At 45.6% G+C, this 57671-nt stretch carries 50 protein-coding genes and 1 riboswitch (2 of these 51 running past the window's edge); of the genes, 16 read left to right on the top strand and 34 right to left on the bottom strand.

Features of this window, described 5'->3' with window-relative positions; all coding sequences use genetic code 11:
• The 19 genes from BN3772_RS02590 to BN3772_RS02495 all read right to left on the bottom strand — a co-directional run.
• Window positions 1–821, bottom strand: the 5' portion of a protein-coding gene (locus tag BN3772_RS02590; RefSeq protein WP_244444660.1) for a secretion protein F. Its footprint begins 82 nt before the window's first position; 821 of the gene's 903 nt are visible here — the first part of the coding sequence; the start codon lies at window positions 819–821; its stop codon lies off the left edge, out of view.
• Window positions 809–1546 (bottom strand): JAB domain-containing protein, encoded by a 738-nt coding sequence (locus BN3772_RS02585; protein WP_086074361.1) that lies wholly within the window; start codon window positions 1544–1546, stop codon window positions 809–811. Before BN3772_RS02585 ends, BN3772_RS02590 begins: the two co-directional genes overlap by 13 nt.
• A gap of 215 nt (window positions 1547–1761) precedes the next feature.
• A complete protein-coding gene (locus BN3772_RS02575; protein ID WP_042196319.1) occupies window positions 1762–2700 on the bottom strand; it encodes a hypothetical protein in 939 nt (312 codons plus the stop codon).
• Window positions 2697–4037: a CpaF/VirB11 family protein gene (locus BN3772_RS02570; protein ID WP_042196317.1), complete on the bottom strand. Its 1341-nt coding sequence runs from the start codon at window positions 4035–4037 to the stop codon at window positions 2697–2699. Before BN3772_RS02570 ends, BN3772_RS02575 begins: the two co-directional genes overlap by 4 nt.
• Window positions 4034–4885, bottom strand: coding sequence for a hypothetical protein (locus tag BN3772_RS02565; protein WP_052380345.1), 852 nt, complete (start codon window positions 4883–4885; stop codon window positions 4034–4036). The genes BN3772_RS02570 and BN3772_RS02565 overlap by 4 nt, the downstream gene beginning before the upstream one ends.
• The gene (gene cpaB, locus BN3772_RS02560; RefSeq protein ID WP_086074360.1) at window positions 4878–5633 is read right to left on the bottom strand and encodes a Flp pilus assembly protein CpaB; all 756 of its coding nucleotides are present in this window, start codon (window positions 5631–5633) and stop codon (window positions 4878–4880) included. The genes BN3772_RS02565 and cpaB overlap by 8 nt, the downstream gene beginning before the upstream one ends.
• Before the next feature lie 12 nt (window positions 5634–5645).
• Window positions 5646–6092: a prepilin peptidase gene (locus tag BN3772_RS02555; protein WP_042196314.1), complete on the bottom strand. Its 447-nt coding sequence runs from the start codon at window positions 6090–6092 to the stop codon at window positions 5646–5648.
• Window positions 6089–6421 carry a hypothetical protein gene (locus tag BN3772_RS02550; RefSeq protein WP_209443606.1) on the bottom strand — a complete coding sequence of 111 codons (333 nt, stop codon included), beginning with the start codon at window positions 6419–6421 and terminating at the stop codon, window positions 6089–6091. Before BN3772_RS02550 ends, BN3772_RS02555 begins: the two co-directional genes overlap by 4 nt.
• A 100-nt stretch (window positions 6422–6521) precedes the next feature.
• Window positions 6522–6731, bottom strand: a complete 210-nt coding sequence (locus BN3772_RS02545) for a hypothetical protein (RefSeq protein ID WP_042196312.1) — start codon at window positions 6729–6731, stop codon at window positions 6522–6524.
• Window positions 6732–6734: 3 nt separating this feature from the next.
• A complete protein-coding gene (locus tag BN3772_RS02540) occupies window positions 6735–7571 on the bottom strand; it encodes a conjugal transfer protein TrbL family protein (RefSeq protein WP_042196309.1) in 837 nt (278 codons plus the stop codon).
• A gap of 62 nt (window positions 7572–7633) precedes the next feature.
• Entirely contained in the window at window positions 7634–7864 is a 231-nt protein-coding gene (locus tag BN3772_RS02535) for a DUF6133 family protein (RefSeq protein WP_042196307.1), read from the bottom strand.
• Between the two features lie 72 nt (window positions 7865–7936).
• Complete coding sequence (locus BN3772_RS02530) at window positions 7937–8242, bottom strand: Mbov_0395 family pilin-like conjugal transfer protein (protein WP_042196431.1); 306 nt, start codon at window positions 8240–8242, stop codon at window positions 7937–7939.
• A gap of 29 nt (window positions 8243–8271) precedes the next feature.
• A complete protein-coding gene (locus BN3772_RS02525; protein WP_086074358.1) occupies window positions 8272–9876 on the bottom strand; it encodes a VirD4-like conjugal transfer protein, CD1115 family in 1605 nt (534 codons plus the stop codon).
• Window positions 9857–10342, bottom strand: a complete 486-nt coding sequence (locus BN3772_RS02520) for a hypothetical protein (protein WP_042196427.1) — start codon at window positions 10340–10342, stop codon at window positions 9857–9859. Before BN3772_RS02520 ends, BN3772_RS02525 begins: the two co-directional genes overlap by 20 nt.
• Window positions 10339–11190, bottom strand: coding sequence for a hypothetical protein (locus BN3772_RS02515; RefSeq protein WP_042196305.1), 852 nt, complete (start codon window positions 11188–11190; stop codon window positions 10339–10341). The genes BN3772_RS02520 and BN3772_RS02515 overlap by 4 nt, the downstream gene beginning before the upstream one ends.
• Window positions 11191–11226: 36 nt before the next feature.
• A complete protein-coding gene (locus BN3772_RS02510; protein WP_042196302.1) occupies window positions 11227–11934 on the bottom strand; it encodes a hypothetical protein in 708 nt (235 codons plus the stop codon).
• Window positions 11935–11969: 35 nt separating this feature from the next.
• Window positions 11970–12629 carry a hypothetical protein gene (locus tag BN3772_RS02505; protein WP_042196299.1) on the bottom strand — a complete coding sequence of 220 codons (660 nt, stop codon included), beginning with the start codon at window positions 12627–12629 and terminating at the stop codon, window positions 11970–11972.
• Between the two features lie 290 nt (window positions 12630–12919).
• Complete coding sequence (mobP3, locus tag BN3772_RS02500; RefSeq protein ID WP_042196296.1) at window positions 12920–14155, bottom strand: MobP3 family relaxase; 1236 nt, start codon at window positions 14153–14155, stop codon at window positions 12920–12922.
• Window positions 14136–14627 carry a hypothetical protein gene (locus BN3772_RS02495; protein WP_052380344.1) on the bottom strand — a complete coding sequence of 164 codons (492 nt, stop codon included), beginning with the start codon at window positions 14625–14627 and terminating at the stop codon, window positions 14136–14138. Before BN3772_RS02495 ends, mobP3 begins: the two co-directional genes overlap by 20 nt.
• A 547-nt stretch (window positions 14628–15174) precedes the next feature.
• Between BN3772_RS02495 and BN3772_RS02490 the strand changes: the two genes are divergently transcribed.
• Window positions 15175–15399: a hypothetical protein gene (locus BN3772_RS02490; protein WP_042196293.1), complete on the top strand. Its 225-nt coding sequence runs from the start codon at window positions 15175–15177 to the stop codon at window positions 15397–15399.
• 140 nt (window positions 15400–15539) lie between these two features.
• On the top strand, window positions 15540–16586 hold the full coding sequence (locus BN3772_RS02485) for a hypothetical protein (protein WP_042196290.1): 1047 nt from the start codon (window positions 15540–15542) through the stop codon (window positions 16584–16586).
• 253 nt (window positions 16587–16839) lie between these two features.
• Here BN3772_RS02485 and BN3772_RS02480 read toward each other — a convergent pair whose 3' ends face one another.
• Window positions 16840–17823 carry a DUF3991 and TOPRIM domain-containing protein gene (locus tag BN3772_RS02480; protein ID WP_209443605.1) on the bottom strand — a complete coding sequence of 328 codons (984 nt, stop codon included), beginning with the start codon at window positions 17821–17823 and terminating at the stop codon, window positions 16840–16842.
• 450 nt (window positions 17824–18273) lie between these two features.
• Between BN3772_RS02480 and BN3772_RS02475 the strand changes: the two genes are divergently transcribed.
• From BN3772_RS02475 to BN3772_RS02450, 6 genes are all read left to right on the top strand, one after another.
• Window positions 18274–19239, top strand: a complete 966-nt coding sequence (locus BN3772_RS02475; protein WP_157643529.1) for a HamA C-terminal domain-containing protein — start codon at window positions 18274–18276, stop codon at window positions 19237–19239.
• Window positions 19232–21790 (top strand): DEAD/DEAH box helicase, encoded by a 2559-nt coding sequence (locus BN3772_RS02470; protein WP_042196283.1) that lies wholly within the window; start codon window positions 19232–19234, stop codon window positions 21788–21790. The genes BN3772_RS02475 and BN3772_RS02470 overlap by 8 nt, the downstream gene beginning before the upstream one ends.
• A 489-nt stretch (window positions 21791–22279) precedes the next feature.
• Window positions 22280–24295, top strand: a complete 2016-nt coding sequence (locus BN3772_RS02465; protein ID WP_042196280.1) for an ATP-dependent nuclease — start codon at window positions 22280–22282, stop codon at window positions 24293–24295.
• Complete coding sequence (locus BN3772_RS02460; protein ID WP_244444666.1) at window positions 24288–26222, top strand: UvrD-helicase domain-containing protein; 1935 nt, start codon at window positions 24288–24290, stop codon at window positions 26220–26222. The genes BN3772_RS02465 and BN3772_RS02460 overlap by 8 nt, the downstream gene beginning before the upstream one ends.
• A gap of 33 nt (window positions 26223–26255) precedes the next feature.
• Window positions 26256–27005 (top strand): hypothetical protein, encoded by a 750-nt coding sequence (locus BN3772_RS02455; protein WP_042196277.1) that lies wholly within the window; start codon window positions 26256–26258, stop codon window positions 27003–27005.
• A gap of 28 nt (window positions 27006–27033) precedes the next feature.
• Window positions 27034–27738 carry a hypothetical protein gene (locus tag BN3772_RS02450; protein WP_042196275.1) on the top strand — a complete coding sequence of 235 codons (705 nt, stop codon included), beginning with the start codon at window positions 27034–27036 and terminating at the stop codon, window positions 27736–27738.
• Between the two features lie 508 nt (window positions 27739–28246).
• Here the strand turns inward: BN3772_RS02450 and BN3772_RS31680 are convergent.
• From BN3772_RS31680 to BN3772_RS02415, 5 genes are all read right to left on the bottom strand, one after another.
• Complete coding sequence (locus BN3772_RS31680) at window positions 28247–34861, bottom strand: SNF2-related protein (protein ID WP_042196273.1); 6615 nt, start codon at window positions 34859–34861, stop codon at window positions 28247–28249.
• Window positions 34862–34906: 45 nt separating this feature from the next.
• Complete coding sequence (locus BN3772_RS02435; protein ID WP_042196271.1) at window positions 34907–35359, bottom strand: DUF6075 family protein; 453 nt, start codon at window positions 35357–35359, stop codon at window positions 34907–34909.
• Complete coding sequence (locus BN3772_RS02430) at window positions 35343–36404, bottom strand: ParB N-terminal domain-containing protein (RefSeq protein WP_042196269.1); 1062 nt, start codon at window positions 36402–36404, stop codon at window positions 35343–35345. The genes BN3772_RS02435 and BN3772_RS02430 overlap by 17 nt, the downstream gene beginning before the upstream one ends.
• Window positions 36394–37185, bottom strand: a complete 792-nt coding sequence (locus BN3772_RS02425) for a ParA family protein (RefSeq protein ID WP_042196266.1) — start codon at window positions 37183–37185, stop codon at window positions 36394–36396. Before BN3772_RS02425 ends, BN3772_RS02430 begins: the two co-directional genes overlap by 11 nt.
• A gap of 394 nt (window positions 37186–37579) precedes the next feature.
• Window positions 37580–38140, bottom strand: coding sequence for a TetR/AcrR family transcriptional regulator (locus BN3772_RS02415; protein ID WP_042196421.1), 561 nt, complete (start codon window positions 38138–38140; stop codon window positions 37580–37582).
• A 131-nt stretch (window positions 38141–38271) separates the two neighbouring features.
• Here BN3772_RS02415 and BN3772_RS02410 point away from each other — a divergent pair, with 131 nt between their 5' ends.
• Window positions 38272–38901 (top strand): GNAT family N-acetyltransferase, encoded by a 630-nt coding sequence (locus BN3772_RS02410; protein WP_052380341.1) that lies wholly within the window; start codon window positions 38272–38274, stop codon window positions 38899–38901.
• Window positions 38902–38920: 19 nt separating this feature from the next.
• On the opposite strand, the gene BN3772_RS02405 is transcribed toward BN3772_RS02410, so the two are convergent.
• Together BN3772_RS02405 and BN3772_RS02400 are read right to left on the bottom strand one after the other, a co-directional pair.
• Window positions 38921–39475 (bottom strand): hypothetical protein, encoded by a 555-nt coding sequence (locus BN3772_RS02405; RefSeq protein WP_157643528.1) that lies wholly within the window; start codon window positions 39473–39475, stop codon window positions 38921–38923.
• A 90-nt stretch (window positions 39476–39565) separates the two neighbouring features.
• Window positions 39566–40486, bottom strand: a complete 921-nt coding sequence (locus BN3772_RS02400; RefSeq protein ID WP_280114371.1) for an aldo/keto reductase — start codon at window positions 40484–40486, stop codon at window positions 39566–39568.
• 153 nt (window positions 40487–40639) lie between these two features.
• Here BN3772_RS02400 and BN3772_RS02395 point away from each other — a divergent pair, with 153 nt between their 5' ends.
• The 3 genes from BN3772_RS02395 (at window position 40640) to BN3772_RS02385 (ending at window position 43461) form a co-directional block, all read left to right on the top strand.
• On the top strand, window positions 40640–41026 hold the full coding sequence (locus tag BN3772_RS02395) for a MerR family transcriptional regulator (RefSeq protein WP_042196257.1): 387 nt from the start codon (window positions 40640–40642) through the stop codon (window positions 41024–41026).
• Between the two features lie 209 nt (window positions 41027–41235).
• Window positions 41236–41339: riboswitch (purine riboswitch) on the top strand.
• 124 nt (window positions 41340–41463) lie between these two features.
• Complete coding sequence (gene allB, locus BN3772_RS02390) at window positions 41464–42879, top strand: allantoinase AllB (protein WP_042196255.1); 1416 nt, start codon at window positions 41464–41466, stop codon at window positions 42877–42879.
• Between the two features lie 21 nt (window positions 42880–42900).
• Window positions 42901–43461, top strand: coding sequence for a cysteine hydrolase family protein (locus BN3772_RS02385; RefSeq protein ID WP_042180774.1), 561 nt, complete (start codon window positions 42901–42903; stop codon window positions 43459–43461).
• A 577-nt stretch (window positions 43462–44038) separates the two neighbouring features.
• Here BN3772_RS02385 and BN3772_RS02380 read toward each other — a convergent pair.
• Entirely contained in the window at window positions 44039–44920 is an 882-nt protein-coding gene (locus tag BN3772_RS02380; RefSeq protein ID WP_042196253.1) for an AraC family transcriptional regulator, read from the bottom strand.
• Window positions 44921–45083: 163 nt separating this feature from the next.
• On the opposite strand from BN3772_RS02380, the gene BN3772_RS02375 reads away from it, so the two are divergent.
• The 4 genes from BN3772_RS02375 (at window position 45084) to BN3772_RS02360 (ending at window position 50497) form a co-directional block, all read left to right on the top strand.
• Entirely contained in the window at window positions 45084–46481 is a 1398-nt protein-coding gene (locus BN3772_RS02375; protein WP_244444659.1) for an MATE family efflux transporter, read from the top strand.
• A gap of 356 nt (window positions 46482–46837) precedes the next feature.
• Window positions 46838–47728 (top strand): ABC transporter permease, encoded by an 891-nt coding sequence (locus BN3772_RS02370; protein WP_244444664.1) that lies wholly within the window; start codon window positions 46838–46840, stop codon window positions 47726–47728.
• A gap of 15 nt (window positions 47729–47743) precedes the next feature.
• Complete coding sequence (locus BN3772_RS02365) at window positions 47744–48637, top strand: carbohydrate ABC transporter permease (protein ID WP_042196252.1); 894 nt, start codon at window positions 47744–47746, stop codon at window positions 48635–48637.
• A gap of 249 nt (window positions 48638–48886) precedes the next feature.
• The gene (locus tag BN3772_RS02360; RefSeq protein ID WP_042196249.1) at window positions 48887–50497 is read left to right on the top strand and encodes an extracellular solute-binding protein; all 1611 of its coding nucleotides are present in this window, start codon (window positions 48887–48889) and stop codon (window positions 50495–50497) included.
• Between the two features lie 608 nt (window positions 50498–51105).
• On the opposite strand, the gene BN3772_RS02350 is transcribed toward BN3772_RS02360, so the two are convergent.
• From BN3772_RS02350 to BN3772_RS02325, 6 genes are all read right to left on the bottom strand, one after another.
• Window positions 51106–51708: a class I SAM-dependent methyltransferase gene (locus tag BN3772_RS02350; protein ID WP_042196247.1), complete on the bottom strand. Its 603-nt coding sequence runs from the start codon at window positions 51706–51708 to the stop codon at window positions 51106–51108.
• An 80-nt stretch (window positions 51709–51788) separates the two neighbouring features.
• Window positions 51789–54020 carry a helix-turn-helix transcriptional regulator gene (locus BN3772_RS02345; protein ID WP_042196245.1) on the bottom strand — a complete coding sequence of 744 codons (2232 nt, stop codon included), beginning with the start codon at window positions 54018–54020 and terminating at the stop codon, window positions 51789–51791.
• Between the two features lie 227 nt (window positions 54021–54247).
• Window positions 54248–54853, bottom strand: a complete 606-nt coding sequence (locus BN3772_RS02340; protein ID WP_244444658.1) for a DUF1989 domain-containing protein — start codon at window positions 54851–54853, stop codon at window positions 54248–54250.
• A 21-nt stretch (window positions 54854–54874) separates the two neighbouring features.
• Window positions 54875–55558: a cyclase family protein gene (locus BN3772_RS02335; RefSeq protein WP_042196238.1), complete on the bottom strand. Its 684-nt coding sequence runs from the start codon at window positions 55556–55558 to the stop codon at window positions 54875–54877.
• A gap of 158 nt (window positions 55559–55716) precedes the next feature.
• Window positions 55717–57531, bottom strand: a complete 1815-nt coding sequence (locus BN3772_RS02330) for an adenine deaminase (protein WP_042196235.1) — start codon at window positions 57529–57531, stop codon at window positions 55717–55719.
• A 3-nt stretch (window positions 57532–57534) separates the two neighbouring features.
• Window positions 57535–57671, bottom strand: the 3' portion of a protein-coding gene (locus BN3772_RS02325; protein ID WP_042196232.1) for a EutN/CcmL family microcompartment protein. The gene runs 145 nt beyond the window's last position; the window shows 137 of its 282 coding nt (coding positions 146–282); its start codon lies beyond the right edge, outside the window — the gene reads right to left on this strand; it ends in the stop codon at window positions 57535–57537.

Raw genomic sequence — 57671 nt, 5'->3', positions numbered from 1 at the left:
AAGGAGTACTTACGGATTTTGCCAGGACGTTTCATCGCCATCAGCTTTAGACGTTGAATTTCTAGTAATTTGAAATCATGTGCAAGCATATCAAAATACACAATGCCTTGGTCGCCGCGCATGACAGCCAATAAACCGCGGACGACATCGGATACCATGGTACTGCTTAGACGGGACTCCAAACGTAAAAGGGCGGTTTCTTGATTGCCGCTTTTCATATCGGCAGTGGTCATTTGCAGTTCATGTTGCAGGCTGTCCTCTGTATTTTTGGTATACATGTCGAGAATGCGCAACACATCACGTGAGGATTTTAATTCTTGAGCAATCGTAGCGACAAAGCGGGGTAATTCGACTTCAATCTGTTCCCGCTTCTTGCGGACGATTTCATCGGCTTGTCTGGTTTCTTTAAAAAAGACAGCAATGGCTAGAAAAACAAACAACGGAAAGAGAAGCGGCAGAATAGGGAGCATCACCAGTCCGCCGCAAAAAATTAGCCCGGTCTTAACTATGGCCCCTGCCAGATAGGCTTCCGGTGTAAGCTTCATTCCCGCAGAACGCAAGGTGGCGGCGGTCTTCCGTTTGTAATAGTCGCCAAGTGGCAATCGAATCGCCAGCCAAGCCGATAGACGGAATATCAAGGCTTGTAGTATGGAATCTTTAGATTTTCCTATCTTCGTTACATAAAGGATGGCGCGGGTTGAAGCAAGGGTCGGCAGTTTAAGCCAAGCGGCGATTAGAAAATAGGCTCCCATTGTAAAGAATAGATAAAAACCGATGAGGATACCGGTCATTTTGGATCTTCCCTCCATTAACGCTCCCATTCTTCGCCCACCGATGGCTCCAGCATAAGCTGCGGATACAAAGAGGTAGCGAGATTAGGGGAACTCATTTCTTGGATAACGCGATAATTGGGTTTGGATTCAGCAACTTTGGGCATCTGTCCAAGGCTGGCAAGCGAGGCAAAACTTGTGCTGCCAATAATGATATGATCGAGCACTTGAATATGAAGAGGGTCAAAAATGGACACCATGTTGCGGGTAAGCTGAATATCCTCCGAAGACGGTGTGGGAATACCGCTGGGGTGATTGTGGGCTAAAATAATGGAAGAGCAATCGCAATTCAAAGCCGCTTTAAGGATATGTCGGGGATAGATTGGGGCTTCGCTCACACTGCCCTCCGAGATCACCCGTGTTTCAATAATCCGGTTCTTACGATCAAGAAAGGCTACCATAAATCGTTCCCGGTCCTTAACTCCCATTAAATGAGCAGAAAAATAGTTGCTGGCCGATTCTGGGCTGGATATGATTTGCTTCGCATGTTCTTCCTCCCATTGCAGAAAGCGGTGAGAGCGAAGAAAAGCGTTAAGCAGTTCCACCTTACGCAATTGCGCGCTGGTGAGTTCCAAGGCATGGGGATGCTCCAAGGCGTTTAGAAGGTTGTTATATGTGCCGTACTCTTGCAGCTTCTGAAGCGGGATGCCTGTCAGACGATGAAGAGAGTCTATATAGCCGGCAATGAGTTGTTCATCTAATGGGTTGGAGGCCATGAACCAGGCTCCCTTCGGAGATTCACGAGTTCGCGGACCGTCAGTAATTGATGCCGAAGCTCATCCGAGATGGGCCACTCGTTCAATCGGTCCCAAAAGAGAACTGTTCCGTGTTCTTGAAGAAAGTGGGTAATTTGCTGATTTTCCTCCGAAGTCATCTCCAGCAGTTCCCCTAACCAAAAAGTCGTTTCAACTATCGACATGGTACTCCTCCTTCATCGTTTATACTCCAGCGGCCGTGTCAGCCGGATAACCGCTGCAAACGCGGCAAACAGGGCGATACCGCAGAAGGCGAGTACCATTTTCCCCGGTATGCTGGTCGTCAAAGCATGAAACCAATCTCGGTTCAAGAAATAAAGCAGCGGGATATTGCCCAGCATAAGTACCGCCATCGTGATGACTTCCTTTAAAGGCTCATAGAGCAGGTAGTCGAGCTCTGCGGATACAACCCGCATATCGGATAACTTGGCGACAATCGGCATGAGTGTTGTTTTCAAGGTTCGATCATCCTGACAGGCAATCAAGGCATCGCACCACTCCTGAAACACACTGTCGTTAATGCGGCCCTTTAGCTGCTGGAGGGCTAAACGCAAATTGGCATGAATGAGCTTGGACTCGGCCAGAAAAGCTTGAAACACATCGGCAACAGGGGGATTCAAATAGGTTACATTTTCTTCAACCGCAGCCAGTATATTTTCACTGCGCAGATAAGAGGTAGTAATGATGGAGAGGGCAGTTTCCAATTCGCTGTGCAGCCGCTTCTTATAAAAAGTGGAGGTAAACAGCACGAACCAGAACGGGCTGAGTGTGAAGCCTGCGGCCAATACTGGCACCAGCCAGATATTGTGGAGTGCGAAGCCGAGAATGGCCCCGAGGAGGGCGAGAACCAAGGAACAGACCATCATCAATCCCAGCTTATTGCTCTGCCCGGTTTGCTGCAGAATGGCTTTTGATTCCTGAATGGATGCGCGCCAGCCCTTCATTTTTTTGGGGTTCTGCACAGCCCGAATCCGTTTCCCCAGAGGTAGCTCGCGAGTAGGCAAATAGGTGTGGAGATGCACCAGTTCCGACCATAACTTTCTTGGGGAGATATTTAGCAGAAGTAAGCTTCCAGCCGATAAGCCGATAAAGGAGAGCATAAAGAGTACGGTCATTTTGCACCGCCTTCCAAGATCATGGCAAGCCGGGATACCGGCATCCCATTTTCCAGAAGCCGTTTTTGCAACTCAGGGGAAATGTCCTGAATTTTTTCATAATCACCATCCACGACGATATTTCCGTCTACCTCTCGCATGGCATGTACCGCATACTGGTACAAAGGAATAATTTCACGCTGCCCACTGGCAAGAATGCGGCATTCGGTAATCTCCATAATGCGCCGTGAATTGTCCTCCAGCTTCTTGACAAACAAAATCAATGGAAACGCTTCGGTTACCAAGTTGTACAGGGTGGCATCGTTCATTTCATACTTCTTAGTACAGAGCGTAACCATCCGATAGTACGTGGAAAAGCAGGAGTTGGCATGAGTTGTCGTAATGACAGTATGACCTGTACGCGCCGCTTCCTGAGCGGCAAATGCTTCGGCAGACTTCATTTCGCCCACGCAGATTACATCTGGATTAGCGGTCAGAGCGAACTCAAGCAATCGCTCTTGGTCAATATGCTGGCGGGGATCTTCGTTGGAACGGGTAACGGTGTGCACCACATTGTTTATAACTTCTCCTGCCTCGTTTTGGACGACCAGATCAAACTCCCGTGTTTCATTTTCAATGGTGAAAATTCGTTTATCATAGGGAACCGTCGATAGCAGCCAACTCATCAGCGTGGTTTTTCCGCTGCCAGTTGCGCCAGTCACACACATGGACAAGCCATATCTCAGACAAAGACTGAGGAAATCCAGCATGTCCGCCGTCGCCGTACCATTGCGGACAAAGTCCTCCCGCACCAGCTTTTGCGGATTGACAATTCGTATGGACGCGGCAACGCCTTTATCCTTATCGGTGATGGGTGGGCCAAATACGGTAATGCGGATATTGTGCGCTAGATGCCCGCGAACGATAGGTTGAGAGTAATCCAAAATCATGCCGGACTGATGCAACAGCCTGCGGATAACATCAATGGCATGCTCCGGTGAAGCAAATTGTTCTTCAGCGGGAACAATGCGGCCATCCGTGTAGCTGATTTTGACATCGTTATAGCCATTGATGTTGATTTCTTCAACATCTCTTGAATACAGATAGTGAGTCAAAAAAGAATACTCTACCATTTCGGTATACAGGCGGTTGACCAAATCGTCAAAGGAAAGCCCCGGCACATGGAGACGGTGATCGGTGAGATATTGGCTCATGTAGGAGATGAGCTGCTGCTTTTGCTCCTCCGGCTTTTGGCTTAAGAGGGTTGCATATTTGCTGGAAAGATAGCTCTGCACCTCTTGTAGCACTGCGGCAAAGGTTTTGGATTCCGTGGAGAAGAAATGAGCGGCATGATTCATTTGGGATCACCTCGGTGAGTGGGAGAGAATCGGTGCAGCAACTGTTTAAAGAAGGAATTGGATGTGACAGGAGCAGCTTTTTCTTTTGGGGAAAAAGTGGGCTGATGTTCGGGCAGAAGCTGCTCCATCAAAGCCTGAATACCTTGCTGATAGGCAATGGCTGTGTGGCCTGAACATTCCTCCAGCAATTGGGCTGTCGCCGCCTGCTGCTCAACCTGGTTCAGATACGGAAGTGTAAGCTGTATACCGCCAAATACTTGGCTGTATTCGTGGCTGTCCTGTTCCGGCTTCACCTTGGATAATAGGGGGAGGAGGTCAGCTCGGCGGAAACGGGCATCTGCTAACAGTGGAAGGTAGGAAGCAAAGAACATCAAGCTCTTCAAGTCACAGCTGTGCATACGAACGATTTTGTCGGCCATTTCCAAAGCGACGGTGGACAGCAAATCGACAGACAAAAAGCTGGAGCAGTCTACCAGGACTACATCGGCTACATGACGCGCAAGCGTCAGCAGGTCTACCACACGATCACGGTTATAGGTTGCATAACTGAAGGAGGTATCTCCTTTTTTGTATCCTAGAAGCGCGATATAGGGAGAGACATCCAACGGCAAAGCGTAATGTAAGATATCCTCTTGGTTCAAGCTAGGCAAGCTGAGTAATTCGCCCAGTGATGAATGGTTGGCGATGCCTTTTGGGGCAATTGTGGCAGCGGAGGGGCAGAGCGCATCACTGCATAGCAAAAGCACGCTCTGCTTCCGGTTGGCGAAAGCTTGGGCCAGCTTTACTGCGGTCACCGTCTTCCCGCTGCTGGGACTTCCCCATACAGCAATAAGGCTCTTGTTACTCATGGACACGTTCCTCCTTTGGAGCAGACACTTCAGCAAAATATGCATCCTGCTTATCAATGAAGGTTATCGCCGTAGCTGGATCTCCCCGGTAGACGAGAGCAGCGTGCAGTTTGCTTTTGTTTTCCAAATCAGCTAAAAGTTTGGATTGCTGTGGCATTACGAGAAGCGTCAAAGTGGAAGGCAGTTCTTGTTCATCGGTGTCATCAGAGGATTCCGCAATTTGTTTGGCTTCTAAACCGCTGCTGGTGGTTGTCGCCAGCACTTCTACATAATGCAGCTCCGGCGGTGAGGTTGTCGTTCGCATTTCTCCATAATCGGAAGCAATTAAGCTGACGATATCACCGGCCTGCAGCTTGCCGGATAAGCCAGCAGCAAGGCTTTTAATGGTAACGGAAATGGCTTGCTTGGTTCCATCCAACCGGCTCAAATATGCATCCAGCGGCACCGGAGATAATTTAGCCGGCAGCAGATAATCGCCCTGCTTCATATCGACAGCAGCATATTGGCTGATCACGCTGTCTAAGGAAGTAAGAATAGCAGGTGGCAGATTATAGGCTCCCACGCGAACCTCCTCCACATCGTCCTTAGTGATGAAGGCTCCCTTGGTTACATCTTGGGATAAACGAACAATGGTCGTTTGCTCACTACTTGCACGATTCAAGAGTGGGGCGATGCCTAGCGTCAGGATCAATGATAGTAAAATGCAAGCCATACCTACCGTCGTTCGTTTGCGGAAAAAGGCTTTCAAAATTTTGACCTCCTATAATTGGAATGAGTCTGCAATACGGAATAATACGTATGCCAAACTACCGCCTGCAGACAAGAAAGGAGCAAGCGGCAACGAAGTGTGTTTGGCGACATGGAATCCAGAGTGAATGCCGATACCAGCTGCGAATAACAGAACTAGTGTTAAGCCCAGAATACTTTGCAGCGTGCCGTAAAAAGGGCCGAGCACACATCCGCAGGCTGCCATGAGCTTGATGTCACCGCCGCCTATTTTCCCTCCAGAGAACAAGGCTGCAAAGAAATAAGGGAGACCGGCACACAAAAACCCCGTGATGGATAGCAAAGGAGAAAAGCGAATCAAGCCGACTAGAACAATAGCCAAGGGGATGTAATCCGGAATCTGCCGTGTTCGGATATCGCATATACTGGCACACAGTAAAAGGGAAAACAGAACCAGCGCTTCTAGCAGAGCGCCAATCATGAAGAGAGTCCATCCCACTCCGGCAAGGCGCGATAGGGATAGCGCTTTTGACTTCTTTGAAACTGAATCATAAAACGCAGCTGATCCAGCACAGATAGGTTATGTCGGTCCTTGGTCGTCATCATGACAGAAGCGGCTACACCGCTGAGGAAGGTGACAACAGCAACGGGAACACTGCCGTTCAATAGCCAAAAGAGAAGTGCGAGGAGAGTGGCTCCAATGGAGCCGATAATGGTTTGTCCCAACTGCTGCTTGCCAAAGCCAGGAAACCACTCGCTCTGGGCTTTGATACCCATCGGAATATACAAGGTTTGCGGTTCTATATTCAAGGGGGGCTCCTTTCCTGGAGAAAAATAAGCGAAAGTAGAAGAAACAAATGACCCTGCGGATGTATACGCAAAGTCATTTGTTTTGTGGAATGGACGGGAGTTACCGATAATAAAACAAAATGATTTCCTTCACCTGCCAGATGCTTTCGGCCAGCAAATAAAAGATCACCACATTTCGGGCACGCTTTTTGTATTTTGTTGCCTCTTCGTCTGCACCAGATAGACGAACCATGGAGTAGATGAGACGAAATACGCAACCTACGCGAATCAGCAAAATACAGGCTTGAGCTAATTCTTCCAGAGTGGTCATAGGTTAGCCTGCCTTGCCCAGTTTGCGAGCCATGCCAATGAGTTTGATACTATGGTAGACATTATTCACCGCACCGCCTCCAACCCCTGTGGTGATGAGGAAATCGGAGAGGAAGCGTGGGGTGCGGATAGCGAGCATCATGCAGGCCATGCCCCAGAACACATGGTTTTGTAGCATCAGTCCTACACCAAGTTTGGCGAGTGCGATCTGAATCACAACGGCGAGCATCGATTGGGTGAACTTTTGGGCATACGCTCTAAATACGCCTTTATCATTGTCCAAAAGCCCTGCACAGGCAAGAGGAATGCCCACACGCAGAATGAACATTTCCAGGCCGCGCATTAGAAACTGAAAATATAAAATAAAGAAGCAGACAATAAAGATAAGGCCAAATACAGCGGTGACCAATCCGGCGGATTCCAGCGCATTAATCCACATCTGCCAGTTGTAATCGGTGGATTGGCCGATCACGCCCAGCAGTTGATTCGTCAAGTCCTCAACCATGCTGCCAAGCCAGGTGTAGAGGGTCGGGAAACAGATGGCAACAGCCATGGCCCGAAAAAAGTTGGTCAGCAGAAATAAGGGCTCCTCATCTGGATCGCCGTCTGTCCAGAGCACGTAGATTTCAAAGCCTTTCTTAAGGAATTTGAGAATCATCAAAGCGACTCCAAAGGAAAACACAATATCGTATAAACTTTCAAGCAAGTTGGTTCCGGTGGTCAGCGTCATATATTTTTCTGCATAGAGTGAGATCGGAATGATTTCCTTGAGTAGATTGTCGATGTACACCAAGGAACCGTTTAACAAGGCAATAATGAGCAGAAGTAAAATTTTCTCCAATTGAAGTCTCCTTTCTGCAAGGAACGGCGGCAATGCCGCTCCTTGCTGAAGGTCATTCCCTATTAGCCCTTGTAATTAAACATTTCTTTGATGCGTTGCGTAAGCGTAGGCAGAATTGTGCCGTTAAAGAGCAAATATAAGCCAGCCAACAGTAAAGCACCGATAACAATAGATATCAAAATTTTCACGGCGGTATCGACAAAGCCTTCGCCGCGGCGGTTGCAAAGTGTGTGCTTTGTCTTAACCATGGTGAGGATGCTTTTTTCCTTTACTGTCTTCAACACTTTTTTCATGGATCATGACCTCCAAAATGTAATGTGTCGCGGGATGGAAGCAAAAAAGCTTGCCCACTGGACAAGCCCCAATTACTTGTAGTATCCGATAATGATGTTCAGTGTAGCGGAGCCCAGCACCGCGCCAATACAAGACACGATGGCAACAATAATGCGGTTGTTCCACTTTTTGGTGTCCATTTCGTCGGCGGCAGAACGTCGAATGCAAAAGTAAATAATAAGCAAACCCGCGACAACGGGAGCTAAAATCATCAGCCAAGTAGTGACGTCCCCAATCAACTTTTCGGTACCGGTGACCAGCTTGCTGCCTTTAATATCTCCTGCGGCAGAAGCAGAGGAAGGCAAGGCGAACAGCCAGAGAGCAGCCAATGCGCCCATAATCTTGTGTCTAACATATAGCGTCACTTTTACTCGTCGGCGGAAGGTGGCATAAAGCCGCCGGAGGAGGCTGCCGCTTGCTGGCGTTGTTCGGCCAGTTGCCGGGCAATGTCTTTTTGGTAGTAAATCCAGATGTTCCACAGTTTCACCTCCTCTCTCGTATCCGTTCGAATAGGGCGGCGCAGTTCCCGTTCCTCGCGGACACGCCGGTTATGCTCCTTATCTCCAAGACCCATCATGCGGTTAAAAGCCCATTCACCCAGGTCCGGCGAGAACATCATGGCCGGATGCGAACGGGAAAGAACGATTTGATAGGGGCGGGAGACACGCCGCACCTCATCCACCGTGAGCAGCTTGCGCTCCAGCAGGTTCAAGCTGTGCGAGGTGCTGGGTGTGGAGTATTTACCATGAGAGGCGGAAAGCTGATAGCTGGAAGTGGTATAGGTGCCCAACTTCTCGCTGATTTCCCGGAGCGTTTCCAAGTCGTCCGCCTGCAGGTAAATCCAAGTTTGGCAGTTACTTTTGATTGTGCTTGCAGCATGGTCGTCATACTTCTCCTTGAGCTGTTCAAAGCTTTGCAGGAAGAGATTGAAGCGCATGCCGCGTCCGCCGCCCACCGTCAGCTTGTTGGTAAAGTCGGCAATGGGTGTAAAATTACCGAATTCGTCCAATATGAAGTTAACCCGTTGCTCCAGCCGCCCGCCGCGTGCATCGGCTTGAACGGTCAGCAATTCATACAGCTGCGATACCATTAGAGAGGCTACCGGATAAAAGGTGGTCTTTTCGTCGGGCAAAATAATAAAGAGCGCCTGTTTCTTCCGGCCAAGGTCAGCCAGGGAAAAGTCGCTCTTATGGGTAATGGCATAAATGGATTTGGAGGTAAACAACCGGAGTGTCGTAAGCGCAGAAGTGTAGAAGCTGCCTTTGGTTCGAGACGGGGCAATATCTGAAATGCTAAGTAAGGCGCGGGCTGGATGATGCTGCGGCAAACGTTTGATGTATTCCTGCATCGGTGTCTTATTGCCGATCTGCTTATTCATCTCAGCTAGAAACCAATACACATTTGTCATGTTCTGATACTCCGGGCGCTTCAAATTGTCCCAGACAACACTAAGGATGGAAGCTGCAATGACCGACATTTCACCGTTGGTCCAGATTTTTTCTCCTTGCGATTTCCCTACCAATACTTGTGTCATATCCCAGGCAAGCATCTCCGCCTGTTCTTGATTGCCTGCAAAGGTGGCATCAATGACGGGTTGAAGGAGATTGTAATGATGGCTTTTTTCTGGATGGCGAAAGTCGAGTGTTAGGACTTCATATCCCAACTTTTCCAGTAACACATGACTGTAATGAAATAATTCCGCTTTCGGGTCGCTGATTACCATAGATTCACCAGCTAACCCCAGCAGACCGATTGATTGGAGTACAATCGTGCGGGACTTACCGCTACGGGTGGCACCGATGCAAAGGGAATGGACATCGTCGCCAATATAGTAGAGCCGTTCTTGGTTACGTTCTTGGTGCATCCCTAGCACAATACCGCCCACTTTAAACCCGAGTGAATCCTTCTGCTGGCAAGTAGAATCAAATACTCTGGTTGCTTTGGGAATATCCTTAGGATGGGTTAGGTTCATCACTGGAAGGCCCCTTGTCTTTTGGGTTGAGGAAATCCAGATCATCATAACCGGTCTGGATGAGACGCTGCAGGAGTGGATGCGAGAGGTTGAGGAACTGAGTGTCAAAGGCAAGAGACAGTTCTTCTTCCCGGAGCCAGCGGGCGGAACCATGCTGATGTTGCCCAACGGGAACCGGCGTTTCAATACCGGGTGCAACCGTCTTTAGCTTGCTTTGATAGGGTTGGCTATTGGCCAGGAAAAACAATACAGCCAGCAGCAAAATAATCCCTTGCAAGCATAGGAACAGCATGAAGTGAGCTTTATGATTGGAAAGACTGAAAAAACTCTGTTTAAGCGAAGGGAAGGACAGAGACTTTGTTGTGCCGGACAGGACACCGTGTAAAGCGGTAGTGAAAAATAAATTAAATATCCCACCAATACCAAACAGTAATGCCGCCAATAGCAGCTTTTGCTTGGTTTTCACCACTCCATTTCCTCATTGGCCGGCTCGAAAAAATCTTCAGGAGCTTCTCTCGCTTGCAAAGGGGTAGGTATCTCTTGTTGCATATAAATAGCTGATTCATTGGGCAGTGGAAGCTCGTGATTAGCCGCAAGGTCTAACTGCCGCTGTAAAAACAATGACTTGGGGGCGGGCAGGTCATGGATGTGGCTCCATTCCTCGGTATGCAAATTATGCATACCCACATATTCGGGGTGATCATCACATAGGGTGTGGAGCAGGCTTGCTTCATCTATAACTTGGGCAAGCATTGCAGGATGTGAGGCGGATAACTCATACACGGGTATGGCGCAATCAGTCAGCGGATACAACAGGTACTCCCCTTGACCAGAGGAGCCATGAACGGCCATTTCAGATAGTACCTGTTCGCCAATCGTTTGATGCACCGCCAACATCGGCTGCTCATCCCGATTAACGAAATAAATGCCGTTACATAAAGCTTCAAGGTTGGATAAGGAGTTCCATCTTGTATCTTCTGGCGGTGAAAAGTCACCGAAATACTCTGGCACAAAATACTTGCCCTCCATGGCGAGTTTTTCGGGATGACTGGCGAATTCGCTAAGCTCGGGGTGAGCAATTGCCCCTTGTTGAGCCAGCTCATAGGCGGGGGCCAGACTCTTCACATCGTCAAAGTAAATATGTTCTCCGTGTCTTTCTCCCAGTTCCAGCGCCTCTTTACTAAGTGCTTCCTTGGCGTAATCGGCATCAAGGACGATGCCATTACTCTGCTCCGCTTGAATCGCGTACACATGTAATCCAATCTCGATGCAGGTCAATATGGTACCCCAAATGGAGACTTCCGGTTGTGGCAAAACAATCACTTCCTTCTATAAAAATGGATGGCTTGGTTACCGGGAATGATCAACTAATCCCAGCAGTTCGGGGTTGCCGTCATAGTCGTGAGCAAACTCTGCATCATAGTCCAACTGAATCTCCCGATCTTTTAAGGCAGGGAGAAAGTCCTCCAGCTTTTCTATCAGGATCTGCACCTGTTCAAACTGCTCCATCGACTTGTCGTTAGGCGTGATGAGGAATTTGACCATTTCATCATGGATGAGCACGAGCTCAGACTCACTGAATAATTTCCGCCCATCCACCAGTCCACTACGGACAGCGAAGTTTTCCAAGGCTTCATCCTTGTTATAAAAATATTGTCGCTGTACAGGTAGTTGGTTGTCCGGGGCCAGCTTATAGGTGGAAAAGACATATTCAAACAGCGGATGGTGCTTGCAAGCGAGAATCACATCACCGTACTCACTGAGCTTATAGACGCCGTTTGCAATTTTGGTGTCTTTGTCCGTATAGGGTTTTTCGGTGCAAATTCCAAGCTGGAGCGCGGTTTTTCGGGCCTGATCCTGGATGGTACTCATCAGGCGATCAGGAACAGTTACGAATGGATTGCGTTCGATGCTGTCTGAACGGGTATAGAAGGCGACGAGTTGATCTTTTAGGTATAAGTCGGCCAAATAGTCTGCAGAGGTAGAACGGCGCACTTCGACCCCATGTTCTGCCAAGGCAGCAAAATAAGCTTTATAAAATTCTGCTTTGCTTTTCATGGTCAGTCACTCCCAAGCTACAAACTGTGAAACGTTTATCGTTCCTGCTCTCCATAGGCTTCCTTTTCAGCTTCCAATAAAAGCTGTTCAATCGGAGCAAGGATAGACTCAATCTGAAGAAGGATTCGATCCAAGGAGATCCGTTCTTCTACTTCCATATTTAGATCTTGAGCGCCTTGGTAGAGAAGAGCTTTACGAATAACGGACAGTTGGTGAGGTGCCAGGATAGTTGATTCTTTTGCCAGACCACTGCGAGTTATAAAATCCTCTTTGGCATTCTCATATTTATTCCGGTGAAAATAATGACCCAATGCCAATCCCGTTCGCTCGGCATTGGTCTCCCAGGTGACAAAGCGAAATTGTCCCTCGCCATCATATCGTGCTGCTAGTATATGCCGATTAAATTCTATGAGCTTTCGGTACTCGCTGACCGAGGGGATGGTCATAGGAGATGCTTCCTGATAGGCTCGTTCCATTTCCCATACCTTCGCTACAATGGGAGCTACTTGAATGGTACGTTCATTAGAACTATCAGGAGGATAGGCTATGAATCCATTCTCATCAATATACGCTATGGAATCATCCTGATAAGAAACAATACAAGCATCATCGGGATAGTACTTTGTATCTAAGGTAAGTCCTATTTCTGCCAACTGATAACGCAGCACTTCAAGCAAACGGTCACTTGTCTTCATTTGGTTTCTCCTTTTGAATTTCGGATGAGGATGTTAATGTGGGTTTAATAGGTATGGATTTGCGTTGAGGTTGAAGGGGAGGACGCGGAGTTTCACGCATCAATTGCTCAAAGGCTTGAAGTTTGCCATTGGTAAAAAGCATAGGATTCTTCCTTTCTACTTGAAGTTGAAATGAAAATGTTCAATAAGGAGAGTTATCTACAGGTTGTCAACAGGCTTATCCCCAAGATATGGGGATAAGTGAACAATGAAAAAAACACGCTCTTTAAGCGTGTGTAATCTGACCATGACTATCTTTCCATGCCTTTATCCTTATGGCGAAGCAGCCACTCCTTTATAGCTTGTTTGGATAAATCCCCTCCCAGTATTTTTGCTTTGTCGTCATAGTCGAGTTGGGCCTCCATAAATAGACTTTCCATTCGACTCAGCAATTCCAGCAGCAGTTGCTCGGCCATGGCATATTGACGATGAGTTTTCCAGATGCTGATATCTGCTTCCTTTTCCAGCTTGATGATGGTTCGAATGCTAGTAAGGATGCGATTGGCGATTCGTTTTTCCGCTTCCTCTTGGTATTTTCTGCGTTGCTTTTTCAGGTTATCTGGGTCGGAGGTGTATAGCTGGGCCAGCTGCAGCTTTGCTTCCACATAATCCTCGACCATTTGAGAAAGGTAGTGATTTTTTTGTAGTAGATCCTGGACGACTTCATCTACCGCGATCTTGGCCTCCGCCGGCAACAGCTTGTAGGCGAGCCTTCCTGTTTTCGGCATCTGCTTTCGCAGTTGAAATAATTGTCGGGCCAATTCCTTTACCGCCTCGGGCTCAACCAAGTGATGTTTTGGAAAACGTAATAGGGAGTCTTCATCTTCATTTTGAAAGCGGCTCTGGAAGGCTTTAAATGTTTTTGGATTCAGTTGTTTCAGGTAGGCTTCAAATTCTTCGATCATTTGGTCCGTAACTTCGGTTATACCCGATTTGAACTGATCCCGCTCTGCACAGAATTCTTTGATTTTATAGGCAAAGGTATCTTTAATGAGCTGTTTACGGATGCGATTGGGGATTTCGGGATGGGTAAAGTTTCTCATGATGGTTTGCGACTTATCCCAATAAACAATGTGAAGATGGGGGTGATCCTTTTCGTTGTGGAATGCAGCAGCCCAACAGAGGTCTTCAGTCTTGATGCGGTTGTGGGCAGCGAGAGTGGCCATCTGTTGTTCAATGTATTCCTGCCAATCTGCAAAGCTAGTTAGACCAAGCTCCTGTGCTGTTTCGGTACGAAAAGAGATTACACTTCGATACATATTCTTGCCTTCTTTGGAAATCTGCCTGGCCATACGAGCAACTTCCTGCCAAGAATCAAACGCTTGGAGCTGACCGGGTTGCAGCTTGCCGAATAAACCATGAGGCGTGTTTTCATGCCGGACGGCTCCGGGACGTGTAGCGATATAACCGATATGGACGTAATTACTGACAGCCGTTTTCGGATGGTTGGGGTGGAAAAAGCGTTGTTTATAAATCAGGGCCGACATCGGAATTGCCTCCACGTAAGCTTTCAATGTTTTGTTCAAATGCGTCACCAGAGAGGAATAGCTTCTCGGCATCGGTTAGCTTCATCTTCATGTACTCAACAGCAAGCTGGCGGGCTTTTTTTTCAATCTCGCGGAAGGTAGTGTAACGGTTGGTATCTATAAGTTCGGTAATAATGGCGATGGTGGAGTAGTAGGAAGCGGCAGACATGATGAGATCCTTGCTGGCTAGCCCCGCCAGCCGATTACTCAGTCCGCCGATGGCAATAGTGATTTCCTGGCGGATAATCGTGGTGATAAAATCAATTTCCTCAGAGTAAGCTTCGATGGACATCCCCTTTGTAATAAAGGCGCGGACAATATCGGCCATGCTTAAATGTTTGGACGCTGCATACTTCTTAAGTGATTCATACTGCTTCTTAGGCAACTTGACGGTTATTTGAATGGTTTTTTCTGCTTGGGCCAGCGGTAGCACCTCGCTTTAGATTTTCCTACAAGTGACATTCCATTGTCGGAGGAAAACCCTCAAAAATGTCGGTGGGAGCTCTGCTCCCACGCGGTTTCCTGTGCCAAATGACATTTGGCTATTCCTGCCTTTACACCCCATCCAGAGGGTGGACCTCTCTGTCTGGGGATCGGTAGTTCTCTTATCCAATGAGAACAAAGGTAAAGGGTGATAGCACATTCACTTCCTTCAGTTCCTCGCATAACAGGAAGAACGAAATAACGAGGATGATATTTTGTAAAACAGTGGTATTTATGATGTATACTAAATATTGATGGAACAAAGTGTATTCTGACATCTGTTGTTTGGAGATGGTTAGATGACAAAAGGAAAAAAGTACGAAAAATACATTTAAGAATTTATTTAAAAATGGGGAAATCCTCTAAGCTTTTGCTCTATAAATGGGCACATTCAATGGGCGGAAGAACAGCACAAAATTGTGGGAATATCCGGTGTGGAGTAGGCGTTTGATGTTGCATTTCTAGTAAAGGACAAAGAAGAGCAGGAGCACAAGTTTTTGATTGAAGCAAAGATTTATACCACCTCAAAATTGACTCCGGGAGAAGTAGCAGAAATAGCAGGTAAAATGTCTGAAATTGATGGAGTAGCTGGAGTAATTCTTATTTCCAATAACGATTTAAGCAAAAAATCAGAAATGGTGGCTGCATATAGAGGGTATGATTGCTGGAAGATCCCTTTTAACGAAGGAGTTAGTGGTTATTTTGTTTTCAAAAAGACTTAAATCAAGTATTCGACGAAGAAAAATACGATACTCTAAATGCAATGATGGAAGAGTGCGGGTAGAAATTACGTATTCTGACGGAAGAGTTAAACTAAGTGACCTCAGTTGATTAGAGTAGCATAAATGTAGGGGGAATTTGATTGAATATTGTGAATTTGTTTTTTGACACTAATCAAATTGTTTTGCAAGAAGATATAGCATGCCAATATTCTGAAGTAGATTACATAAGTTATATGGAGAAGGTTGGCTCTAATAGAGAGCTTAGTATTTTTGATGAAAAGCTACTGACAAAAAAAGTAGATTTATTACTTGCTCAATTTAATGCTAGTGATGATATATCAATTAAAGAAAAAATAGATGAGTATGGAAAGCAAGAAGATTTAGGTTTTTTCTTAATACAATACATTACATTTAAAGAGCCGGAATATTTCATAATGAGTCTTCCTGGAAAAGAAACAATGTTTGAACGGTTATTGAGAATAAAAAATACGTGCAAGACCTTGAAAGAGTACAATTGTGGAATTGTCGCTATAAGGAAGAATAATGAAATAGAATCTTTTTTTTATTACGGGAGTAGAAAAAAAACTGGAAAAAAGGCTGGTAAAAAATTTTTTAGAAGTGTATTCGTAAATTACACAGAAGAAAAATGGCAAGCTGATAATCTACGCTATGAATTAATGACATTACCCTACTCTGATGGACCTGTATTCGAAAGGCTAGTACAACAAATTTTAAAAACTTGCTTTGCAAAAGTATACAAAGAAGGAGTGGAATTAAAGACACAAGTCACTAATTTATCCAAAACAGATCGTCGCGATATTCAGATAACGAACCGGCCCAAATGTTCTAATGATTTCTTGAATCAACTGCGTTCTAGAGATAATGTAGATATATTGCTATTTGATGCAAAGAACTACAGAGAAGAATTGGTTCAAACTGATATGACTAGATTCAAATCTTATTTGGATAATAATACTCATTTTGGTAATTTAGGGATAATTGTTACTAGAATGGGGATTACCGAAAAAGCAAAGGTTTGGAGGAACGAACAATGGCTCCATAGTAATAAGAAAATAATTGTTCTTACCGATAAGGAACTCATGAAAATGCTTCAGCTCTATGGAGAAGGCGAAGATGCAACAGTAGTCATTGAAGATAAGTACTATGAGATCATAAGTGAAATGTAGATACGCCTGGTACATCTCAGTTTTAAACCTTTGTAAAATTCAAAGATTCAGTCTTAAAATTTATTTTCTTCAGTTATCAACGACACTTTAGATTTGAATTAGATTCAGAAGTCAGCAAGTAAAAAGAACTTTACGGGTCTAGGATTGGTAAGTTGTTTCATTTTGATTACCCCAATTTTCTATTATGATTAAAAAATAAAACAACATACCTCCTCCGAGACTTGTTGATTCTATTAATTTTCACTACGAGAACTTAAAGTTCAAGGTTGTTTTCCTCTTCAATCCAGTATTTTTTCCTAGCTATAATATATCTTTGTGCATGCAAATCCTCATTGATATCTTTACCATGCGGTGATTCAACTGAGGTGGTATAACCGAGATCGGCATATTTTTCGGCAAATTTAAAGGCAGCCTGCTGCCCCCAATTGGGAGCTGGACTGCCATCTTGAAATGTGGCATTCTGGTCATTATCTAAGCAAAAGATGATCTCATTAATGTCAGGATACTGGTTAAGGAAACGCTCAAGGGCTTGATCGGATAAGCAGCCAAGTGAAATTCGGTGATCATCTCTCCAATCCCGACCTGCTAATTTGACCAGGGTGGCATGGCTCATGGCATCGATAGGGCTTTCGCAAACGTAGATTAGCTGACTCGTGCCCGCAATATGGAAGGGATAGCTTTTGTCTGAATATTCCCTGTCCTGTTTGAATGGACGTTCAGGCGAACATCCACGTAGAGAACAGTATCTTGGGTTTTGATTTTCATCATAACCAACAAAGACACAATTACCAGTTTTATTCTGCTGATATAACTTTTTTTCATGCATTAGAAAAGTTACAATTTGCAAATCGATGCCTCGAATATGAATAAGATACCATTCGACTCTTCTGAAGTTTGGTGCTTTGTCTGGAAGAGCGAGCTTTCCTCGCTCTTTGACAACATGGGAAAGAGAGTTATATTCAGGTAATTTGTTTTCTAAGAGATAGGAAACGGCTTCTTTAAAATTCATATTCCAAAACTGCATAACAAAGTCAATTGGTCCACCGTGGGTATCTGTTGAGAAATGGTAGTACTTATTGCCTTCTCGAAAAAAATAAAGACCGCCGCTCTGCTTGGCATGTAATGCGCGATGACCACCATTTTCAAGTATATAGCCGTGTGAATTGGCAAATTCGATGAGATTGACTCGATTCGCCAATTCAATTTGTTCTTTGCTAAAGTACTTCTTTGTGTCCATCAATATCTCCTCCATTTCACGATTAAATGTAAAAATGCAGCCCTTCGTATTGGCTGCATTTTTATTAGTATTTCTTTAGTTACAAGCCGCTTTTCATTGATATAAGAGTGATTAACTTTTTACTTCTAACTGGATTGGTTCCATGGTTAAAATTGAGTTTGTTATTTGTTGACGCATCGATCGTTGTTTTGAATTTTTTCTACCATTATTAAGAATCTATCAATGATTTACGGTTGGAATTAGAAGTAAGAATAATGTCTGGTTAAACTAATTAAAGAGTGTTGAGTAATTTATGGAACTTTAATAGATACTATGAAGAATATAAGAAATGTGTAATATTATGTAGAATAGTACATATGTTTGGGAGGTGAGGAGTACAATAGTGTCGAATTGCAGTGTATCGAGATGCACGGGATTATATTTCCAAATATCCCAGAGAGGAGCCTGCAATTGACAATACCAGCTTCCAATAATAATTTAGATAAAAATATTGACGAGCTTCTTCGCGGAGATGGTAGCGAATTTGATGCTTACCTATCTGAGATAGTATCAAGGGTTCCTATATCGAAAACGGGGGCTAATCTCCATTGTTATGTTATTAATCATGATGGGAATGATAATCCGAGAGTAAATGATTTGGCACAAGCAGTTGCTCTTCGAATGATAGATTATTGTATTCCAAGAAGTGAGATAGAACGTGCCAGAGAAAAGGATGCAAGATTAAAAACTACTGTCGAAACTTCGCGATTAAAGATGTTAGCACGAAAATTATTTACTGATATTAGCAATACAGGTGAAGGTGGAGAAATACTTCTATACATGCTTTCCCAAACGTTTCTACGGATTCCTCAATTTTTGTGTAAAATGCCTTTAAAAACTAGTGGACAAATGCATTATCATGGTGCTGATGGTATCCATGTTAAGTTTGATAGAAAAACTAATAAGCTTGCTCTTTACTGGGGAGAATCTAAGCTCTACTCTTCTATTGACGATGCAATGTCAGAATGTTTTAATAGTATCTCTCCTTTTCTTATAGATAGTGGGGGAGCGAATGCTGCTCAGTTTAGAGATCTACAGTTGATAACTGGTAATATTGATTTATGTGATGAAGAGCTTGAATCAGCAATGTTAAGGTATCTCGACCCTGATGATGCTTTGTTTAATAAGTTACAGTATAGAGGGATATGCATGATTGGGTTTAATGAGGATGTATACCCTACTTCTCCAAATCAAAAAACAATTGAAGATGTGATTGGAGAAGTTACTCAAAAACATAATGATTGGCTTAAAAAGCTTCAAAGAAGATTAATAAATCGAAGTCCGCTGGATTCTTATATATTAGAAGTCTTTTTAATTCCCTTTCCTTCTGTTGAAGATTTTAGAAGTGCTTTCTTGGAGGAACTAAAATATGTCTAATTCTACATTACCTGAAAAGTTGTTTTCTATTCCTGGCTTTCACAAACGCTATATGGATTTAGTTGTAAGGTCTGTAAAGAGTCAATTTTCATGCTTCCAGAAAGAAGAAAACAATATAGACTGGAACTATATGCTATTATGTGCGAGCATTCTCGCTAATTCTGAGGATGGCAAATGCTTAGACGCGGCACTACGAATAGCACAGTTTTGTTTGATAAATGAAGTCCTAGATAATCAGAAAGCTGCCGCTGCAGTAATAATGGATACCCTAACAAACTCTCCATCTATCAAACTGGCAATAGAGAGGAAGTATTTATCAGAGAATTATGAATATCAAGTCCCGAGTCCTTTATTGTTGGAGAGAATCGGGAGGGATATGAAATATTCAATTTACAATTCGAAAACTGAATCTCTACAAAAAATCAATAAATTTCAATGGTTAGTGTATCAAGGTGTTAACTCTTTCGATTGGGTGAGTATTTCAGCTCCAACTTCGGCAGGTAAATCATACATATTATTAAGAATATTAGAGGAACATTTTATAAAATCTCAATATTCGATAGCCGTATATATTGTACCTACCAGAGCATTAATTCAGCAGGTTGAATTAGATATTATAGAGGCCTTTAATAAATATGGCTTAGATAACATTACGATTAGCTCTATTCCTGCACTCAATGAGGATTGGAGAACAAAATCTCAAATTTATATATTCACCCAGGAACGTCTGTTATGGATTCTAAATGAAGAGCCTGATTTTATTCCTGACATTGTTATAACTGATGAAGCACAAAAAATAGGAGATGGATCTCGTGGAATTCTATTACAGCAAGCAATTGAGGAACTTACAAGGAGATCCACATCTACAAAATTTTTGTTTTCAAGTCCTTCTACAGAAAATCCGGAGATATTTCTTGAAGATGCACCAGAAAGTGCTTCGGCAAAACCGATACAATCAGAATATATTGCTGTAAATCAAAATCTTCTTTGGGCTTCTCAAGTACCTAGAAAGCCAAAAGAATGGTCGCTAAGTTTGTGTAATGGTGAAACAAGTTATTCACTCGGAGGCTTTAATATTGATTCAAGACCCACACACGAAAGTAAAAGACTACCTCTAGTTGCTTATGCATTAGCAGATAAAAGAGGCGGGAATTTGTTGTATGTGAACGGTGCAGCAGATGCAGAAAAAACAGCCATGCAATTATGGGATTTATTAGGTGATAAAAACAATACAAGAGATCAGGAAGTTATTGATCTAATTGAATTATCAGCTAAATCAATCAATAGCAAGTACTCTTTAAATGTAGTATTAAGTAGAGGCGTGGGATTTCATTATGGAAACATGCCGTTACTAATAAAGGCTGAAATCGAACGTTTATTTAAAAGTGGAAAGCTTGAATTCCTTGTTTGTACTTCAACATTAATAGAAGGTGTTAATTTACCCGCCAAATCAATTTTTATGAGAGGACCTAAAAAAGGAAAGGGAAGACCATTAAGTGAAATTGATTTTTGGAACCTAGCGGGTAGAGCTGGAAGGCAGGGGAAAGAGTTTCAAGGGAATGTCATTTGCATTGATCCAAACGTTGAACGTGTCTGGAATGATCCTCCACCTACTTCGCGAAAAAAGTATAATATAAGCAGAACAGTAGATGAAATTATCGAACACAATAGTGAGCATTTATTAAAATACATCGAGGAGCTAACCCCGCGTGTAAAAGCAAACGCAGCTCAAGAATACGAGTATGCATTTACATATTTTCTAGCAGAGTATATGAGAAGAGGCTCTTTCGATCATTTGGAAGGCAAATATGATTCGATTTTTTTATCTACGCTTAGTGGTATGAGTGAAGAGGTTCTACAAAAAGTGGAATTGCCTGAGAGTATTCTGTTAAAAAATCCAGGTATCAGCCCATATGCACAACAAGACTTATTTCAATACTTTAAAAGCTATGATGATGATCTATCTGATTTAATACCATCTCTTCCTGAAGATGAGGATGCTCTTGATAATTATTGTGCTTTAATAGATAGAATTAGTAAATACTTATCGGGAGATGTTCCAGAGTTAACTTACGCTCATGCTTTACTTGTTCTAAATTGGCTTCGCGGCTGGAGCCTTTCAAGAATAATTGATAGAAACTGGAGGTATTGGAATAATAAAATTGGGAAAACTAAGAAACTTGACGCAGTGATTCGTGATACGATGAGGGACCTTGAAGAGTATGCAAGATTTAAATTTCTAAAGTATTCTTCATGTTACAATGATATCTTGCAATTTTATCTTGAAAGTATCAACCAAGCTAAATTGGCAGAGGAAGTTCCGCAATTAAAGCTGTGGCTCGAATTCGGGGCTTCACAAAAAACGCAGATTTCTCTCATGGCATTGGGAATGTCAAGAACATCTGCAGTAATGATATCTGAATATATAACAAGTGATTCTTTTGAACCAGAAGACTGTCTTAAATGGTTAAGGTCAATGGATGTTGAAGTTTTAGGATTTTCACCAATTGTTGTAGCAGAGATATTAAAAGTTCTAACCATTCACAATTAGGTAGATCTGGGTCCGTTGGAACTTCTTCACCTAATAATACAGGTCCAATGGGATAAACTTGACTTCCATAACAATATTAAAGAATGAATGCAACTATCTTCCTTCGAAGTTCTAACCATTCATAATTAGGTAGATCTGGGTCTATTGGAACTTCTTTACCTAATAATACAGGACCAATGGGATAAACTTGACTTCCATAACAATATTAAAGAATGAATGCAGCTATCTTCCTTCGAAGTGGCTGCATTTTTTCTTAAAATATTCGACCGTTAGATTCGCTAACTAAAGCAGATAAATAGTGAGGGCTAATGAAATGCAAAAATGGCAATAGGGTATCTTTTATGACCAACTCCTTTAAAAAATAGAGTTTTAAAAGGAATAAGAAGGAAAATGTCGAAATTAGTTCAATAGACTTATGGATATTGTAAAAATAGTTCAATTTTAGTGTTTCAAATTTATGGACATATATTATTGAGGAGGAACTCATCAATGGAAATATCAAAATTATGTTTAAAGAATTTTAGGAGTTTTGGTAACGATGGAAAAACTATAAATTTGAATAAACTTTCTGGTTTTGTAGGGGAGAATTCCTCTGGTAAAACTGCACTAATACATGGGTTAGTTAAACTTTTTGGAGTAACCTCACATGATCGAACTCTGGAAAAATCAGACTTCCATATTCCTAAGCAATCAACAGTTGAATCGATAAAGGAGCGTGAATTATCAATTGAAGCTAGAATTGATTTTCCTGAATTGGCTGATAGCTCAGCGGATGAGCAAAGCAGAACGAGTATTCCACCTTTCTTTAATCAACTTGTAGTACGTTCAACTGCTGAAGCTCCTTATTTACGTGTAAGATTAGTAGGAAAATGGACTGCTGATAATACTCCAGAAGGTGAAATTGAACAAAAGCTGTTCTTTATAACTGTAGCAGAAGGAGTCTCAGAGACAGATGAGAATTTTATCCCGGTTACGCCGCACCAACGTTCTGCAATACAAGTCTTATACGTACCTGCAGTAAGGGAACCATCAACACAATTACGTAATGCCTCTGGAACAATACTGTGGAGGATTTTAAACAATATTTCATGGCCGGACGATATTGACGAAACTATAAAGACAAAAATGGGGCCAGTAAACGAACTATTTAATGGAATTAATGGGGTTTCTCAGATTAGAAGTGTAATTAGTGATGAGTGGAAGAAGTATCACAAGGACACTCGATATCAAGATGCTAAGTTGCAGTTTAGCAGCTCAACACTAGCTTCAATATTAAGAAAAATTGAGGTTTCGTTCTCTCCCACTCATGATTTAGGCGAATATAGTGTTGATAAGCTAGGTGATGGTCTAAGATCTTTATTCTACTTATCTCTGGTGTCATCACTACTTGAAGCAGAAGTCAAAATTACAGGAAAATCAAATGCATCTTTAACTCTCCTTGCTGTGGAAGAGCCAGAGAATCATATATCACCACATTTGCTAGGCAGAGTAATGGATAACTTAAAGAATATTTCAAAGAAGAACAACGCACAAGTTGTGTTGACATCACATAGTGCTTCAATTATTAAACGTGTAGATCCAGAAAATTTAGCTCATTTGAGAATTGACCAAGAGAACTACACAACAATTGTGAAAAAGGTAGCTTTACCTGATAAGAAATCAGAAGCATACACGTATATTAAAGAAGCTGTCAGGGCTTACCCTGAAATCTATTTTTCAAGGTTAGTCATTTTGGGGGAAGGTGATTCTGAAGAAATTGTTATTCCGAGAGTTTTGGAAGTTAACAATATGTATGCTGATGATTATGGCATATCGATTGTTCCCTTAGGCGGTAGACACGTTAATCATATGTGGAAACTTCTTAATGATTTGAATATTCCCCACATTACGCTGTTGGACTTGGATCGTGAACGTGGCGGTGGAGGCTGGAGTCGTATTAAATATGGAATTAAGCAGCTAATACTTAATGGGCGAAATCCTGATGATTTATTAAAGGTATGGTATGACAATGGGCAGAGAGAAGCGATGTTAACTGACGCTGATCTTGAGAAATTTGATGATTATCCTATGAATCTGGATTGGTTGAAATCAATGAACGATTTTTGGATGCCAAGATTAAAGGAAGAAAAATATAATGTTTTCTTTTCATCTCCTATGGATTTAGATTTTCTTATGTTGGAGACATTTCCAAGAGCATACAAAGAAACAGTACCGAGAGGTCCTAGCATCCCGGATAAGAGTAAGAAACCAGAGGAGTATGCTAAGAAGATTAACGGGGGAATTATAGCTGCCTTAAAAAACGAAAATGCAACAGGTTATACTTATACGTCTGAACAACATGAACTAATGGTTTGGTACAACACTCTATTTTTAGGCAGAAGTAAACCAAGTACACATATTGATGCTTTATTAAAAATAACTGATGAAAACTTACGAACAAATATGCCAGAGGTTTTTAAAAACATTGTACAGCGGGTGAAAGGAATACTTGAAAGGAATGCATGAAAATATGTCATATATTAAACCCGAATACTGGATTCCGGCAGATGGTTTTACATTAGAACCTGCCGCAGAAATCGCTGTAAGAAATGAGATGAATAATCTTATTCTAGCAGGCCCAGGTGCAGGTAAAACAGAGTTACTTGCACAACGTGCATGTTTTCTTTTACAAACTAATTTATGTCCGTCCCCTCAAAAAATATTAGCAATCAGTTTTAAAACGGATGCTGCAGAAAACCTCAAAAAAAGGGTTGAATTAAGATGTGGTAAAGAATTAGCAGCACGTTTTGAATCAAGAACGTTTGATTCATTTGCGAAACAGTTGCTAGATCGTTTTCGATTAGGCATTCCAGAAGCTTATCGACCTGAAAAGGAATATAATTTGGTGTTTACCCCTAGAGAAATACGTGATATTGCAACTGGTTATATTACAGAGCGGCATCCTAACCGACCTAATTGGCAACACGAAATTAATTTTAATATCTTATATAAACGTTTGTCTGAAGAGAGCCTACCTATATTTGAAGATGGACAGGACATCTATTCTTGGATTCTAGTAAAACTCTGGGACATTCTAGCACATGGGAGGGGCAACCTTCAAAGTACATTGACGTTTCCCATGATTTCCAAACTTGCTGATTATTTATTACAAGTTAATCCCATGATAAAGAGGGCACTTCAACTAACATATAGTCATGTTTTTCTAGATGAATTTCAAGATACAACTTATCTGCAATATGAGTTAGTAAAGACAATATTTTTAGGAACTCCCACAATATTGACAAGTGTAGGGGATGATAAACAACGAATTATGGGATGGGCTGGAGCGCTAACAGATTCTTTTGAACAGTTTAAGCGTGACTTTAATGCAGGGCAAATTGAGTTAACACAGAACCATAGGTCTGCTCCAAGACTTATCGAAATTCAGAATGTCTTAGCCAAAATAATAAATCAAAATGCCACAGATGCCAAAGTATCTAGCCAGCATAGTAACCAAGAAGGACTGTGCCAGGTTTGGAATTTCCAGACTCATTTAGATGAAGCAACTTTTGTTGCTACGAGTATAGCAAATAGAATTAAGCAACAAAATATTTCTCCGCGCGATATTTGTATCCTTGTAAAACAACAAGAACAGATATATGGCAATGCTGTAATCAATGAGTTAGAGCGGCAAGGAATACACGCACGAATAGAAAAGGAGTATCAGGATTTAATCGCAGAAGAGTGTGTTCAGCTTATTATTGATTTTATAAGTTTAGCAACAGGGGAGAAAACTCATGATTCTTGGGTTAGGGTATCAGAAGTGCTAACCTTTGTGAATGGTTATGATATGGAACAAGATCATATTAAAATACTGAACATGGAATCTAACCTGAACGATCACATTCTACAATTAAAAAATGAGTTACAACAATTGTCTAACGACAAGGAACTTTGCAAACAAGCTCTCAGTGAGATTGTAAATGGAATTTTCAATTTTGTAGGACTAGAAAGATTATTCCGGTTACATCCTAAGTATGCAAGTGGAACTTATTTCAAGAAAACAACAAAGGAAGCAGTTGAAAAATTAACTGATGCGTATTTAAAACATTTAGATTGGAATAGTAGTATCTCGGATTTCTTGGGCTTATTTAGCGTACCTGTTATGACAATTCATAAAAGTAAAGGGCTAGAGTATGATACGGTCATTTTTTTAGGATTAGAGGATGATGCATTTTGGAGTTTTAACACTCAGACACTTGCAGATATGTGTGCATTTTTCGTTGCCTTATCGAGAGCAAAGAAACAATGCTTCTTTACTTTTAGTGCTTCCAGAGAAACATCGAGATTTGGTGATATTCAAATAAGGGCGCAGTCTAATAATAGCATTTCATCGCTGTATGAGCTTTTACAGAATGCCTATGTTGAGGTTCTAGATGTAAGTATTGTTTAAACTTAATATTATGTGCGGGAGCGGACGAAAGATATGAAAGTTCTGGGGATTGATCTTTCGGTTATTATCATTGCATTAATAACAGCATACATTGGATATCAATTTAATCACACATCTAAAAAAAGAGAAGCATTCCTCAAAGAATTAACTAACAGCTACAATGAGGTCTATTCTCCAATGTTTGAACAGCTACTTATTATTACGGAAACAGAAGACAAAACGAAGAAATTAGAGAAAATAGAATCTTTTATGGATGAATATTCGAGTAAGGATTCCAAAATTCGATTTATCGCTTCTTCGTTCTTATTGGATTACTTTTATAAGTTAAGAGGTGTTTACAAAAAGTATAAGAATGAAAACAACAGGTCAAATGAGAAAGAATTATTGGATGAAATAAAAGGGCTATTTGTGATGGTTGAAAATGAGTATTGGGATGCTCATGACATTATCTATGAAAATCATAAACAGTTTAAAAGTGATACATTTAATAATCCTATCTTTGTAGTTTTAGGAAGTCTTTTTAGAATCTTATATCATCTATCTGTATTTTTGTTTTGGATTAGTGCGGTTATTCTTTATTTTACAATTGCACACTTAATTGTGCCTCTAGAATGGGTTCCGAAATGGTGGAACATTTATTATGGCTTGTTGTTACTAGGTATGACAACTACTGTCTTTGCTATAATGATGATGTTTAAAGAAATGGTTATGAAGAAAAACAGAAGAGAAAGTAACGTCGTGAAGAATGTTAAGATAACATTAAAAAAGCTATTTCGAAGATGAATTATAACAATATTGCAAGGAGGATTGTATGAGTCTAAAAAGTATTTCGGAAAATAGGAAGTATGCTTTTTTTTCCACGTTAAAGTCAACGTCGGTAACATTAATTCTCCTCATTATTATATACTACATTGGCAATCACTATCTTCCAGTAGTACTATTTGAATATTCTAAACATCTAAAATGGTTATTAGTTTTATACCTTGCTTACTCTTTTTACATTGACTATTCAAAATTATTAGATTATCTAAATCAGGGAGACCATATTCAAAGTATTAAAGAGAAATGGAAGTATCCGATAGCTGGGTTTAAGAACGCTATTGGAAGAAATGAGGTGTTTCTAGAATTATGTGATAAAAAAATTGAGTTTGTTAAGTATACATCACCTGTTCCTTTCATTATCTTTTTTTGGGGATTAGTAATGAGTAATAATGATTTGAAAATGTTAACTGAAAAACTTCCCTATATCGGACTTAACATCAATTACAAAGACGGTTTAGTTTATTCGGGATATGCGTTGTTCGGAATATATCTTTTACTTATTAGACACTATCTACACGCATATAAAATCCAATACTTAAAGTTGCAAAAATACAAAGGCGAATTACAAACATATGAAGAAATTCTCTTGTCAATTAATGAGACTAGAAGAGTTGACTATGGAGAAACAATTGAGTTAATTTTGAGGGACAAACCATCTCCCAAAAACAATGATAGAATATCTAGATATGAGTAAACCCTTGGTAAGTAGTATCATGATAATGATGGACGGATACAATTTAAAGAGTACTAAAGGCCCTTCCCATTAAGAAGGGTTTTTACATTCCTCTTTCCAATTCCTTATTCATTTCATTGGAAGATTGCTCATTTTAAATATTCGTATCATCAACAATCACTTTAATGTACAATGAATCATCAAACTTTAGTGCGGAATTAATTCCAGATTGCTGTGAGACCAATGCTTGTAACTGGTTGTTAAATTTAAAAGGTTTTTGACTTCATTTTTGGCTATTTTAAGTTGGTCTAAGATATTTGTTCTTCAACTGATTGAGGAACAGTGTATACTTCTCAATTACATTCTTTATTCGGGAGATATTGCCTAACGAAGATTCTCCTATCTCAAAAATATAACTTTCGTTTTCTGAATTTTTCAATTCTTGTTTCTATAATGCACTCAATCCTTTCAAAATATTCGAGATATTATCTTTATACATTTAAAAATAACATACGTATTCTTGTTTCACCTAAACTACTTGCCCCTCATTTTCCGATTTGGCCGCTTCTTCATTCATTGAGACTTGTTTTTCCGTGTCTACCTCCTCTACAATTTGATTATGTCCTTGCAATTCTTGAAACTCCAATGCAGAGTTAATCTCAGATTGCCGCGCAACTAATTGATTCAATTTATCTTCAAAATCAAAGAGTTTCCCACTTTCTTTCCTAGCTGTTTCGATCTGGTGTAGTGTTTCTTGTTGCTGCTGTTTGGTTGCCTCGATCCTGTTAGGTATTTTCTCCAGCAGATTCTCCAACCTGCTTATATTGCCCAAAGCTGAATCTCCAAGCTCAACCATGTAAGTGGCTGTTCCCTTCAGATGAAGATTTACATGTTCAAAACTGGAGCGGGACAGCAGAATATCAAAGTTTTTGAATTGACCTATTATCACGGCCTGATGTTCCAGTTCAGTGACTCTGGATAAGAGCAGCAGCACTTCTCCTGCTTGGGGACGCTCGGTAAAAACTGTACCATCAAAGGTGACGGAGAACTCCTGATGCTGGTCCTGTTCAACAAGCTTCCAATCTGCCTGATATTTCTCCAACTTTTCAGCACAGGAAGCCAACACCTGCGGGTAATGTTGAATAAGCTGCCTTTCCAGCATTACTTGTTCGTTATGCCAGTTTGTTTTGAGCAGCTTGAGGCGTATGACTTCATTGTCCACTTCCATCTTCTCTGCCAGCATCGGATTGCCGACCGCAACAGCTTTTACCTCTGCTGCAGATAATACCGTTTCGTCGGCATCCTGACAGGAACGAGAAATACTTTTACCAGTCATGACTTGCGAAATATAGCGCAGTTTTTGCTCCTGAATCTGCCATAAATATGAGTCAAAGGTTCCTTTAGTCACATAGCGGAAAATACGCACGCTTTCATTTTGGTTGCCTTGCCGCAGAATGCGACCATCCCGTTGAATAATGTCAGAAGGTCGCCATGGACAGTCAATATGATGGGCAGCGATGAGCTTCGTTTGTATATTCGTCCCGGTTCCCATTTTTTGCGTTGAGCCTAACAGTATACGGACTTCGCCGCGGCGTACCTGCTCAAACAATACTTCCCGTGCAGTGTCCGTATTTACATCATGAATAAAGGAGATTTCCTGCTCCGGGATACCGCGAAGAACCAATTGGGATTTCATTTCATCGTATACATTGAAGTGCTCTGGTTTTGGCGTACCGCTGTCGCTGAAAATCACTTGGGTAAGTCGATCAGCCTGCGTCTCCTGCCAAATATCAAAGACGTTGTTAATACAAAGATTCAGTTTGGACATTGGATCAGCAGGAGCATCCTCATGAACCAGGCGTGGGTCAATGGACATGAGCTTGGCCTCATGAGTCATCTTGAGCATGTTGTCCTCTTTAGCATCGACTTCATTGTTCCGAATTTTCTCAGCCCGCTCAACAAATTCATCCATCATTTTCGCTTGATAAAGGGAGCGATCACTGATGACAATGCTTGCCTTATCGCCCTCTAATTGTGGTACGGGGAGCTTTAGCATATCGGCAGTTTGAATATCAGCAACGAGACGAAACATGCTCATTAGTTCCGGTAAATTATGAAATTTGGCAAAACGGGATTTCATACGGTAGCCGCTGCCTTCGGGCGTAATCTCTAGGGAGGAGACAACTTCACCAAACGTTGCCGCCCAATTATCAAAGAAATTCAGTCCCAGCCTTTGCAGTAAGTGGGGCTGAAGAAATCGCTGCATGACATGAAGCTCGGACATGCTGTTACTAATCGGTGTTCCTGTAGCAAATACGACACCACGACCCTGATTCATTTCCTGCAAGTATTGGCATTTTAGTAGCATGTCTGTGGCCCGCTGACTGCTGGATTTGCCGATTCCAGCTACATTTCGCATTTTGGTAAAGGTGAAGCAGTTTTTGTAGGCATGAGCTTCATCGACAAATAGCATATCCACGCCAAGCTGTTCGAAGGTGAGCAGGTCGTCCTTCTTACTTTCATTCATCAACCGTTCCAGGCGGGATTTCAGGTTGTTTTCAAATACGACCATCTGCTTAATACTCCAGTTGTCGCCTTTTTCTTTTTTCATTTGGCTAATCGTATGGGAGACGTTCCGGATTTCATCTTGCAGGAGCTGCTCTTGCCGTTCATGGGAGATGGGAATTTTCTCGAACTGTGAATGGCCAATAATGACAGCATCGTAATTCCCCATTGCAATCTTGGAAACGAACCGCTGACGGTTAGCTAAGCTAAATTCTTTCTTCGTGGTGACTAATACATTAGCAGAGGGGAAGAAGCGTAAAAATTCGTTGGCCCACTGCTCGGTCAAGTGATTGGGGACGCAGTATAAAGGCTTGTGAGCTGCTCCAATTCGTTTCAAATACATGCCAGAAGCAATCATCGCCGCCGTTTTACCTGCACCAACTTCATGAGCCATAAGCGCTGTGCCAGAGTAAATAATACGGGCGGCTACATCTTTTTGATGTTTACGGAGACTCATTTCCTGATTCATACCCTGAAATACCAGATGTTCCCCGTCATAGTTGCGTGGAGTAATCGTATTAAATTTATCATTATAAATGGAGAGTAGTGTTGTGGCCCGTTCCTTGTCCTGAAAGAGCCAGGAGGCAAATGCTTCTTTCATCTGCTGCTGCTTGGCGCGGGCAATCATCGTTTCCTTTGCATTAACCACATACTTAATTTGTTCATTGCCACTTGCATCCAGATAGGTGACCGGATCACGCACGGTAATGCTTTGCAGATTGAGGCTGCTTTCAAAAATCTCGTAAGCATTGGCTCGTCCTGTACCGAAGGTCTGGTTAACTTTGATGGAACCTCGTTCAATAGATTTACCGGCTACACGCCACGTATTGGTGTATTCGAGGTAGTCCACATCAATGGTCTGAGAGTCCTGCATGATTCTGGCCGTGCCGAATGTTTCATACATAAAAGCCCGATACACTTTGACCGGAATCCAAGGGCTGCCGATACGGAAGTCAATATCTCCTGGCAACAGCGGAGCAGGTTGGACGCGAGTGAGTGCGGCGACATTCCGCTGAAATACATCCGGGTACTCCTTCGCTTTGAGCGTGGCATAGGCGAGCTTGTCCTTGACGTTGCCGGATAAGTATTCTTCATCCAACTCCCAGCCTTCATCTGCATCACCTGTATAGGCTTGCGGATTTTGAAAAATGCGTTCTCCCAGCGCTTCTCGCACTTCATCGGTTGTTATTTCACAGAGATGGGCGATATATGGCAGGTCAATGCGTAAGCGGTGATTCAGGCATATTTGCAAGGCTTCCAGCGGATCATCCGTATGTTCTGGCAAGGTGTTAATCTTAATTGTCGGGCGATTAAAGATAGCAGCTTTCATCCAGATTTTATCTTCGGTAAAATCTTCAATGGAGCGCAACAACGGTAGTTGGTCATCATCGGCAAATGCAGAGGTGTTGGCTCGTTCATTAATAGCGCCATGCTGATGAACGAAACGGTCATAGATATGATTCAATTTGGATTGAGCTTGTTCCAGTTCTTCTGTTTCATAGCCGTATTCACGGGATTGAATTTCGATGACGTCTAGCAGCGCCGCGCGTATGATGCATAAGCCTTTGATGCGATCTGCTTTTTTTCCTTGGATGTCTTGAGGGAGAAGAATACCATTCTCACAATAATAGATGCGTTCTTGTTCGACGATAAACGTAAAGTTTTTTGTGCCAGGTGGTGCTTTTCGGACGGGTTCTTTTTCCTCATCCAGTAAGAGGGAGGAGCTATTGTTATGGGGTTGAGCTGCCTCATTCGGCAAATCTGGAAAATGAGCTTGTAGTGTACCCAGCGCTTGCTCCAGAGCAGGTAGCAGAGGTTGTCCTTCATATGGAATACATGCACTGGATTTCTCTGCTCCATACATTCCCCGATCCCATTGCATTTGTCCGAGCAGCATTTCAGGATGGGACATGTAATAACGATTGACGGGCACACCATCTGGCGTTTCGCCAACCTCGATCCATTCGGGCATGTCTGCTTGGGTGAGGGGAAGCGGTGACTCCCGTTTTTGCAAAAATACAATATCTGTAGTGACTGTAGCGCCCGCAAGAGATTGGAAGGTCGTATTGGGCAAACGAGCCATGCCGACTAGTTCAGCCTTTTGTGCGAGGATCTGACGTACACTGGAGTCTTGTTTATCCATTGTGCCTTTACTGACAATAAAAGCCAACATGCCGCCAGGCTTGAGCAAGTCCAGCGAACGGATAAAGAAGTAATCGTGAATGTAGTGACTGTTGCTATAGCGGTGATCATGAATACGAATGTTATGAAACGGGATATTAGAGAAGATAGCATCAAAGCGTTGTTCGCGCCAGTCTATGGTTTCAAAGCCCTGGATATGAATGGTCGCCTTGGGATAGAGCTGTCGTGAAATTCTTCCTGTTAGCGAATCCAACTCCACGCCATGAAGTTCAGCATCATCCCATTCAGGCGGCAAAACGGAAAAGAAGTTTCCACTACCCATAGAAGGTTCCAGCAAGCGGCGTCTAGCACCAGAGGTGAGATCGAAACGAAGTAAAGTCGCATGGATGGTCTGAATTAAGGATTGCTCGGTATAGAAGGATGTAATGGTGGAGTTACGAGCAGCTGCATATTCGTCTTCATCTAAAAGTTGCTTCAGTTCGGCATATTCGCTTTCCCAGCCAGTCGCAGTAGGATGAAAAGCATTGGCTAATCCGCCCCACCCAACATAACCGGCTAAAACATGCTGTTCATCTGCTGTAGCTTGCCGCTGTTCTGATTCCAATTGCTTGAGTAGCCGAATCGCCTTCACATTCTGCTTATACTTGCTCTTTGGGCCAGACACAAAAGGAGATTGTTCGGCTTGAAAGCGATAATTTGTCATAGTGGAGGGATTGGGTTGAGCATTTGGAGAAGATATTATACTGTCATTGGTGGTTTCGGTGTTTATGAATGGAGAAGGAGCATCTTGATGTTGACCATCAGCATGATTAAATAAGTTTTGCTGGTCATCCTCGGACTTTTTGAAATCATCTTCAATTTCTACTTGCTCGTTCGAATAATTAAATAACGTCCATTCTGGCTCTACAGGTGGAAAAGGAGCTTTGTGTTCGTCATAGCGTCCTTCTGCAATTAATTGAAGTAATGTGTCACTGAATTTCTTCCATTTAAAATGTTCTTCATGCGATCCGTTTATGTCTTCCCAGGAAATCGTAATTCCTTTGCCATCAAACATATAGCCTACAAGACCATTCCCAAAATCGCCTCTTGCTCCGCTGATTCCATACAGTGGTTTTAAAAAGGAGATAAGATCAGCCGATTTAACAGGATGGCTATCTATTATGAACTGATAAACATGTTGTTTTGTTGCCCAGGAGCTTCTATTACTTACAATCAAATAGGCCAGCATGTCTTCTCCGCTTCGCTTTTCGGTAGGAATCGCATCTTTGTCGCGCATAAAAAAAGAACCGCTTGATGGCGGCTCGGATGAGGTGGGGGAAGGGAGACTTTCTTCAATTATTGCGGTTTCAGAATGATGTCGTTCATTACCAGTTCCTCGGCTGTTGATTTGATATGGTTCAAATGTCGTGTCCGTTCCAGTGTGTCGTCCGTCTGCGGCATGGGCTGAAGGTGAAGTAGTTGGTTGGTCAATTGCTCCATCCGTTCGATTGCCTCCTGTTCGACTTGCTGCATTTTCGTCATCAGATTGCCCTCCATCTGGAGAATCTGAAAGCGTTGCGGGTGGTGATTCCGCAGATGATTCAGTGCCAGTCGTCCGAATTTGCCCAGGGTTTGTTGATCGGTTGTCGCTTCGTTCGAGATTTGAAGGCTCGGATACAATAATCCGTCCACTTCGTGGTACGTCAAGGTCGGTTTGTCGGGATGTTTCATGAGCCAAGCTCCTTTCTTGTTCCATTATTTTTACGTAACGAGCAATGTCTGTGAGCAGACTTCGAGCGTGATTATTGATCTGATAGCCCAAGCGTGCAGTTAGTGAAAGAGTATCAAAATGAATGATGGTTGAAAAGTCGGTATGGTTCGGTTCGGGCAATTGACAGCGGCGATGGATGATATAGCGAACACTATCTTCTATTACATCCCCCATGTGCTGTTCAAGTCCAAGCATGGGAATACTACCTAAGAAATGCTCGTGAATATCATGTTCAATGCCTTGCAGCCACTCTTCCCAGGATGAATGAATCGTGTCATGCACAAGCCGGGAGATGGCTTCAGCAAGGTTGAGCGTATCGTAGGAGGTGAGCCGCCCAGCTAATTCGTCTGGATCAAGCTGCTCTAAGTTCCAGACAGCAGGCGCCAGCTTGCCTGTTGTTTGGGTGACGTCGAACAGATGGCTTATTGTCGGAGTACCTTGTTGGAAATCACAGACGGCAATGCCCTTTTCTCCTTTTCTCACATAACGGCCTAGCTGATTCCACAATGGCAGGGGAGCCAGCATGGTTGCGTCCGAGCGTTGGGTATAAATAAGCAGACTGTTGTCAAAGGAGTATTTGTATATGGATGCAGCAAAAAGCAGGTATTGTTTCCAGGCGTCTCCGCTGGCAGTGATGTCTCCAATAGCGGATGCGTATAGGTGGTGCAAGGGCTGAATGCGGCTCATATCAGACTCTCCTTTCTAGTTGGAGTTAGGTAGGCGCTAGACGATTCAAGCTTCGTGTTCATATAAAGAATGGTGATCTGTTTCTGTTGGTGGAAAGGCAAAGTACGGCTGCTCCAGACTATGTGCATATTCCGCATAACGAAGTTTAATCGCTTCAAAAAAGTAAGGCATCAGTCCAGTGTCAAATAGTTGATATGGACTATAATTGCGCGGATGATCGCGTCCGGTTTCAGCATCTCCGGTATAGCCGTTGTACAGGTTAAAGGCAAGACGAGTCATTTTTACAGAGGTACTGGTCTGCCAGCTTTGTTCCAGTGCCTCTAGGCTAATGGCTTGTTCTTCGTAATCGTACAGATCGCGGATATGCTGCCGGGTTTGTGGTGTAAGCCCAAGGATATAAAAGAAAGCTTGACGATACGGATCATATTGGCTGTGAGTCATGCGAAGATTTCCCTCGTAAAACTGTTCATGTTCAATGTCTTTAAAGATGAGGTTCATGTGTGTTGTCCTCCTTATTTTCATGGGATGATTCGTTCGATTGTTGCCGCTGATTGACGAAAAACATTTCCAATGCCTTGTCAATGATCTCCTCAACCTCAGCGGCCTTGTGAAACGAGGAAAAGTATTTTGCATATACTTTATGTTTGAGCTTGAAGGGAGCTGGCGTTTTATTTCGCGGCTTGCGTGTCGCTTCACCGGACAAAATTCTGTCTGCTTGCTCATCTGTTAAATGGCCGGAGTATTCACGCAGGAGTTCGGCCTTTTTCATATCTACTTTATAGTCATTCCGTGACAATGCCTCATGGACAACTTGCTGTTCTGTATCGTTCAGATAGGAAAGGCTGACCGCAGGGTATAACCCGATCTTCGTATCGTCTACCATTGCTTTGAGTGGAGGAGAGAGTTTGTTCATACGAAGTAGACGGGCGACTGTATTTTTGGATAGTCCATACTCATGTCCCAATTTCTCATCACTTCTCAACTTCGTACCTATTAGGGGCGAAGTTTCATTTTCCTTGTAGTATTGCGGGTTTTCAAGCGTTTTTAATTCTTCAATAATGTCATTTCGTTTTCCCTGTGAAAACATATCTGAATAACGAAGTGACAACACTTTTGCTTTTTCTGATGGAAACATATCTGAAAAGGAGCGCTGCAACACATTGGTTTCAACCACATACATAAGCGCTTCTTCGTCGGTGAGATTATCCTTCACAATTGCAGGCAATTGTTCAAGTCCTAGCGATTGCGCCGCGTTCATCCGGTTATGTCCAGCTAACATTTCGTATTCATAGCCATTCTCATCGGCTTCAATTTTTCGCAAAATAACCGGAATAAGAATACCGTTACTTTCGATGCTGCTAACCATATCCGCCAAGCGTTCACCTTCATATAAGCGGAATGGATGGTCTTTATACATTCTGATTTTGATGATCGGTACAGTTTGAATTCCAACAGTCTGTTCGAGTGAAGGCTGGTCTTTCTCCGTTAGCAACAATAACTCATCGATGCTGGTGAGTTTGGGAACAGGGCGCTTAGCAGTCACTGGACATCAGCTCCTTTGCCAGTTCTTGATACGCCGCGGCTACCTTGGATTTGGGTTCAAATTGAATAATGCTCTGGCTGTAGAAATTAGCTTCGCCAACTTTGACGGACAGTGGGATTTGCACATCGAAGATACGGAAGGTTTCGCGGTAGTAAACTTTGACCAAACGAAAAGCCTCCTTGTATAAATTGGTGCGGGTGTTGCACATAGTCATCAGGATACCTTCAATGATGATACGCGGATTAATCCGCTTCTTGACTTTAACAATGATTCTGAGCAACTGAGTCAATCCTGTGGCAGACCATAGCTGCGGATTGACGGGAATGAGTACACTATCACTGGCGGCCAAAGCATTGATCGTTAGCAATCCAAGTGAAGGGTTGGTGTCGATAATGATGTAATCATAGTTAGGCTTCATCGGTTCCAACAGGGATGCCAGCGTTTTCTCACCGCCCATTTCATCCCGCAAGTTAATCTCGGCAACAGACAATTCAATATTGCTCGGAATGAGGTCGATATTGCCGTGTGAATGAATGTACTCCTCGGCAGGCGGCAGCGGTTCGTCACTCATAATGGCGTTCATGACGTTGAACATGGAAAACTGGAGTTGATCCGGCTGTTCAATGCCAAAGCACATCGAGAGATTGCCTTGCGGATCAAAATCAACCAGCAATACTTTTTTTCCTTCATTAGATAAAGCATAAGCCAGATTATAGGCAGTAGTCGTTTTGCCTGTACCGCCTTTCTGATTGGCAATGGTAATAACCGTTGTTTTAGACATTTCAATTACCCTCCCTGAAGCAGATGCTTCATTTTTTTGTCAATGGTAGGGAGCGGGCTGATCTGTTGTTGTTTTTCCTGAGTTCTTCCCAAGTTCTCTCCAACGTGCAAAAATGGCTTCTTTTTGCCCTGATGCCAGGAACCTTTACGGGACTTGGGGAAAACCAAAAAAACCGCGAAAAACCTTGATTCTACAAGGCTTTTCGCGGTTTTTAAATTCCTCTTCATGGACTTAACTTCTGCTATCTTCTTAATAGCAGTCGCGACTCAAAATCGAGTGGGAAACCGTGGAGGTTCGAGTCCTCTCGCCGGTATAGCTAAAGGGTCCGTTAGAGATTATCTCTAACGGACCCTTTTTTTATTACTGATTAACTCGTTTTCGTTAGGTTAAACGGTTATTCTTCTAACTTCATCAGCAGCTGATGAATACGCAGAGACATTCCCGCAGGTTCTTCTTTCATGCCGCGTACGATCCAGTCCTCAATAACCCCGACTACTCCTGAGGCAATAAACAAACTTTCCGTTTCTTCATTCAATGATGATTTAGTACGATCTCTGCTATCCTCAAGCATTTCCTGTAAGATCTTCTTTTTAAAAAATTGCTTAAATTTTTCGGAGGTTAATAATGTGTCTTCCGGATTAGTAAGCAGGTTAAATAAAGTTCTGTTTCGATAAATGTAGTCTGTAAGTTTATTAATAAATTGCATAATATCATGATGATCCTTGATTGGAAAGGAATCATCATAGAACTGATTTAACTGATCAAACATTTCAGCTTCAATTTCATTATATAAATCGTAGATGTCCTGATAATGCAAATAAAAAGTACTTCTGCCGATGTCAGCAAGCTCCGAGATTTCTAAAACGGTTATTTTAGAAATAGCCTTAGTATTTAATAATGTCAGAAAGGCCTGTTTTATCGATGCTTTAGTTTTAATAGATCGTCTATCTCCCACAATTAACCCCGTTTCTGTACAATTAGGCTTCGCCTGTTCATTAATAAACAAATAAAATGGATTGACTATACTATTTTATACATCTGCTGTTTACAATAAGAAAAATCAAAGGAATATAAGAGGTGATTCACGTGAAGTCATTTCGCTTGGCCCAAAAGGATGAATTACAAGAAGTTGCTGCTTTGTTAACTGATTCATTTTTAGAATATCCGTTGTTTCCGCTAATTTTGACCCAGGATAAGGACTATAAAGAAAACTTGTACAGACTTAATTATACTAATACAAAATCATATTATCAGCAAAATGCGTGCTTTGTAGGGATTCTAGACGGAAAAATTGTTTCTGCTGTTCTGCTGAAGAAAAGCGGGGCAAAGGGACCGGGCTTTGCTCAATATCTGTTAAACGGCGGATTAGCACTGGCTGCTCAGCTTGGCATTAAGCGGATTTTTAATATCCTGGGGACACTGGATAAAATGAAGGAGGCTTGTAATCGTTACGGGAAGGAGAGCTGGTACATAGATTCCTTAGCGGTGGCGAAGGGTTTTCAAGGAAAAAGCCTGGGGAGCACCTTGTTTAATAATTTTCTATTCCCTTACATTAGTGAACGCGGGGGCGGCCGGATCACACTGGTTACCCACACGGAGCTGAACAAAAGGTTTTATTGTAAAAATGGTTTTAAGGTTTTTAACGAATTCGGTATTGGGCCAAAGGGGAATTCAATACCGAATTATAGCTTCGAGCTGAACATTAACCCTGTGTAATACTCATAGAGTTATAATTTTATCTGATTTGCTTATAGGTATTCCAGCTTACAGCAAGATGTCCGATAGCAAAAACTACAGCAGCTGCAGCAAAGAGAAGAGAGCCTATCCATACTGCAAGCAGACTAAAGTAAAGAACCGGGAACATGGCCATAGGTAAAGAGAGCGGTCCTAATGGTTTGAATAACATGCTGAATGTTCTGCCGGACCGGTAGTAGCGCAGCCAGCACATATAGTAGAAGATTAAGCAGATTAACATTAACCACCCTAAAGAAGATACGGGCTGTATAGCGATTTTCTGGCCGAACAGGATGGGTAAAGTAAAGCAGGAAATCTGACCAGCCCGTTCCAGCGCATTAAAGATTACAGGCGCAGCTGTGAGTGATGGCGGGACATTGCGCGGAGCGAAGAAGATGAACAGCAGATTCGGCAGCAAAATTAAAAGAGGCAGAATAAAACCTATGAAATGCAGTCCCATTGTCAGGCTCCGTTCTACTTTGAAATATTGACTTAAAAATAGCGCAAAGGGCTGCAGGCTGTCAAAGCATTCTGTCACTGCTGTTAAAATAAGCAAAGCAAAGAAAGAGTACTCCACCTGCCAAAGGGGCTGGTAAGAGTACTCTTCTCTATTTATCGGGGGCGGCTGTGCAGGCTTGTCCGCTGCTTAAGGAAGCTTGTTGCCGGCAGCGCGGTAAATTTCATACCATTCCTGACGGGTCAGGGTAATGTCAGAAGCTTTGGCAATATCAAGCAGGCGCTGAGTGTTGGTTGTACCGACAATCGGCTGCATACCGGCAGGGTGTCTTAACAGCCAGGCGATGGCGATAGCCGTGTCAGTGACCTCTTTTTCAGCTGCGAGACGGTTAATTACTTCATTCAGCCCAGGGAACTTGTCGTTGCCCAGGAATACCCCTTCAAAGAAACCGTACTGGAACGGGGACCAGGGCTGGATGGTCATGTCGTGCAGGCGGCTGTACTCCAGAATGCCTCCATCATGCACTACGGATGCAGAGTTGGTCATATTCACATTGAAGCCGGCATCAATCATTCCGGAGACCATGATGCTAAGCTGCAACTGGTTGAAGAGCAGAGGCTGTTTTACATTCTTTTTGAGCAGCTCGATTTGCAGCGGGTTCAGGTTGCTGACGCCGAAGTGTTTGACCATACCCTTTTGCTCGAGATAATCAAAGGCTTCAGCCACCTCCTCAGGCTCCATCAGAGTGTCCGGGCGGTGCAGCAGCAATACATCAACATAATCGGTCTTCAGGCGCTTCAGGCTCTTCTCAACCGACTCTACAATGTGCTCTTTGGAAAAGTCGAAGAACCCGTCACGGATTCCGCATTTGGTCTGAACCAGCAGTTTGTCGCGCATACCGGGGCTTGCTGCTACAACATCTCCGAATACTTCTTCAGCTTTACCTCCGGCGTATATATCTGCATGGTCAAAAAAGTCAATTCCCGCCTCTAAGGCACTGTGAATATGCACATCCGCCTCTTTCGGGGAAAGCTCGGCAATCCGCATACATCCAAGTGAAATTTGTGCTACCTCAAGCTGGCTGCTGCCTGCTTTAATTTTTTTTACCACTTTGCGTTCACTCCTCGTTTGTAAGGTTCCTGGTTTAGTGTAGACCTTAGAGTTAAGTGTAAGTCAACAGGTTTTTGAAGCGCTTTTAATTGTACTTAAATGGTGTTACTTTAGAGAAGGGCCGTAGCCATACGGCAGAAGGGAGCAGCAATCATGGGATACAGCATCAAAACCATATCACAAAAAAGCGGACTGAGCCAATATACGCTGCGTTATTACGAAAGAGAGGGTGTACTGCCTGAGGTAGCCCGGGACGAGCACGGAAACCGTTGCTTCCACGATGAGGATCTGGAGCTGATTTCGTTAATTTGCTGTCTGAAGGATACCGGTATGCCGATTGCCGACATTAAGCAGTTCATCTCGCTCTCCAAAGAGGGACATAGCTCACTCTCTGAGCAGCGGAGGCTGCTGCAGCAGCATAAGGTGCATATTGATGAGAAGATTAAATTCTTTCAGACGTTTGCAGAGAAGGTGGAGCATAAGATTGCTTATTTTGCTTCGCTGGAGGAGCAGGCAGAGACCGAAAATAATGAAGCATAGAAGTGATGAATGTCGCTGATATCCATGTGAATAAAATGGGAAATGCCCTTTTTGTTAGGTAATATGACATATAAAATGGCTTTTTAATGACGAACTGCTGAAGTGTCTTGACGATAATCCCTCTGATGATATGATTAGGGTAATTAAGAAAGCAAATCCGAGATTGTCGCGTTACTAAACATAACATTTTGGCGAATAACTTTCTTGGATTGATTAACAGAATAAGCTCTTGTATAAGCTCATTAATCCGGTTTGAGCGTTTCGACCAGGCAACCGTAAATTGCCCCAGGCTACAAGAGGTGCGGGAAAGAAATATTGTTCTATGTGCGGCTATTGCGGCTGCGTGTGAATGGTGTCTGCCCTGTGCCTTTTGTAACCTGGGGTTTATTTGTCGTGTGCGGAACTGAATCTAAATTCAAAAGAAGAGGTGCGTATTCATGAGTTATGATCTGATTATTAAAAATGCCAGCATTCCGCAAGGCGACAGACAGGTACTGACAGACATTCTGGTGAACAATGGTGTGATTGTGGGCTTTGCGAAGGATTTTGAGAGGGATGCGGCCGAGATTATTGATGCCGGGGGCAAGCTGGTGCTGCCGGGTGTTATTGATTCGCATACGCATTTTAATGATCCGGGGTTTACGCACCGTGAGGATTTCGTGACCGGAACAAGCAGCGCCGCAGCCGGCGGGGTAACGATGATTGTAGATATGCCTTGCTGCAGTGTGCCGTCAGTACGTTCAGCGGATAACCTGTTCAACAAGCTGAATGCACTGGAAGGCAAGGGAATTGTCGATTATGCGATGTGGGGCGGGATTACCGGTGAGGACGTACGCAACAATGTGCTGCCTGAGATTATCAGTCAGCAGATTGCAAATGGAGTAGTTGCCTTTAAAGTATATATGACGCCGTCCGTGCCGAGTTACCCGCGTGTGACCGATCCGGAGATGCTGGAGGCATTTGCTGCTGTATCTCCTACCGGGCTGCCAATTGGTATCCATGCTGAAAACTTTGCCATCTGTGATTATTTTACTAACAAGCTGAAGGGTGAAGGACGTATGGATTACCCGGCTTGGGCAGAAGCGCGTATGGCGCTCGCTGAGAAAGCCGCAATTCAGCTGGGTATCAGCTTTGCTGAGGAGACAGGTGCCAGGCTGCATATCGTGCATATGAGCACGGGGGCCGGCAACGAGCTGATCCGTGAAGCCAAGCTCAAGGGAACCAAGGTGACGGCGGAATCCTGTCCGCACTACCTGACGCTGAATGCGGTAGATGCGATGACCGAGTTCGGTACGTTCGCCAAGATCGCGCCGCCGCTGCGTACTGCAAAGGATAATGAAGTGCTGTGGCAGGGGCTGGCAGACGGAACAATTGACTTCATGGCTACTGACCATGCCCCGTATGAAATTGCCACTGAGAAGGATGCGCCGGGGATGGATGTCTGGACTTCTTTTCCGGGAATCCCGGGGGTAGAGACACTGGTGCCGATTATGATCAGCGAAGGCTACAATAAAGGCAGACTGAGTCTCTCCCGGCTGGTAGAGCTGCTCTGCACCAATCCGGCAATCCATTACGGCCTGTATCCGAAAAAAGGGGCGCTGGAGATCGGTACTGACGCTGACTTCACCATTGTGGATCTGGAGAAGGAATGGACGCTGGATAAGGATCAGATGCACTGCAAGCCGAAATATACGCCGTTCCATGGTATGAAGCTAAAAGGCAAGGTGGATAAAACGATTGTGCGCGGTACGCTGGTCTACGATGATGCACTGGGTGTTGTCGGTAAGCCGGGCCATGGTGAATATGTGAAGCGCCAGACGATCAGTGAGCTTCCGCGCCTGCTGAAATACTAAACCGAAGGGAACGTGATTCATATGGGAAAACACGCAATTGTAGTTATAGATATGCTAAATGATTTTATTCATCCGGACGGGGCGCTGACTTGTCCAAACGGAGCGGGGATCGTACCGGCGCTGCAGGACCTGATTGCGTTCAGCCATGAAAATGAGATCCAGGTGATCTTCGTGCAGGAAGCGCACCGCAAAAACGATGCTGACTTCCGCGTCCGCCCGGTTCACGCCATCAAAGGCAGCTGGGGTTCGGATTTCATCGCCGAGCTTACACCGGATGAGTCAAAGGGCGACTATGTGGTGCAAAAGAGACGCCACAGCGCGTTCAGCTATACGGATATGGACCTGTTCCTGCGGGAAGAGGGCATCGACACGGTAGCTGTTACCGGGGTATGGACCAATGTCTGTGTCCGCTCGACAGCGTCAGATGCGATGTACCATACGTATAAAGTTGTCTGCATCAGCGACTGCTGCGCTTCCAAGGATGAGGAGATGCATCTGTCGGGGCTGCGCGACATCGGGATTTTTGGCGAAGTGGTAACGCTGGAGCAGTATAAAGAAAAGTATGCGGTGGTAAAGGGCTAAGCGGGTTAGCAGGTCTCCTGTGCGATTGTTAGGCGGATGGGGATCCGCGACTGCTGGCCAATAAAGGGGCTGTAAGTCCGGTAGAACCAGATTGACCGGGCCAGAGCCCACTGGCTGTACTCAGAATAAACGGCAGTTTGCGTATGCTGCTTGCGGGTGCTGCCATTAAGCAGTCTGTGAGCTGCAAATAATGGCCTATATAGTACACAACAAATAACAGTCCCTGTATTGCCGGGTATGCTTCTGGTTATACAGGGGCTGCTGTCTGCATTAATCGTGTGATTGGCCGATGATCAGGCTGTGATTAGCTGCTTTTACTAGAGTAGGTGGAATTTCGCCACTTAATTCTTCGTCAAACAACGGATTTAGAATAGTACTGGGAAAAAGTCCACTTAAATGTCCCTGATATGCCTCTAAAGGGGCATATGGACCGGATTAGATGACGTTTGTCCACCTAATCATCGTAAATATTGATAAAATATGGGATTAGGTGGAGGGAATCAACCTAATTGTTGAAATGCTCTAAGGGACAACTACCTGTGGTGTTATAACGCCTATTATCGCGCGCGCACACTGCTCAAGAGAACCGCTGCCGGTACTGGCGCGGCGAAATCCCCTCCAGCTTCATGAAGCTGGAGCTGAAGTAGGGCGCCTGATTGAAGCCGACCTCCTCGGCGATCCGGGCAATCGGGAAGCTGGTCTGCATCAGCAGCAGCTTGCTCTGCTCGATCCGGTAGCGGAGCAGGTATTCCATCGGAGGGCAGCCGTACTCCTGATTCATGCAGCGGGCAATGTAGACCGGATGGAAGTTGAGGCAGTCGCCCAGCATACCGGTTGTAATCTCCTCGCGGTAATGGGCGCGGAGGAAGGAGGCCGCCTGCTCCGCGCAGGCGGTGGACTGGGACGCGGACCGTTCGCGGTGCACGGAGGCGGAGAGCTGCTGCAGTACCTCCTGGAACAGCATCTGCTGCTTGAAGCGGACGGCATCCAGGTGGGCGTTGACCTTAAGGAGCTCGAGATGGGCGAGCAGTTCCTCCATCCGGGCCGGCTGCAGCAGCGTCATATACTGCGACAGCCGGAGGCTGAAGGTACGTGCGTTATACAAGCTGTAATGGGCAGACTCCTCCGTGGTATCCCGTTCACGGGGAGCTTCCGCATGACAGCTTACAGAACACCACGGACCCGGGGTCTGAAAATGGAGCCAGTAGTAGGAGCCGTCCTCCCGGCAATCTGCGGTCCCGTAATGATGGCAGTCCGGGCGGAGAATCAGTGCCTCGCCGGCCTGCACTTCATACTTTCGGTCTTCTTCTCCGAGATAGAGGCAGCCCTCGCGGACGACCAGCAGATCGAAGACATTAATATTATGGCGGTTCACATGGCGGAAGCCCTGCGGATAATTCGTAAGTCCACTGATAATGTAATGCGGCAGCGGCGGGCTGGAAAATTGAAGCAGACTCATATCATCCTCCTGCAGATCAGGTTTAGAAATTGAAAGTTTAGGTTGGGAATTTGCTACATTTCCCGTAGTATATCACCTATAATTTACTCCTAGCAAGGTAATCTGCAGGCAGGTTACAAGGGCGCTATCCAAGAGGGCAGCAGGATGAGGGGGAGTTCAATTAGTGAAACCCAACGTAAAACTAAAGACAGGAAATGTGGGACTCTGGGTGCTGGCCTGGCCGATATTTATTGAAATTTTTCTGCAGACGCTGCTGGGAACCGTGGATACCATTATGGTCAGCCGCATTTCGGACGATGCGGTAGCGGTCGTCGGGATATCGAATCAGCTGTTCGGGGCGCTGACCACATTGTTCACCACCTTTGCCGGCGGGGCTGGCATTCTGATTGCCCAGCGGCTCGGTTCGGGACGGCAGGAGGATGCGCGTGTAATCGCAATAATGGGGGTTACAGCAAGCACGGTGCTGGGGCTTATCGTCAGCGTGGTTATGTTTCTGTTCGCGGACCCTATCGGCGGAGCGCTGAATATATCCGGAGAGCTGATTCCGCTCGCCCATGTCTATCTGACCTATGTCGGCGGCGGGTTATTTCTGGTAGGACTGACCGCTTCTCTGGGCTCTGCAATCCGGAATACAGGCAATACCCGGGGGCCGATGTATACGGGGGTCGCAGTTAATGTGATCCACATAATTCTGAACTATATTTTTATCTTTGGTATGTTCGGACTGCCGCAGCTGGGACTTGGCGGAATCGCCATTTCCAATGTAATCAGCCGAGGGCTTGGCGCGATAGTTCTGCTGGTGATGTTCTGCGGCGCCTTTGAACGCAGAATCCGGCTGCGGGACTTCGCTGCCTTTAAGCGGAAGCTGTTCGGGGAGATTGTGAAGATCAGTTGGCCGCTGGGCCTGAATTCCTCAGCCTGGGTGGTTTCACAGCTGGCTATTTACTCTTTTCTGGCTATGCTCGGGGCAAAAGAGCTGGCGGCACGCACCTATCTGAATACGCTGGAATCGTTCTGCTTCACGCTGGGTTATGCAGTAGCGATGGCAGGACAGATCCGGATTGCCACTTTGTTCGGTGCAGCCCAGCTGTCCGAGGTCTACCGCAGCGCGTTCCGGACGCTTTATATCGGGCTGGCGATTGTCAGTGCGAATGTTGTGCTGCTGTTCGCATTTGGCAAGTCTCTGCTTGGTATGTTCACGGTGGACGGGGAGATTATCTCGATTGGTGTGACGCTACTGGCGCTGAATCTGCTGCTGCAGCCCTTCAAAATGCTCAACATGGCCATGGGCAATGCGCTTAACGCGATTGGCGACACGCGCTATACGATGACGATCTCCATAATCTGCATGACCACTATTGGAATCGGAGGTTCATATCTCCTCGGCATCAGCTGGGGCTGGGGTCTGGTAGGTATCTACTGCTGCATGATCGCCGATGAAGCGGCGAGAGGGCTGCTGGTATTGCGGCGTTGGCGCGGGCGGAAGGTGCTGTATGCATCAGAACGACAGGATGGGGATCAGCAGGCTGTCCAGTGCAAGGCAGCAGAGGCTTCTTTTTAAAATGTAAATTCGGATACTTCACCCCGGTGCTCTCTTCTGCGGAAGAGGTGCCGGGGCTTTTTGGCGTGCGTATATAGGCCGTTATCCTGTGATCCTTCACAAAAGTTGTAAAAGTTCACCCGCGGAACCGCAACATAATACAGGAATACCCTGAAGCGCTACTATCCGGGCGGACGGGGCTTTTCTATACTTGGGTCATATACAGGCATAGGAGAGTGAGGGCTTTGAGACAGCGCACACGCAAGACAGCAATACCGCTGGCGATAGAGCTTCCTTTAAAGGGAGGCGCTCCTGCAGCTTCACCGCCGGGGGCTGGCATCATAAAGAAGAAAAAGAAAGGTTTTCTGCACGAGCTGATGCATAACCGGGTACTGTTCCTGATGCTGCTTCCGGCACTGCTGTTTTTCCTGATCAATTCGTATTTTCCGATGATAGGCGTCTATTACGCGTTCACCCAGTTTGACTTCAACGTAGGGCTGTTCGATGCACCATTCGTCGGCTTCAAGAACTTCGAGTTCTTATGGAAATCCGGCACGCTGGTCAAGCTAACCCTGAATACAATCGGCTACAATCTGGCTTTTATCCTGCTCGGCAACGTTCTGGCCATAGTCTGTGCGATCCTGCTCAGCGAACTGCGCGTTAAATGGTTCAAAAAGCTGACCCAGTCGATCATGTTCCTTCCATACTTTGTATCCTTCGTTATCCTGAGTGTTATCGTCTACAACGTATTCAATTATGATAGCGGTTTCCTAAACACGCTGCTGGCCAGATTCGGTGCGGGTCCGGTCGATGTGTACAATAAGCCGCTGGTGTGGATCTTCCTGATCATTCTCTTTTATCTGTGGAAAAATCTCGGCTACAGCATGGTTATCTACCTGGCAGCCATTACCGGAATCAGCGACGAATATTATGAGGCGGCCAAAATCGACGGTGCGCATATTTTCCAGCGGATCTGGTATATCACGGTGCCGATGCTGAAATCGACCTTCGTTGTGCTGCTGCTGTTCTCGCTCGGCAGTATTATGAAGGGGCAGTTTGACCTCTTTTACCAGCTGATCGGCAATAACGGGGTGCTGTACAATACGACGGATATTCTGGACACCTATGTGTTCCGTTCACTTAAGGTAACGTTTGATATCGGGATGGCGACAGCAGCGGGTCTGTATCAATCCCTGTTCGGCTTCATTCTGATCATGACGGTCAATTACATTATCCGCAAAATAAACGATGACTACGCGCTGTTCTAGGAGGGGAGAAGGAGTATGCATATTAAAGACGATTATTATACAAGGCTGCTGCAGGGATTGGCGTATGCGGTCATTATCCTCGGCTCGCTGGCCTGCCTGATACCGTTCCTGCTGATTATATCCGCCTCCCTGACAGCCAATGAGTCGATTATTAAGGATGGCTATCATCTGATCCCGGCGGAGTTTTCGCTGGAGGGCTACAAAACGGTGTTCACCTTCCCGGATGAGGTGCTGCGGGCTTACGGGGTTACGCTGTTCACGACGGTGACTGGTACGCTGACAGGGCTGTTTTTTATGACAATGGCCGGGTATGTGCTGGCACGTAAGGATTTTAAATACCGTAATACGTTCTCCTTCTATATCTACTTTACGACGCTGTTCGGCGGGGGGCTGGTGCCCTGGTACATCATGATTACCAAATACCTGCACCTGACGGATTCTTATGGGGCGCTGATTTTTCCGGGACTGATGACCCCGTTCCTGATTATTCTGATGAAAAACTTCATCCGTTCGGCGGTTCCCGAGGAGCTGTTCGAATCGGCCAAAATCGACGGGGCCGGCGATTTCCGGATTTACTGGCGCATTGTGCTCCAGCTGTCGATGCCCGGTATTGCCACGGTGGGCCTGTTCCTCGCTCTGGCGTACTGGAATGACTGGTTCTCCTCCTCACTGTTCATCAATGATCCGCATAAATATCAGCTGCAGTTCCATCTGTACAATGTAATCAACTCCGCGGCGTTTATCGCCAATATGGGGGCGGGCACCGGGGTCAGCCTGGGCAGTGACCTGCCGACAGAATCCACCAAGATGGCCATGGCCATTGTGGTTACCGGACCGATTCTGTTCCTGTACCCGTTCATTCAGCGGTATTTCGTAAAAGGCTTGACGATCGGGGCTGTAAAAGGTTAGAACCGAATAGTAGAGCATGCTATCAAAGGGTGCCTGTTGTCCGGCTGACATAGCAATAAGTTTTGTCCGAAGTGACTCAAGGGTGTGTATGCTAAACAAAACGAGGCATATGCTTCCGAAGCAAGTTTTGTTCGAAGTGACTCAAGGGTGTGTATGCTAAACAAAACTAGGCATATGCTTCCGAAGCGAGTTTTGTCCGAAGTGACTCAAGGGTGTGTATGCTAAACAAAACTTTTAGGAGGGTTCATAATGACAAAGAAAGCAGGCCGAAGATCTCTGGTTACGCTTACAACGGCGGCGCTGGCCTTATCGCTCCTTGCAGGCTGCGGGGGCAATAACAATGGCGGTAACAGCGCAAACGGGGCAAACAGCGGAGAAGGCGGCAACGCAGGTACTCCTGCGGCAACAGAGAACGCCAGTACAGCAGCCCCGGCAGAGACCGGAATCGATACGTCGAAGAAAGTGGAGCTCCAGTTCTATATGCTTGGGGATGCGCCGAAGGATCTTCCGGTCATTCAAGATGAGATCAACAAAATGGCGCAGGAAGAGCTGAACGCCACCGTCAAATTCAACTACACCAGTTGGACGGACTGGGATCAGAAATATAAGCTGCTGCTCTCCTCCGGGCAGGCGATTGATCTGATTTTTACAGCGGACTGGACCCAATATCAGTCGTATGCAAAACGCGGCGCTTTCCTGGCAATAGACGACCTGCTGCCTAAGGCTGCCCCTGAGCTGCAAACGTTCGTCCCGAAATCAATGTGGGAGGATGTAAAGGTTGACGGCAAAATTTACACGGTACCTGCGACTTATAAGGAGTATGTGACCAACGGCTTTGTGTACCGCGAGGATCTGCGCAAGAAATATGATCTGCCGGTGCCCAAGGATCTGGCCAGCTATGAGGCGTACATGGACGGCATTGTCGCGAACGAGCCGGATCTGATGCCAATGTCCCTGAACAGCGATATCGGCAATAATCTCCATTACATTTATACGGAGCTTAACAAAATGGTCGGTGCACTCCCTTACGGAATGGGCGTAAAATATGATTCCCCTACCACGGTCTATACCTACTGGGGCTCCGATGAGCAAAAAGAAGAGCTGAAAACGATGAAGCGCTGGGCGGACAAAGGCTTTATCCCTAAAAACGTGCTGAACATCAAGGACACGATGCAGGACCCGATTACTTCCGGCAAAGCGGCCAGCATGTTCGGGGATAACCCGACCCGCTATAACGACATGAAAATGAAGATTAGTACGACCCATCCCGAGTGGGAGCTGGCGTATTCCCCGTTTGGTCTGACCACCGGCTATGCTACGCCTGTGCATCCGATTCATAACGGCTTTGCGATTCCGAAGAGCAGCAAGAACCCGGAACGTGCACTGGCCTTCTATGAAAAGCTGGTACTCGACAAGCGTTACAACCTGCTGACGCAGTACGGTATTGAGGGCAAGAACTACACCGTCGAAAACGGCTATTACAAGCTGGTCGGCACCAGCACCAGCAACGGCTTCTCCCGCGAAGGAATGAACGGCTGGGCCTGGCGGAATCCGGAATATATGCTGTTTGACCAGGGCTTCGACGGGGTGAAGGCCATCTTTGATGAGCTGGATAAAATCCAGAAGCCGGATCTGTTCCTCGGCTTTGCGGAGGACTACTCCTCCTACCAGGCGGAAAAAGCGGCGCTTGAGCAGGTTGAGAAGCAGTACCTCTTCCCGCTGCAGGCCGGGCTTGTAGAGGATATCGACAAGGGCCTGGACACCTTCCTGCAGAAGGCTAAACAAGCCGGGCTGGAAAAGATCCAGACGGAGTGGACGAAGCAGTGGAACGCTTATGTGGCGGAGAAAGGTATTAAATAGTGGAGGATGCCCCGGAGGCCAATGGCTTTTGGGGCTTTTTTGTTGCTGGGTGCGTGCGGGATTATTGCTTAAGCGGTCGCTCCGAAAAAAGAATGTTGTTCCACCCGCTGTTGTGTCCAGATTTTCTGATTATACCTTGGCGGTAAAAATCCGGACACAAAGGCGGCCGCTGCCGCTGTTCCACAATCATTCTATTTTCTCCGCTGCTTTAAGCGTGGAATGACCAGCACAACCCGAACCAGCACAGCCCGTCAGCCAGCGGCCTCCGGGGCAGGGAGAGGGGAGCAGCAGGAAAAGCCAGCCTCCGGCAGATATGGAGGCTGGCTTTAGGAAAGTTGGTTTAGCTGGGGAGGAGGGAGCTTAGTTGGAGATGGTATGAGGTGCGGCAGAAGGTGAGCAGAAAATAGTGTATCGAAAGGAAAAGGACGATGTAAGAGAAGCATCGGGACGCTGTAAGGACAGCTTAGAAATAGGACAAGGGCAAGGACAAGGGCAAGGGCAAGGGCAAGGACAAGGGCAAGGGCAAGGACAAGGACAAGGACAAGGACAAGAGCAAGAGAGGGCAGCTCAACGACAGCAAGGAGGCAGACAATTAGATGCTACGGTTACTATTGGGGGCTGGCCCAGATTAGATGTACCATCCCCCGCCAGTGGCTCTCCAACTTGTTGATGGTGAGGCCGGATTCACGAACCAAACCTAAGATGTCACGGGTATGATGGCAGCCGTAGATCCGGTAGAGCAGAGGGTTGAGCGCTCTGAGGCCCAAGGCAAGGGCCGGGCTCTCGCTGATTCCATGCTCCATAAGCAGGATCTGCCCGCCGGGTCTGCACCAGCGGCTGAGGTGTTCCAGTACAGGAAGCGGACGGGCATAGCTGCAAAAGGATAATGTAGACACAATGGTATCAAACGAATGATCAGGGAAGCTTAGCTCTTCTATGTCTGAGCGGATGAGGGTAGTATCAATCTGATACTGCTCCGCTGAACGTCTGGCCTTCGCGAGCATCGCCGCGCTGAAATCTGCAGCGGTAAGCTGTATGCCCGGAGGATAGTACGGGAAATTAGCACCTGCGCCTACCGCCAGCTCAAGGACCTCGCCCTTGGCATGGCTTATCAGCTGTCGGCGCCAGCGTATCTGCCGGGCATCTTCTCTTTGGCTGTCGTACCGGGCAGCCTGCTTGTCGAAGATGCGGATCAGCTTCTGCTTTTCCACTTGCCGGTCACCTCGTTCCAAGTATTAGTTGCATTTATAAAGAAGCAGGTTAGGACTAACACCTGTTCAAGCCAGCCTCATTATGCATTTTTAGAGCGCCGGTAATCGTTAGGTGTCGTGCCGAAGCTGCGCTTGAACATCCGGTGCAGGTAGGAGCTGCTGGTGAAGCCGCAGCGCTCGGCGATAACGGTTACCGGCAGATCGGTATTTTCCAGCAGGCTGCATACCTCGCGCATCCGCACCTCCAGGATCACATCGACGATGCTGTTCAGGGTCTGCTGCTTGTAGAGGCGGCTGATATAGATTGGCGACATATCCAGCTCATCGGCAATCTGGTTGAGGCTGAGATTCGGCTCTCTGTAGTTATCCTCAATTTTTTGGTTGATGAGGCGGATCAGGTCATGCTGTTTGGCATTTTTTTTCTCGGACAGCTGCTCACGCATTTCACTGAATACGGCGGAGAAGGCCTCTTCCAGCTCTGTGACCGTTTCGATTGAATCCAGAGCAGGCAGTGCCGGCGTCCCGTCAATCTGCAGGCGATTGCGTTTCTGGACGGTGCTGATGATTTCTTTTATCGTCACACTAAGTCTCGACACTGCTAATTGCACAGTATGGAAGGGGTAGCCCTGCGTTTCCCGGATAATCGAGCTGAAATGCTCGCTGGCTTCTTCCACTTTACCGGACATGAGCGCATCGGCGAGACGTTTTTCTTTTTCCGTCGGATAGTGGTACGTATGGGTCTGCAGCACATTAATGGATTGTGCGCTGATAATACAGCCGTGTCCATAGAACAGCCGGTGGTTCGACGCATCTTTTACCTGCTTGTAGAGCTGGTGCAGCTGCTGGGCATTCCGGTCGATATGGCTGTAGGTGAGCGTAAGGCTGATTTTGAGATAATCGGAGCAGGCCTGCTGAAGCTGACGCAGCAGCGTTTCGATCAGCCCGGTGTCGGTATATTCGCTCGGGTCAACGATGTTCAGCAGCACAAGGATACCGTCATCATTCATATCCACGGTTTCGACCCGGTAGGTCGTGCCGCAGATCTCCGAAGCAATGTTCATAATCGCAAATTTGTAGGCCAGCAGGTAGGAGGAGCGCTCATCACGCAGCTCTTTATAATTATCAATACGCAGCAGGATCATCCGGTAGTCATCATTAAAAGTAAAATGGATGCCAAGCTGTCTCAGCTTCTCCATCTGCTGGATCGACTGCAGCGGCTTCAGGCCGAGCACAAGATCGCGCATTGTATTCTGCCTGATCATGAACATGCTGTCCCGTTTCTCAGACTCCAGAATATTCATTTCCTTGACAATCCGGCTGATCGGCAAATATAGCGTCCTGGAGGTAAGCCAGGATAATCCGAACCCCCCAACAAGAATAAGGGCGGCGATCAGCAGAGTGGCATTGCGGATGCTGTCCGTCTGCCTGGTGATGATGTCATACGGCGTGATGCGGACATACTGCCAGCTCAGGGCATCCGGTGCGGTATAGGAGATCAGGGAGTTAACTCCTGCGAATTTTCCGATAAAATAGCCCTCAGCATCGCCCTTAATCTGCTGCTTCACCCACAGTGCTTCTTCAGGTGCGAGCTCCTGCTGCTCCAGGCTGTTGCCGGACAGGAAGGTTCCATTGTCAGACAAAATAAAGGTAGCGCTTTCAGAATCTTCCGGTGTGTTAATCTCCTTGTTGATCCAGGGTGCGGAGATATTCACAATGACTGCTGAATTAATTGAACGGTTCCAGCCGATGGCATCATAGCACAGGAAGGTATAGGCCCTGACCTGATCATTCTCCTTGGCGCCGTTCGAATAGACGCGGGGTATCGGAGTGAAGGGCTTATATTCCTTATAATGGTTCAAAATATCGAGAATCCCGGTATCCACCAGCTCCCGCTCGGTATACACACCGTTCTGGCCTTGGGAGGAGGCGATGTAGATTCTTGCGCTTTTTGGATTGTAGACATAGATGGACTCAATGTAAGGCATGGAGCTTAAGTAATTCCCGAGCTCGGACATGGCGGCGGTGACGTCGTAGATGTCGGGCTTGTCGTAGAGGACGATTTTGGAGATGGTGCTGTTGCGGTAGATTTGAAAGGACAGGGATTGTGCAGCCTCGTTCATATTCACAACCTCTTTGCTGGTCTGGGTGAGATTGCTGAGGTCGGAGCGGAAGGCCTGGGTCTTTTCGACGCCGATGTAATAGTTGTAATAAATGATGGTGGAGGCAAGGAAGGTCAAGGATACGCAAAGTGTCATGCTGACTAATATCCGGCTGTACAGTGCTCTCCGGTTGCCGAGCTTGTTCAGTCTCATTGTCATCCCCCTGAATTCATTCTGTGTACAGGCAGCTTGGCCTGGTTCTGTATTGTTCACAGTATAAGTATAAGCTTCACAGGGTGAACAGAACAGTGCAGCAAGCTGACAACCTTGCACAAACCGGAATTCCGGGGGAGTGAACAAAAGTGATATTCCTGTACATATGCGACTATATTGCTGAACTTAAGAATGGAGTCAGGCGGATTCTTAAGTTCACTCTGTATTCAACCAGTAATCTGCATCAGCAGCGGAGTGACCTTGAATCCATTGACCGGAGCCAGATCCTGCGAGCAGGAGGAGAGGGCGACTATGACATCCGTCAGAGCGAGGAGGGCAACATAATCACCGGGCTTTGAGAGCGGTTCTTCAATGACATAGTCGAGATTATCGTCCAGCTTATTGTTCATGAACCAGTTGATCGGATCGGGCAGCTCCCGGTTCCCCAGGCCATATTGCTGCAGTGCCTTCTGGAGGTTATCATGACAGTTCGGATGCTCATCCTGCCCGAAATCCACCTTGTAGCGGTAATAGTCACATGCCGGAAAAAAGAAATCATGCCGTCCCACCGTATCCTGAGTCAGCTGCATCAGCGGCTGCCGGCAGTTGCTGTACAGGCCGTCGCCTATTTTGAGCCGGATACTGCTGAGTGAGGCCCGCATATGAACAGGGGAGACATGCTCATCATGATCGGCAGCATTGAAGCAGACAAAATCACCGACCTGCTTGCCCTCCACATCAATGATATAGAGCGTCTGGCCTTTGCGGACCCTTGCGCTTCTGCCCTCATAGGCCGGTACCACGATTTCCTCGATTAATGTTCCGTTTCTCATATGATTCACCTGCTTCATTATTTATTCAATGAATACTGCGACGGCCCGGATGGGGGAGCCGGTGCCTTTACGGATTTTGAGCGGGAGCCCGAAGTAGAGGAAGCGCTTCTGCGCGATCTGGTCGAGGTTGCACAGGTTCTCGGTGTTGGTCAGCTTGTATTCTCGGCAGATCAGATGCCCGGCAAAGGTAGTATCCAGCGGATTATCAATCGAGGGTGCATCTATCCCGATATTGACGACACCTTGCTGCGCCAGCCATTCGGCCGCACCGTAATCCAGCCCGGTATAGCGGGTCAGCCATTCGTCTGTGCCATACGCACGTTTGTAATGGCCGGTATAGAGCAGCACGATATCGCCTTTGTCGAGGTGAAGGTAACCTTTGCTTAGCGCCTGCTCCAGATCACTACGTGTAATATAGGCATCCGGAGAGATGTGCGAAAGGTCCAGGCAGACAGCCGGGCCGTAAAAATACTCCAGCGGCATCTCATCGATTGTAGCCCCCTGCGGATCATATTCATAAATGGCGTCGCTATGGGTCGGGCCGTGCTCGTTGATAAGCAGGTTATTAGTGGCGAACTCGAAGCCGAGCTTCCGCCTGCTCTCCTCATGGCTCATGTTGGGGAAAATCATCGTCTTCTGATGCGGCGGAAACACCGGCATTCCCTGATAAATTTCCTGGGACAGATCAACTACCTGGATACCCATGGAAGAGGCCTCCTTTTGTATGTTATAGCAAAAGCAATGAGCCTGACCGGCTGGTGCTGGCGTTGAATTGCTGGCTCGTGTTGGAACAACCGTGGAAAAAGGTTGAATTGCTGCTTAATAGTGACGGTAAACACGGAAGATACCGGTGTTGATGTTGATTAGACCAGCGGCGGCAGAACGGTGAACGCGTCTGCATCGATTAGGCCGATGTCAGTGATTTTCCAAGCGGGACTTGTGACAAGGGAGAGGAAGGAGAGGTGCATGAACGGCACATGCAGCGTGCAGCCCAGCTCCTCCCGTGCTAGGCGGTGCAGCTCAGCGATTCGTGCGCTCATCTCTTTGCCGGTCAGCTCGTCGGTCATCAGGCCGCCGATCCGCAGCGGCAGATCACCGACCACCTTGCCGCCTTCAATCATTGCGATCCCGCCGTCCATGGCAATAACCCGGTTGACTGCAGTTACCATATCAGCGTAATTGGTGCCGGTGACAATGATGTTGTGGGTGTCGTGGGCCACACTTTCGGCGATGGCTCCAGCCTTCAGCTTCATGCCGCGGACAAAGGTTTTGCCGATCTTGCCGCTGCGGCCGTGCCGCTCGACGACAAGCAGGGGCAGGAGGTCATTATCAACCGATGGCTGAACGATACCGTCTATGACCGGGGCGGTATAGATGCCGGCTCCGGTCAGATTCTGGTCCGGGATCACCTCAATGGTACGGACCCGGACACTGCCGTTCGCTCCGCCGGAGGAGAACTGCAGGTCTGTAAGCTTCACCGGTTTCCGCTTGACCGACTTTTTGACGGATTCAGGGTAGATGTAGGACGGAATATCACGGGTCAGCTCACCGTTCTCGGCTAGCTTGACTCCGCCGATATATACCTGTGAAACGGTCATCCGGGCCAGATCGCTGATGACGGCGATATCGGCTTTTTTGCCGGGAGCAAGCAGTCCGATATCCTGGAAGCCAAAGTGGGTGGCCGGATTGATCGTCACCATCTGGATTGCCTCAACCGGATCGATGCCTACAGCGATTGTCCGGCGGACGATATCGTTCATATGGCCGTATTTGAGCAGGTCCTCGGGAACCATGTCGTCTGAGACGAGAATCGCGCGCCTGGAGTCCATTCCTTCCTCGGTAATCGCACGGATGCATTCGGCCATGTTGCGCTGAGAGGAGCCTTCACGCATGAACACGCTGACCCCGTAGCGCAGCTTCTCCATCATTTCTTCCTTGGTCGTTGTCTCGTGACAGGAGACATGGCCTCCGCCGCAGATAATATGGGCCGCCAGTTCCGGGCCGTACAGGCCGGGGGCGTTGCCTTCGATGGTTTTGCCGATGGATTTGGCGTAAGAGACAGAAGCCAGCAGATCATCTATCAGATAAGGTGCGTTATTGTACACCGGATGTACGTTGCTGAAGCCCTGCAGCTCACCGATGCCCTGCACGTAATCATCGTTCAGCAGGTCCTGCATATCCTTGGAGGTGATATCTGCGCCTGCTGTTTCCAGGCCGGGCACATCGGGAGTGAGGCAGGGAACGGTAAACAGAACACGGTTGGGCAGGGTGCGCGCCTCATCAATCATTGCCTTCATGCCGGGCACGCCCAGCACGTTGCCGATTTCATGCGGGTCAGCCACTAAAGTGGTAGTTCCCGTGGGAATGGACAGCTTGGAGAATTCCGTTACCGTCAGCATTGCGCTCTCAAAATGCATGTGGGAATCGATGAAGCCGGGACTTATAAACTTGCCGCTCACGTCTTCGACAACTGTAGCAGGCCCGATAAGCTTATCGGCCTGACCGACCAGCAGAATCCGGTCACCTTTAATGGCAACATCGCCGGGATAAATCTCCCGGGTAATGACGTTGATAATGAAGCCGCCCTTCAGCACCAGGTCGGCATAAGCGCTGCCGGAGAGCAGCACATCAATCATCCGACGGCGCTGGATGGCATCTTTTAACTCAGTAGTGATCATCTGTTATACACCTCCTGGCTTAGCGCAATCGATACTGTCCACGATTCCGACAATTGCAGCATCCACCGGGGCATTCGGCTGCTGTGCTGCTCTTGAGGCCACGCTGCCAATCGCATAAATAATCGTCTCGCCGATTCCCG

The organism is Paenibacillus camerounensis (assembly GCF_000723885.1).
GTDB classification, from domain to species: Bacteria; Bacillota; Bacilli; order Paenibacillales; family Paenibacillaceae; genus Paenibacillus_AQ; species Paenibacillus_AQ camerounensis.
Note: the sequence above shows the minus strand (reverse complement) of the source record. Positions and strands in the feature narration are given on the sequence as shown.

What these genes read in the sequence shown, in the direction of transcription:
- BN3772_RS02365 (WP_042196252.1), top strand. Translation starts at nt 47,744, where the DNA reads ATGCATATTAAAGACGATTATTATACAAGGCTGCTGCAGGGATTGGCG.
- BN3772_RS02425 (WP_042196266.1), bottom strand. Translation starts at nt 37,185, where the DNA reads ATGTCTAAAACAACGGTTATTACCATTGCCAATCAGAAAGGCGGTACA.
- BN3772_RS02480 (WP_209443605.1), bottom strand. Translation starts at nt 17,823, where the DNA reads ATGGACACAAAGAAGTACTTTAGCAAAGAACAAATTGAATTGGCGAAT.
- BN3772_RS02530 (WP_042196431.1), bottom strand. Translation starts at nt 8,242, where the DNA reads ATGGGCGCATTGGCTGCTCTCTGGCTGTTCGCCTTGCCTTCCTCTGCT.
- BN3772_RS02575 (WP_042196319.1), bottom strand. Translation starts at nt 2,700, where the DNA reads ATGACCGTACTCTTTATGCTCTCCTTTATCGGCTTATCGGCTGGAAGC.
- BN3772_RS02510 (WP_042196302.1), bottom strand. Translation starts at nt 11,934, where the DNA reads ATGAAAAGCAAAGCAGAATTTTATAAAGCTTATTTTGCTGCCTTGGCA.
- BN3772_RS02465 (WP_042196280.1), top strand. Translation starts at nt 22,280, where the DNA reads ATGGAAATATCAAAATTATGTTTAAAGAATTTTAGGAGTTTTGGTAAC.
- BN3772_RS02345 (WP_042196245.1), bottom strand. Translation starts at nt 54,020, where the DNA reads ATGAGACTGAACAAGCTCGGCAACCGGAGAGCACTGTACAGCCGGATA.
- BN3772_RS02370 (WP_244444664.1), top strand. Translation starts at nt 46,838, where the DNA reads ATGCATAACCGGGTACTGTTCCTGATGCTGCTTCCGGCACTGCTGTTT.
- BN3772_RS02535 (WP_042196307.1), bottom strand. Translation starts at nt 7,864, where the DNA reads ATGAAAAAAGTGTTGAAGACAGTAAAGGAAAAAAGCATCCTCACCATG.
- mobP3 (WP_042196296.1), bottom strand. Translation starts at nt 14,155, where the DNA reads ATGTCGGCCCTGATTTATAAACAACGCTTTTTCCACCCCAACCATCCG.
- BN3772_RS02585 (WP_086074361.1), bottom strand. Translation starts at nt 1,546, where the DNA reads ATGGCCTCCAACCCATTAGATGAACAACTCATTGCCGGCTATATAGAC.
- BN3772_RS02385 (WP_042180774.1), top strand. Translation starts at nt 42,901, where the DNA reads ATGGGAAAACACGCAATTGTAGTTATAGATATGCTAAATGATTTTATT.
- BN3772_RS02450 (WP_042196275.1), top strand. Translation starts at nt 27,034, where the DNA reads ATGAGTCTAAAAAGTATTTCGGAAAATAGGAAGTATGCTTTTTTTTCC.
- BN3772_RS02395 (WP_042196257.1), top strand. Translation starts at nt 40,640, where the DNA reads ATGGGATACAGCATCAAAACCATATCACAAAAAAGCGGACTGAGCCAA.
- BN3772_RS02340 (WP_244444658.1), bottom strand. Translation starts at nt 54,853, where the DNA reads ATGAGAAACGGAACATTAATCGAGGAAATCGTGGTACCGGCCTATGAG.
- BN3772_RS02545 (WP_042196312.1), bottom strand. Translation starts at nt 6,731, where the DNA reads ATGACCACTCTGGAAGAATTAGCTCAAGCCTGTATTTTGCTGATTCGC.
- BN3772_RS02525 (WP_086074358.1), bottom strand. Translation starts at nt 9,876, where the DNA reads ATGAACCTAACCCATCCTAAGGATATTCCCAAAGCAACCAGAGTATTT.
- BN3772_RS02380 (WP_042196253.1), bottom strand. Translation starts at nt 44,920, where the DNA reads ATGAGTCTGCTTCAATTTTCCAGCCCGCCGCTGCCGCATTACATTATC.
- BN3772_RS02335 (WP_042196238.1), bottom strand. Translation starts at nt 55,558, where the DNA reads ATGGGTATCCAGGTAGTTGATCTGTCCCAGGAAATTTATCAGGGAATG.
- BN3772_RS02360 (WP_042196249.1), top strand. Translation starts at nt 48,887, where the DNA reads ATGACAAAGAAAGCAGGCCGAAGATCTCTGGTTACGCTTACAACGGCG.
- allB (WP_042196255.1), top strand. Translation starts at nt 41,464, where the DNA reads ATGAGTTATGATCTGATTATTAAAAATGCCAGCATTCCGCAAGGCGAC.
- BN3772_RS02435 (WP_042196271.1), bottom strand. Translation starts at nt 35,359, where the DNA reads ATGAACCTCATCTTTAAAGACATTGAACATGAACAGTTTTACGAGGGA.
- BN3772_RS02330 (WP_042196235.1), bottom strand. Translation starts at nt 57,531, where the DNA reads ATGATCACTACTGAGTTAAAAGATGCCATCCAGCGCCGTCGGATGATT.
- BN3772_RS02470 (WP_042196283.1), top strand. Translation starts at nt 19,232, where the DNA reads ATGTCTAATTCTACATTACCTGAAAAGTTGTTTTCTATTCCTGGCTTT.
- BN3772_RS02455 (WP_042196277.1), top strand. Translation starts at nt 26,256, where the DNA reads ATGAAAGTTCTGGGGATTGATCTTTCGGTTATTATCATTGCATTAATA.
- BN3772_RS02570 (WP_042196317.1), bottom strand. Translation starts at nt 4,037, where the DNA reads ATGAATCATGCCGCTCATTTCTTCTCCACGGAATCCAAAACCTTTGCC.
- BN3772_RS02505 (WP_042196299.1), bottom strand. Translation starts at nt 12,629, where the DNA reads ATGAAGACAAGTGACCGTTTGCTTGAAGTGCTGCGTTATCAGTTGGCA.
- BN3772_RS02460 (WP_244444666.1), top strand. Translation starts at nt 24,288, where the DNA reads ATGCATGAAAATATGTCATATATTAAACCCGAATACTGGATTCCGGCA.
- BN3772_RS02565 (WP_052380345.1), bottom strand. Translation starts at nt 4,885, where the DNA reads ATGAGTAACAAGAGCCTTATTGCTGTATGGGGAAGTCCCAGCAGCGGG.
- BN3772_RS02555 (WP_042196314.1), bottom strand. Translation starts at nt 6,092, where the DNA reads ATGATTGGCGCTCTGCTAGAAGCGCTGGTTCTGTTTTCCCTTTTACTG.
- BN3772_RS31680 (WP_042196273.1), bottom strand. Translation starts at nt 34,861, where the DNA reads ATGAGCCGCATTCAGCCCTTGCACCACCTATACGCATCCGCTATTGGA.